This is a genomic window from Streptomyces sp. NPDC043908 (assembly GCF_056435525.1).
The window spans coordinates 310069-367739 of the sequence record NZ_JBWKEI010000009.1 but is presented as its reverse complement, the minus strand read 5'-3'; the positions used below and the strand labels follow the sequence as shown (position 1 = coordinate 367739).

Sequence of the window (57671 nt, the reverse complement as noted above, 5' to 3'; positions counted from 1 at the left end):
GCGGCTCATCGCGGCCGCCGCGCCCGACCTCGTGGACGGGGACGTCCTGCTGGTCACCTCGAAGATCGTCTCCAAGGCGGAGGGCCGGATCGTCGAGGCGGCGGACCGGGAGGCGGCGATCGACGCCGAGACGGTACGGGTGGTGGCCCGGCGCGGCGCCCTGCGCATCGTGGAGAACCGGCAGGGCCTCGTCATGGCCGCGGCCGGGGTCGACGCCTCCAACACCCCCGCCGGGACCGTGCTGCTGCTGCCCGAGGACCCCGACGCCTCGGCCGAGGCGATCCGGTCCGGGATACGGGCGGCGCTCGGGGTCGAGGTGGGCGTCCTGGTGACGGACACCTTCGGACGGCCGTGGCGCGCGGGGCTCACCGATGTGGCGATCGGCGCGGCGGGCGTGCGCGTCCTCGACGACCTGCGCGGGGGCACGGACACGTACGGCAACGAGCTGAGCGCCACCGTGGTGGCCAGCGCCGACGAGCTGGCCGGCGCGGGCGACCTGGTCAAGGGCAAGGCGTCCGGGTTCCCGGTGGCGGTGGTCAGCGGCCTCGCGCACCTGGTCGTACGGGGCGACAACGCGAGCGCTGCGGGCGACGGGGGCGACGCGAACGGGACGGGCGGCCTGGTCGGCGCCCGGGCGCTGGTGCGGGACCCGGCCGACGACATGTTCCGCCTCGGCACCTCGGAGGCGATACGGACGGCGGTGACCCAGCGGCGTACGGTCCGGTCGTTCACCGACGAGCCCGTGGACCCCGGCGCGGTGCGCCGCGCGGTGGCCGCGGCCGTCACGGCGCCCGCGCCGCACCACACCACGCCCTGGCGGTTCGTGCTGCTGGAGTCCGAGCGGTCGCGCACCCGGCTGCTGGACGCGATGCGGGACGCGTGGATCGCGGACCTGCGGGGCGACGGCAAGTCCGAGGAGTTCATCGCCCGGCGGGTGCGCCGCGGGCAGGTGCTGCGGGACGCGCCGTATTTGGTGGTGCCCTGCCTGGTCATGGACGGCTCGCACACCTACGGCGACGGGCGCCGGGACGCGGCCGAGCGCGAGATGTTCGTGGTCGCCATGGGCGCGGGCGTACAGAACTTCCTGGTGGCGCTGGCTGGCGAGCGGCTGGGCTCGGCGTGGGTGTCGTCCACGATGTTCTGCCGCGAGGTCGTACGGGAGGTTCTCGACCTGCCCGCGCACTGGGACCCGATGGGCGCGGTGGCGGTCGGACGGGCGGCGGAGGCGCCGAAGGAGCGGGCGGGGCGGGGGGCAGAGGGGTTCGTTGAGGTGCGCTGAGATGCGCTGAGATGCGCTGAGATGCGTCGAGGTGCTTTGAGGTGCTTTGAGGTGCGTGGAGCACGTCGAGCTGGCGAGCGCTTGGTCCTGACGAGCGCTGGGCTCGACGAGTGCTTTGCCCCGTGGAGTACTCGCCCTGTGGATCGGGGCTTGCGTCGAGCTCTCGCTTACAGCGCGCCGATGTTGCCCGGGGTCATCCGGGGCGCGCGGCGCGGTGGGGTGCGGCCGCTGAGGAGGATCAGGCGGGTGGCGCGGTGGCGCTGGCCGGCGTACGGGGCGAGGAGTTCCAGCATCGCGGCGTCGTCGGCGGTGCGGTCGCCCGCCAGGGCGTAGCCGACGATGCTCGGCAGATGGTAGTCGCCGACGCTGACCAGGTCGGTGGCGCCCATCGCGCGCTGAAGGGTCTCGGCGCTGGTCCAGGGGCCGATGCCCGGGACGAGGTGGAGCCTCGCCGCGGCCGCCTCCTGGTCCAGGGCGAGCGCCTCCTCCAGCCGGCGGGCCACGCGTACGGCCCGCAGGACCGTCGATGAGCGCTTGGCGTCCACGCCCGCGCGGTGCCACTCCCAGGACGGGATGAGGGCCCAGGTCCTGGCGTCGGGCATCACGTACATCCGGCCGGGAGCCGGGCCGGGGGCGGGCTCGCCGAACTTGCACACGAGCAGCCGCCAGGCGCGGTAGGCCTCGTCCGTGGTGACCTTCTGCTCCAGGATCGACGGGATCAGCGACTCCAGGACCAGCCCGGTGCGGGTCAGGCGCAGGCCCGGGCGGCGGCGGGCGGACTCGGCGAGGAGGCGGTGGCGGGGGGCGAAACCGGTGGGGTCGTCCGCGTCGCCGAGGAGCGCGGGGAGGTTGTCGAGCAGCCACTCGGCGCCGGGGCCCCACGCCTCGGCCTCGGCGCGGCCGGCGCGCAGCGCGACGCGGAGGGTGCCGGGGCCTTCCGGGGTACGGGAGGTGCGCCAGACGGAGCCGTCGGGGGTGGTGCGGAAGGTGGGGTCGGCCGGGCCTCTTCGGAGGGGGCCGAGGACGAGGGAGAGGTCCAGGGGGGTTGGGGGGGTGTAGTGGCGGTGGTGGGGGTTGGGGCGGGGGGCTGGGGGGGCTGTGGGGGTGCTGGTGGTGGGTAGGGGGATGTGGCCGCCTCGCACTGTGGTGCGGGTGGGGGTGCGGGGGGTGAAGCGGCCTGCCACGCTTCTGAGACTACTGGGTTCTTTTCCCCACCCCGCCCCTTCCCGTAAGCCCTGGGCGGGCGGCCGGGTGGGGCGCCCATTGGGGTTCGCCGCTGGACCCCGTTCGTCTGCGGATGCTGCACGGCTGCTCGCGCAGTTCCCCGCGCCCCTTCAGGGACCGGACTTCGTCCGCAGGCCGTGGACGGCTGCTCGCGCAGTTCCCCGCGCCCCTCTCAAGCCCGGACTTCGTCTGCGGGTCCGTCGTGGTTGCTCGCGCAGTTCCCCGCGCCCCTTCAGGCAGCTGTGGGTGCTGGGTTTTGTGGCGCTCGGCGGCAGTGGTTCGGTCGGGCTCAGCCCTCTCCCGAGGGGCCGCAGGCCCCGTTAGGGGCGCGGGGAACTGCGCGACCAGCCCCCACCGGACCGCACGGTGACTCGACCGCAAGAACCCGCCCGGGGGCTAGGAGGCCGCAGGCCCCGTTAGGGGCGCGGGGAACTGCGCGGCCAGCCCCCGCCGGGCCGCGCGGCGACTCGACCGCAGGGCCCCGCCCGGGGGCCGGACTGCGGGCCCACCCGGCCGCACGGCAGCCCGGCCGCAGGGCCCACCCGGCCGCACGGCAACCCGGTCGCACAGCAAACCCCGGGCCAGGGCCCCGCCCGCCGCGTCCTACTCGTCCGAGGAGAACCGGAGTGCCGCTCCGGGGATTCTCGCCCCGCACCACACCCGTACTCCGTCCCGGAGTTCGTTGTCGGGGCCCACGTGGGCGCCGTCGCCGATCACCGTGTCCGTCAGTACGCAGCGCTCGCCCACCACCGCCCCCGCTCCCACCAGGGAGTCCTTGAGCACCGCGCCCGGCTCGACCACCGCGTCCGCCAGGATCGTGCTGCCGGTGACGCGGGCGCCCGCGCCGATCACCGCGCGCTCGCCGACCACCGTCCCGCCGGTGAGCTTCGCGTCCGGGGCCACCGAGGCGCCGGGCAGGACGAGGCGGTCGCCGCAGCGGCCCGGCACCGCGGGGGACGGCGCGCGGCCCAGGACCAGGTCGGCGGAGCCGCGGACGAAGGCCTGCGGGGTGCCCAGGTCCAGCCAGTAGGTGGAGTCGACCATGCCCTGGAGGTGCGCTCCCGCCGCCAGCAGGCCGGGGAACGTCTCGCGCTCCACCGAGACCGGCCGGCCCGCAGGGATCGCGTCGATCACCGAGCGGCGGAAGACGTACGCCCCCGCGTTGATCTGGTCGGTGACGATCTCCTCCGCCGTCTGCGGCTTCTCCAGGAACGCCCGGACCCGCCCGTCCGCGTCCGTGGGGACGAGGCCGAACGCCCGGGGGTCGGCCACCCGCGTCAGATGGAGGGAGACGTCCGCCCCGGACGAGGAGTGCGTCTCGACCAGGGCCCCGATGTCCAGACCCGTGAGGATGTCGCCGTTGAAGATCAGCACCGGCTCGTCCGGCCCCGAGCGCAACCGCGACGCCACGTTCCTGATGGCGCCGCCGGTGCCCAGCGGCTCCACCTCCGTCACGTACTCCAGGTGCAGCCCCAGCGCGGAGCCGTCGCCGAAGTACGGCTCGAAGACCTCGGCCAGATAGGACGTCGCCAGCACGATGTGCTCCACGCCCGCCGCCCGCGCCCGGGCGAGCTGGTGGGTGAGGAACGGAACGCCCGCCGCCGGGATCATCGGCTTGGGCGTGTGCACCGTGAGCGGGCGCAGCCTGGTGCCCTTGCCGCCGACCAGGAGGATCGCTTCAGTCACCTGTCGTCTCTGCTTCCTGCTGGGGCCGGGCGGAATCGTTCGTTCGAACTACGGCCGGCCAGTTTATGCAGACGGATCGCGGCCGGGCGGTACGCCCCCGCCCGGCCGCGCCGCGGTCAGCGCCGGCCCTGGAGCCGCGCCGACGACGTCCGGGCCTTGCCGAGCTTCTTGTACAGGCGCGCCCCGGGGCACTCCGTGGCGAAGCCGTCCCGGTGCCCGGAGATGGCGTTGAGCCTGACGCTTCGTCCCTTGCGGTAGAGGTTCCCGCCGCCCGACGTGAGATGCGTGGTGCCGGTGGGATTCACCCCGTACAGACCGAGCTTCCAGGCCGTCAGACGGGCGATCGCGTCGAGGGCGTCGGCGGTCGGGTTGGTGGAGGTGTACGTCCCGATGACCGCGACGCCCATGGAGTTGGTGTTGAAGCCGAGCGTGTGCGCCCCGAGGACGGGCTTGGCCACGCCTCCGGCCCGGCCCTCGTAGATGTTCCCGCACTTGTCGACGGCGAAGTTGTAGCCGATGTCGCGCCAGCCGCTGCTGAGCACGTGGTAGCGGTAGATGCTCCGCAGCACGGACGGCGCCTGCGAGCAGCGGTAGTTGTTCCCGGAGGCCGTGTGGTGCACGAAGGCGGCCTTGACCTTGCCGGTGTAGACGTAGCCGCGTTCGCGCAGGCTCTCGTCGGCGCCCCAGCCCCGGCGCGTGACGATGCGCGGGCGCGGTCCGATGTACGGGCGGGCCGCCGCCTCCGGCGCCCCGGCGGCCGGGGCCAGCGCCCGCTCGCGCCCGGGGCCGCCCTCCTGCCCCGCCTCGTCCGCCGCGCCCACCCCGTCCGGGTCCTCGCCCGGGTCGACCAGGTCGACGTGGAGGCCGCGGGGCAGCCTGCCCGGCGTCGTCCGGCCCGGCCCGGACGCCTCCGGCCGTACGCGCACCTGGACACCGTCCGAATGGCCCACCCACAGCGGGGCCGTGGAGCCGTGGACGCGCGCGGCGTCGTCCTCGGGGCTGCCGGGGTCGGGGGCGTGCTCCTGGTTGTGGGTGTCGAGGTCCTGCCAGCCGGACCAGATACGGGAGCCCGCGGCCCGGGTGCGTACCTGGACGGTGCCGTGGAGTTCGTCCCTGGCGTCGTCCCAGACCACGCCGAGCAGCGAGAAGGGTCCGGTGCCGCGCTCGGGCAGCCCCTGGGCGCGGGCGGCGCCCAGCGTCCGGTCGGTCGTGCCCAGCGGGGCGAGCGGCAGCGACTGGGTGGAGCCGGCCGGTTCCGCGGCGGAGGACGAGGAGGCGGCCGCCGAAGAAGGGGGAGTCGAGGAAGCGGCAGACGTGGAGACGGCAGGCGTGGAAGCGGCAGACGCAGACGCGGAAGCGGAAGCGGAGGCGGCAGACGTGGACACGGCGGGCGAGGACACGGCGGTGGTCGTCGGTCGGGCCGCCGCGTCGGCGGACGCGGCGAGCGGCAGGGCGAGCGCGGTGGCGCACGCGACCGAGATCGAGGATGCAAGGAGTGCACGCATGCTGACGATCGTGGACATAAGCGTACAAGTCTGTCCATCCGGGAAACCGCCTGGAACTGACGGACCGTCGGCCGACCGGTGTACGCGGACGGTCCTCTCCCCGGGCGCGCCCCCTGCCCCCACCCGTACGCTTGCCGCGTGAACGCCAGCGACCGCACCCCCGCCGACCTGCTGCGATCCGCGCTCGCCGCGGACCCGGCCCGCCCCCTGGTCACCTTCTACGACGACGCCACCGGCGAACGCGTGGAACTCTCGGTGGCCACCTTCGCCAATTGGGTGGCCAAGACCGCCAATCTGCTCCAGGGCGACCTCGCCGCCGCGCCCGGCGACCGCCTCGCGCTGCTGCTGCCCGCGCACTGGCAGAGCGCCGTCTGGCTGCTCGCCTGCCACTCGGTCGGCGTGGTCGCCGAGGTCGGCGGCGACCCGGCGGGCGCGGACCTCGTGGTGGCGGGGCCGGACGCGCTGGACGCGGCCCGCGCCTGTTCCGGGGAGCGGGTGGCGCTCGCGCTGCGCCCGCTCGGCGGCCGCTTCCCGCAGGTCCCCGCCGGATTCCAGGACTACGCGGTCGAGGTGCCGAGCCAGGGCGACCGGTTCGCGCCGTACGCGCCGGTCGACCCGGCGGGCCCCGCGCTCGCCGTGGACGGCGTCGAGCTGAGCGCGGCCGAGCTGGTCGAGCGCGCCCGCGCGGAGGCCGGGGCCCTGGGCCTGGAGCCCGGTTCGCGGCTCCTTTCGGCCCTCCCGTACGACAGCTGGGAGGGTCTGGCACGCGGGCTGTACGCGCCGCTGGCCTCCGGCGCGTCGGTGGTGCTCTGCCGCAACCTGGACCAACTGGCCGACGGCGGGCTGGAGAAGCGCGTGGAGAGCGAGCGGGTCACGCACCGGGGGGTGTGACGGGGTCGTGTGACGGGGTCGTGTGACTGGTCGGTACGACCGGGTGGTGTGGTCGATCGGCACGACCCGGCCGTGCGACCGGTCGGTCTGACCGGTCGCGTGGCCGGCCGGTACGACCAGGCGGTGCGACCGCTCGGCCTGACCGGTCGGCGTGACCGAGCGGTGCCCTTCGGCGGCACCATCCTGCGGTGCGCTCGGCCGGGCGACGGGCTCGCGGGCCGGCCGGACGACGGGCGCGCTGGGCGGCCGTACGACCGCCCCCGGCTCGCCCGCGACCGCCAGAACGGCCCTCGGACACCTGTCGCATCTTCGTCGCGCGCACCCGGTACGACCATCGCCCCGGCGCCACCCTTGTGGCCCACAGCGGGCCGAGTCCCCGGGGTCCCGGGCTCAACTCCGGTGGATGATCGGCGGTACGCCACACAACCAAGCGCGCGCGACGACCGTCTACCGGGGTGCACCGGCGGCTTTCCGTACGCCGCCGACCCCGTGAAGGATGGACGCCGACGTGACCGACAGCCCGCCCCGCGAGCCCGACCACCGGGCCGAGGACGAGCCACGACCGGACACGCCGACACCCACGGAGCCGGCCGGACCCCCCGCGTCCCCGCAGGCCCCGGCCGAAGGGCGGAAGCAGGCTGACGCAGAGAGGCCGACCGGCGCGGAGAAGTCCACCGGCGCGGAGAAGCCGACGGACGCGGAACAGCCCACCCGCGCTGAGAAGTCCACCGCCGCCGAACAGCCGACCCGCGCGGAGAAGTCCACCGCCGCGGAGAAGCCCGCCGAGGAAAGGCCCGCCGGGCCCGACGCGGCCGAGCAGGGCGAGCCGACCGAGCAGGCGGGCCCGGCAGAGAGCGCCGAACCGGCCGAACCGGAAGCGTCCCCCGGCACATCCGGAACACCCGACGCACCCCGCACACCCGACGCACCCGGAACACCCGACGCGCCCCACACCCCCGGCACCCCCACCGCCCCCAACCCCCGCCACCACTGGCTGCGTTGGACCGCTCTCGGTGTCTCGTTCATCGTGCTGGCCGCCGCCGGTGCCGGGTGGTGGATCTACAACAAGCTCGACCACAACATCCGCACCGACACCACGGCCGCCGCCGAGCTGGAGCGCTACGAGAAGGAGCGCCCCCCGGCCGGGACCGGCAACGCGCAGAACCTGCTGCTCATCGGGTCGGACTCGCGCGCGGGCAGCAACAGCGCGTACGGCCGTGACGACGGCGGGAGCCAGCGCTCGGACACCACGATCCTGCTGCACCTGGCGGCGGACCGGAAGTCCGCGACCGCCGTCTCGCTGCCGCGCGACCTGATGACGGACGTACCCGACTGCCTCAAGCAGGACGGCACCCGCTCCAGACCCCAACTGGCGCAGTTCAACTGGGCGTTCGAGTTCGGCGGCGCCGCCTGCACCATCCGTACCGTGGAGAAGCTCACGGGCATCCGCGTCGACCACCACATGATCGTCGACTTCAGCGGCTTCAAGGACATGGTGGACGCGGTCGACGGCGTCGAGGTCTGCCTCAAGGAGCCCGTCGACGACCGGCAGGCGCACCTGCGGCTCCCCGCGGGCCGCCAGACGCTCCACGGCGAGCAGGCGCTGGGATTCGTCCGCGCCCGGCACGGCTTCGGTGACGGCAGCGACACCGAGCGCATGGACCGCCAGCAGCAGTTCCTCGGCTCGCTGGTGCGCAAGGCGCAGAGCAACGGCGTCCTGCTCAATCCGACCCGGCTCTACCCGGTCCTGGACGCGATGACGAAGTCGCTGACCACCGACCCGGGGCTGAATTCGCTGCGGGACCTGTACGACCTGGTGCGCGGGATGCGCGGCATCCCGACCGACAAGGTGCAGTTCCTCACCGTGCCGCGCCGGCCGTACGTGAACGACACCAACCGCGACGAGCTGGTCCAGCCGGACGCGCGGCTGCTGTTCCAGCAGCTCAGGGACGACCAGCCGCTCCATGTGGCGCCCGCGGGCTCCGCGGAGAAGGAGAAGGGGGACGGGAATGGGCGGACGGGATCGCCCGAGGGGGCCGACGGCCGGGGCTCGGACGACAAGCCCGACGATCCGGCTTCCCCCACGCCGACCCCGACGTACTCGGGTTCGAATGCCGCGGTGGGCATGTGCGAGTAAAGCGTGTGTCAACGGATAAGAAGCCGCGATGCGGATTGGGTGGATTGCCCGGTTGTAAGGGGCGTGGAATTTGTCACGGCCGTCGCTCTTCGCTCAACTGGGCAGATAGTGTGACGCGACCCGGTGCTTGTGGCCCCCGGGGCCGGACACCGCAGGATCGAATGACTGAGCGCTTTGGGGGAAGTGACTCGAGTGGCACCGACGGAGGACTAAGGCAACCGTGGATGCGCAGAGCCGTGGGCGGGCAGAGGAAGTCGACCCGGCAGACCAGTGGGTGCTCAACCCGGAGACGGGCAATTACGAATTGCGACTGACTCCCTCCGGACCGCAGTCGTCCCCCTCGGCAGACGCTCCCGCGCGCAGGACCACCGCCCCCGGCAGAGGCGGCCCCCGCCGCCGCGAGGTCCCCGGCCAGCGCGACAACCGCCGCGCCCCGGGCGCCCAGGACGGGCCCGCGGCCGCCGCGGGCCGGCGCAAGCGCAAGCCCAAGGCCTCCCGCAAGAAGAAGGTGCTGGTGTGGACGGGCGGCGTGCTGGGGTTCGTCCTCGTCGCGGGCTCGACCGGCGCGTACCTGCTCTACCAGCACTTCAACAACAACCTGAACACCGTGGACGTCGGTGACGCGGGCAGCAAGCACGCCACCTCCGACGGACCGGTGAACATCCTGATCATCGGTACGGACAAGCGCACCGGCAAGGGCAACGAGGGGTACGGCGACAAGGGCAGCGAGGGCCACGCCGACACCAACATCCTCTTCCACGTCTCCAAGGACCGGACGAACGCGACCGCGCTGTCCATCCCGCGCGACCTGGTCACCAACATCCCCGAGTGCCCGACCAAGCAGAAGGACGGCTCCACCAAGACCGTCCGGGCCGAGTCGATGGTGCGCTTCAACACCAGCCTCGGCCAGGAGGGCCGCGACCCGGGCTGCACCATGCGGACGGTCAAGGAGCTCACCGGGCTGAGCGTCGACCACTTCATGATGGCCGACTTCAACGCGGTCAAGCAGCTGTCGACGGCGGTCGGCGGGGTGAAGGTGTGCCTGACCAAGCCGGTGAACGACCCCAAGTCGCATCTGAAGCTGCCCGCCGGTGTCTCCAAGATCCAGGGCGAGCAGGCCCTCGCGTTCGTCCGGACGAGGCACAGCTTCGGCAACGAGAGCGACCTCGACCGGATCAAGCAGCAGCAGCAGTTCCTCAGTTCGATGATGCGGCAGATGAAGTCCGACTCGACGCTGAGCAGCCCGACCAAGATGTACGGGCTGGCGAACGCGGCGACCAAGGCGCTCACGGTCGACTCGGGAATAGGGTCGATCAAGAAGCTGACCAGCCTCGCGCAGGACCTCAGCAAGGTCGATCTCAAGAACGTCACCTTCACGACCGTTCCGGTCGTCGACAATCCGGCTGACGGCAAGGTGCACAAGACGGTGGTCATCGACCCGGTCAAGGCGCCGCAGGTGTTCAGCATGATGCGCGCGGACGTGTCCTTCACCGAGGTGAAGAAGAAGGAGAGCGAGGCCAAGGACGCCCAGGCGGCGCTCCTCAAGGGCGCCCGGGCCCAGGCGTCCGCCGTGCGGGTGCGGGTGCTCAACGGCGGCGCGGTGGCGGGCTCCGCCTCCCAGACGCTGCTGTGGCTCCAGAACAGCAAGGGCGTGCTGAAGTCGGACAACGGCGGCAACGCCCCGGCGAAGCTCGCGACCACCACGCTGGCCTACGCGCCCAACCAGGCCGACCAGGCACGTAAGCTCGCTGATCTGATGGGTCTGCCCGCGACCGCGCTGAAGCCCGGGACCCAGGACGCGGTCGGGAAGACGCCGATGGTGCTCACCCTCGGCGCGGACTTCAAGGGCGCCGGTGTGCCGATCGTCGCTCCGGCCAAGGCGCCCGAAGGCATCCAGAAGGTCGAAGCGGACAAGTCGGTGTGCGCCAAGTGACACACGCGTACGCAACTGATGCGTACGCGACCGGCGTGTGCCAAGTGATGAGAGGTTTTCGGCCCCGATCGGGTGCGGAGACCACCTGAGACAGGGGGTATTGGGGTGGGGCAGAACAGCGTGCGCGGGGAGGGAACACGGCCGCGTCGTGAGCGGAACGCCGATCAGCTCGGCTGGGACGAGTCGCTGTACGGCGAGGAGGGGGGCGGCGACCGGCCGCCGGCTCCGCGCTCGTCCGGCGACGGCGCGGGCGACGGCACGGGCGCACCCGAGAAGGGCGCTGCCGCCGACGGCAGCGGGCACCGGCGCGGCGGTCCGCGCAAGCGGGTGAAGAAGAAGGGCAAGAGACGCGTACTGCGCTGGGTGGCCTCGACGCTCGCCCTGCTCATACTCGGCACGGCCGGCGCCGGTTACCTGTACTACGAGCACCTCAACGGCAACATCCGCAAGGGCGACCGCAGCGCGGGCGGCTCCAACGCCAAGAAGACCGCGGCCAACGCCGACGGCCAGACCCCGCTCAACGTCCTGCTGATCGGCTCCGACGACCGCAACTCCGCCGCCAACCTCAAGCTCGGCGGCCACCGGGCCAGCGTCGGCAGCCCCCCGCTGGCCGACGTACAGATGCTGATGCACGTCTCCGCGGACCGCAAGAGCGCCTCGGTGGTCTCCATCCCGCGTGACACCCGGGTCGACATCCCGGCGTGCGTGGACCCGAAGACCAAGAAGACGGTCCCGGCCACCAACAACCTCATCAACATGGCGCTGGCCCGGGGCGGCGCGGGCTGTGTCCTGGACACCTGGGAGAAGCTGACCGGTGTCTACATCGACCACTGGATGATGGTCGACTTCGCGGGCGTGGTGGCGATGGCCGACGCGGTCGGCGGCGCCGACGTGTGCGTCAAGCAGAACGTGTACGACGGGCCCAAGCCCAAGGTGTCCGGCGGCTCGCACCTGCGGCTCACCGCGGGCACCCACAAGGTCAAGGGCGAGCAGGCCCTCCAGTGGCTGCGCACCCGGCACGCCTTCGAGAGCGACCTGGGCCGCTCCAAGGCCCAGCACATGTACCTGAACTCGGTGATGCGCGAGCTGAAGAAGCAGAATGCTTTCACCGACACCGGGCGGATCATGAACCTGGCGGAGACGGCCACCAAGTCGCTCCAGGTCTCGCGGGAGCTCGGCACGGTCAAGAAGCTCTACGACCTCGGCATGGAGCTCAAGAGCGTGCCGATGGAGCGGATGAACATGCTGACCATGCCCCGCATCCAGGACCCCAAGAACAAGGAGCACGTGCTGCCGGCGCCCGGCGCGGCCGAGACGCTGTGGTCGATGCTCCGCGAGGACAAGCCGCTCGACAAGAAGGACGACGGCCCGGCCAAGCCGGAGAGCAAGGGCCCGGCGGCCACCCCGGCGGGCTCGCTCGCGGTCTCGGTCGTCAACGGCACCGGTGTCAACGGCGCCCCGCCCACCCAGAAGCGGGCGGGCACGGTCACCGACACCCTGAAGAACAAGGGCTTCTTCAAGGCGAAGGCCTCCGACGTCCGCGGCTCGGCCGCGACCACCACGCTGACCTACCCCAAGAGCGCGGGCGCCCAGGGCAAGGCCGACGCGCTGTCGGTGGCGGCCGCGATGGAGCTGCCGTCCAGCGCGGTGAAGGTGGCCGCCGACGTCTCCACGCTGACCCTGACGGTCGGCGCCGACTGGCGCACCGGCGCCACGTACCCGAAGAAGGCCGCCGAGGACAGTGACCCGCTGAAGGGCACGGAGAACGTCAACGGCGCCAACAAGACGGACTGCATGGACATCTACTGGCCCTACCGCTTCTAGCCGCTTCCAGCCGCGCGTACGCGGAAGGGGGCGCCCGGTGCTTCACGGCACCGGGCGCCCCCTTCTGTTGTCGCGTACGGCCGGCGTCAGACCCTGACGGCCGGGCGGCGGCTGGCGATGACCTTCCTCGCCAGCGCCTTGGGGCTGGTCAGGAAGCCGTAGCCCCAGGACATGTGCATGGTGGCGAGTGCGACGGGGATCTGGAGGCGGGCCTTGAGGGACAGCCCCCTGCCCGCCGGGAGGGAGCCCGCCGTGATCGCGGCGAGGTAGCCGGCCGGGATCACGAAGCCCACCGGCGTGAGCACCGCGCCCACCACAAGGCCCGCCGCGATCGCGCAGACGGCGGTCGGCGGGGCGAGGTAGCGCAGGTTGATGGAGCCCTCGTGGTAGCGGGCGACGACATGGCGCCAGCGGCCGTAGTCCTTGTACTGCTTGGCCAGGGCGCGCACGCTCGGGCGCGGGCGGTACTGCACCTTCAGCTCGGGCGAGAACCAGATGAGGCCGCCCGCCTCGCGGATGCGGAAGTTCAGCTCCCAGTCCTGGGCGCGGATGAACTCCTCGTTGTAGCCGCCCTGTTGCTCCAGGGCCTCGCGCCGGAAGACGCCCAGGTAGACCGTCTCGGCCGGGCCCGCCGCGCCACCGGTGTGGAAGGCCGCGTTGCCGACGCCGATCTTCGAGGTCATGGCGGCCGCGACCGCGTCCTCCCAGGCGTTCTCGCCCTCGGCGTGCATGATGCCGCCGACGTTCTGCGCGCCGGTCTCCTCCAGGAGGCGGACGGCGGTGGCGATGTAGTTCGGGGAGAGCATGCCGTGGCCGTCGACGCGCACCACGATCGGGTGGCGGGAGGCCTTGATGGCGGCGTTCAGTGCCGCCGGGGTGCGGCCGGTGGGATTGGGGACGGTGTGGACGCGGGCTCGTCCGTCGGAGGCGGTCTCCCGGACCAGCTCGGCGGCGATCTCGTCCGTACGGTCCGTGGACGGGCCGAGGGCGATCACCACCTCCAGCTCGCCGTCGTACTCCTGTTCCAGGATGTGGCGGACCGAGTTGCGCAGATGCCGCTCCTCATTGAGGACCGGCATGATCACGGAAACAGCGGGGTGCGTGGCGTTCATCGTGGGTCACGTTACCGCGAACGGGGGACACCGTCGCGACCGGCCGGGGCGGCGCCCGATGTCGCAGATCGTATGGGCCTACCGTGCCACCTGTCCCCTTTTCGCCCGCGGAGGTCCCCGTGCCCACGCCGCCCCGCTCCCGCTCCCCCCGTACCGACCCGCCCCGCGCCAGACAGCAGGACGAGCGGCCCCGCTGGGGCATGCGGATGGCGACGACCCTCTCGGTCCTCGTGCTGGGCGCGGGCGGGGTGGGCCATGCCGTGGTGACGGGGCTCGACGGCGGGATCGGGCGGGTCGATCCCTTCAAGGACATGAAGAACCGGCCGCAGGCGGGGCACGGCACCAACATCCTGCTGGTGGGCACGGACGGCCGGGACAAGGTCACGCCGGAGGAGAAGGAGAAGTACCGCCTGGGCGGTGCGCCCTGCCACTGCACCGACACGATGATGATCGTGCACGTCTCGTCGGACCGTAACCGGGCGAGCGTGGTGAGCATCCCGCGCGACAGCTACGCGGAGGTCCCCGAGCACACCGACCAGAACACCGGCCGGCACCACAACCAGCACCCCGTGAAGATCAACGCGGCGTACGCGGAGGGCGGGCCCGCGCTGACGGTGCGCACGGTGGAGCACATGACCGGCCTCAAGATGGACCACTATCTGGAGGTCGACTTCACCAGCTTCATGAAGACGGTGGACGTGCTCGGCGGGGTGCGGATCTGCGCGGCGAGGCCGCTGAAGGACTCCTACTCCGGACTCGACCTGCCCGCGGGCACCCACCGCCTCGACGGCGGCCAGGCGCTCCAGTACGTACGCTCCCGGCACACCGACGGCTCGGCCGACCTGGGCCGGATGCAGCGCCAGCAGAAGTTCATGGCGGCGCTGATCCACGAGGCGACGGGGTCGGGCGTACTGATGAACCCGGTGCGCTTCCGGCAGGTCGCCTCGACTCTGCTGTCCTCGGTCCGGGCCGACCAGGGCTTCGGCGCGGAGGAGATCCTCTCGCTGGGGCGGACGATGCGGGACTTCTCCCCCGCGTCGTCGGAGTTCACGACCGTGCCGATCGGGCAGATGAGCTTCCCCGTGAAGGGGATCGGCTCCACGGTGAAGTGGGACCCGGCGAAGTCCCGCAAACTCTTCGCCGAGCTGCGCGAGGACCGGCCGCTGGCCCGGCCCGTGCCACGCACCCAGGACGCCAAGGGCCGGCCGCCCGGGACGACGGTCGAGGTGGCGCCCGACCGGATCCACGTCCAGGTCTACAACGGCACCCGCACCGACGGCCTCGGCCGCCGCGTCGACGACGCCCTGCGCGCGACGGGCTTCCGCACCACCGGGAAGCCGCTGGCGGCCGGCGCGGGCGAGGTCCACCGCACGATCGTCGAGTACGACCCGCGCTGGGACCGCTCGGCGCGGTCCCTGGCGGCGGCCCTGCCCGGCAGCGAGCTGCGCCCGGTCAAGGGCCTCGGCGCCACCCTTCAGGTGACGGCGGGCACGGACTTCACGGCGGTACGCCCGGTACGGGCGGAGGCGACGGGCGAGGGAGAGTTCGACACGGTGACGGGCGACCAGGCGGTGTGCCCCTGACGGGGCACGGGCCGCGGGGCGGGGCCGGCGATGCGGGGGCGCGGGCGTGCTGGGCGCGTGCGTGCCGGGCGTCGGGGCGCGGGCGTGCCGGGTGCGTGCCTGCCGGGTGCGTGCCTGCCGGGCGTCGGGGCGCGGGCGGGGGCTCGACGACGGGCCCTCAGTCGTCCAGGCCCTCCGCCGCCCGCTTCTCCCGGAGCTCCAGGATCGCGCGGCGCCGCGCCAGCCGGTGGGTGCGGCGGATCTGTGCCTCCTGGTAGCGGCGCTCGTCCCGCTCCGTCTCCGGCAGGACCGGCGGCACCGCCCGCGGCTTCCCGTCCGAGTCGACCGCGGCGAACACCAGGTACGCCGAGCCGACCTGCTGCGCCGGGGTGGACTCGTTCCACCGCTCGGCGAGCACCCGTACCCCGACCTCCATGGAGGACCGGCCGGTCCAGTTGACCTGGGCCTTCACATGCACCAGGTCGCCGACCCGCACCGGCAGCAGGAACGCCATCTCGTCCATCGACGCCGTGACCGCCGGGCCGCCGGAGTGGCGACCGGCCACCGCACCCGCCGCGTCGTCCACCAGTTTCATGATCACACCGCCGTGGACCGTGCCCAGGAGGTTGGTGTCATGGGCGGTCATGATGTGGCTCAGGGTGGTACGGGACGCCGAGGTCGGCTTGCCCGGAAGATCAGTCATACCGCCCAGCTTAGGCGCGCCCGGGTGTGCGCTCATCGCACGGACATTGCATCAGCTGTGCAACAGCCCGGGCCCAGATCCCCACCCACCCTGTCAGACACGCGGGGGACCCGTGCATGCTTGACGGCATGAACGACGGATGGTCCGACGACGACCGCGGCGAGCGCTACGGCCGCGGCAGCTCCGCCGCGCAGCCGGAGGGCCCGCGCGTGATGCGCCACGTGCAGCGCCCCGCGGGCTCCGCGCCCGCGCGCCCGCAGCGCCCGGTCCCGCCGCAGCAGCCCTCGTACGACGACGGCGACGGTTACGGACAGCAGCAGTACGGCAACGGTGTGCCCGCACCCGGCTCGTACGACAGCGGCTACAGCGACGGCCAGGTCTACGGCTCCCCGTCCGGCCGCGGCCCGGGCGGGCCCGGCGGCCGGGGTCCCGGCGGCCCCGGCGGCGGACCGGGCGCGGCGAGCTCGCCCGCGCGCCCGCGGCCGAACTGGCGGCGCCGGATCATGGTCGGCTCGCTGGTCCTGGTGGTGACCGTGGTCGGCGTCGGCGTCGGCACGTACTTCTGGGCCGACGGCAAGGTGCGCCGCGAGGTGGACCTCTCCAAGGTCATCGAGCGCCCCGGCGGCGGCAAGGGCACCAACTACCTCATCGTCGGCTCGGACTCCCGCGACGGACTGTCCAAGGACGAGAAGAAGAAGCTGCACACCGGCTCCGCCGAGGGCAAGCGGACCGACTCGATGATGATCCTGCACACCGGCGACAGCGGGAACACCATGATCTCGCTGCCGCGCGACTCCTGGGTGCGGATCCCCAGCTTCAAGGGCTCCCAGTCCGGCAAGCTGTTCCCGGCCAAGGGCCACAACAAGCTGAACGCGGCGTACGCGATGGACGGCCCCGAGCTGCTGGTGCGCACCATCGAGGCCAACACCGGGCTGCACATCGACCACTACGCCGAGATCGGCTTCGCCGGCTTCGCGGACATCGTGGACGCGGTCGGCGGCGTGGAGATCGACATCCCGCAGGACATCAAGGACCGGGACTCGGGCGCCGACTTCAAGAAGGGCAAGCAGACCCTCGACGGCCAGCAGGCCCTGGCGTTCGTCCGCAACCGCCACGGCTACGCGGCGGGCGACCTGGAGCGCACCAAGAACCAGCAGCGCTTCCTGTCGGCCCTGGCGAGCCAGACGGCGACCCCGTCGACCGTGCTCAACCCGTTCAAGCTGTACCCGGTGATGGGCGCGGGCCTGGACACGCTGATCGTCGACAAGGACATGAGCCTGTTCGACCTGGCGGACATGTTCTGGGCGATGAAGGGCGTCACCGGGGGCGGCGGCACCTCGATGAACATGCCGATCTCCGGCAACGGCCCGCAGTCGTCCCTGCTGTGGGACAGCGGGAAGGTCAAGCAGCTGGTGAACGAGCTGAGCAACGACCAGAAGGTCACGGTGACGGCGTCCCGCTGAGGGTGTCGCGCTGACGCCCCATCAGGCGCAGCGGAGACCGCCGAAGCGACAAGACTCACAGAGAAACCACAGGGCAGTGCACAACTGCCCGCCCTTGCCCCGCTTTGCCCGTCCAACTGGCGGGCCGGGCGGGGCTTTTGGCGTAAAGAAACCTCTACTGCGCCCCTTGTTCCGGTCATACGATCACCGGCGTTCGTGGATTCTCCCGTACTCCGAAGGGCTGTAGTGAACATTCGCCGTGCTCTGTCGACGGCCGTCGCCGCCGCTGTGACCGCGCCCGTGGTGATCCTGTCGGCGGGCCCCGCGCTCGCCGACGCCGAGCCGGCCGCGCAGACCCAGCCGCAGCCGCAGACGCAGAAGAAGCCGACGCTCGCGGAGCTGGAGAAGGCCGTCGCGGCGGCGAAGAAGGTGTACGAGGACGCGGTCGCCGCCGAGAAGGCGGCCCGGGCGGCCCTGGACGCGCTGGGCATGCCCACCGATCCGCTCAACGCGGCGCGCATCGAGACGCAGAAGAAGGCCGGCGACGCGACCGCCCGCAAGCAGATCGCCGACAAGGCGCTCTCCGACGCCGAGTTCGAGCTGCAGACGCTGCCCGCCGGGGCGTCGAAGGACGAGCGGGACGCCGTACAGAAGAAGATCGACGAGGCCAGGAAGGACGTCGAGAAGGCCACCGCCGACAAGGCCGCGGCCGACGCCCTGGCCAAGAAGGCCGCCGACGCCTGGAGCGACGCGCGGGTCCGGGCGGGGCAGCGGCTCTACGCGGCGCAGCAGGAGGTCGCGAAGGCCCTGGCGGCGAAGGAGGCCGCGGAGAAGGCGCTCGCCGACGCCGAGAAGGCGGCCGAGGACCCGGTCTGCGACCCCGGCAACCTGCTCGTCACCGCCGCCCTCACGGGCCTGCCGTCCCGGATCACCGCGGGAACCAGCACCGACTTCTCGCTGCGGATCACCAACGGCACGGACAAGACCCTCGACAGGCTCCGGGCGTTCACCTACGCCTGGGCCGCCGACAAGAGCCACCACAAGGTCTCACGCGACCTGCTGCGCCTCCAGTGGTCCACCGCCACGTCCCGGGGCTGGAAGGACGTCGACAGCCGGAACCGCGCGGGTACGGTCGAGAACCTGGCGGCCGGCGCACACGCCGACATGAAGCTCCGGCTCACCCTCGACGCGAAGACCCCGGCGGGCCAGGGCTTCGCCTTCGTGTCGGCCCTCAAGGGGGAGAAGTCCTGCGACGGCACGGAGCCGCCGATGACCGAGTACCCCTTCGAGATCCTCGCGGCCGGCACCAAGGCCGACACGGAGAAGAAGAAGACCTCGGACACCAAGCCGCTGGGCGGCACCTCGACCACCCCGCTGACCACCGCCACCACCGGCCAGCTCGCCGCCACCGGCTCCTCCTCCGCCACCCCGAAGCTCGCGCTCGCGGGCGGGGCGGCGGTACTGGCCGGCGCGGCCACGGTCCTGACCACGCGCCGCCGCCGCACCGAGGGCTGAACACCCCTCCCGCAGCACGCCTCGGGCCCGTATCCGTGACGCACGGATACGGGCCCGAGGCGCTCGACCGCTACGGCAGGTTGCGCGCCATCACGATGCGCTGGACCTGGTTGGTGCCCTCGTAGATCTGGGTGATCTTGGCGTCGCGCATCATGCGCTCCACCGGGTAGTCGCGGGTGTAGCCGTAGCCGCCGAGGAGCTGGACCGCGTCCGTGGTGGCTTCCATGGCGACGTCGGAGGCGAAGCACTTCGCCGCCGCGCCCAGGTACGTCAGGTCCGCGTCGCCGCGCTCGGACGCCGCGGCGGCCTGGTAGGTCAGGGCGCGGGCGGCCGAGATCTTCATCGCCATGTCGGCGAGCATGAACTGGATGCCCTGGAACTCGGCGATCGGCTTGCCGAACTGCTTGCGCTCCTGGACGTAGCCCTTGGCGTAGTCGAGGGCGCCCTGGGCGATGCCGAGGGCCTGGGCCGCGATGGTGATGCGGGTGTGGTCAAGGGTCTTCATCGCGGTGGCGAAGCCGGTGCCCTCGGCGCCGATCATGCGGTCGGCGGGGATGCGGACGTTGTCGAGGTAGACCTCGCGCGTCGGGGAGCCCTTGATGCCGAGCTTCTTCTCCGGGGCGCCGAAGGAGACGCCCGGGTCGGACTTCTCGACCACGAAGGCGGAGATGCCCTTCGAGCGCTTCTCCGGGTCGGTGACGGCCATCACCGTGTAGTAGTCGGAGACGCCCGCGTTGGTGATCCAGCGCTTCACGCCGTTGAGCACCCAGAAGTCCCCGTCGCGCACCGCGCGGGTCTTCATGCCCGCGGCGTCGGAGCCCGCGTCCGGCTCCGAGAGGCAGTACGAGAACATCGCGTCGCCCTTGGCCAGCGGGCCCAGGTACTTCTTCTTCAGCTCCTCGGAGCCGGAGAGGATCACCGGGAGCGAGCCGAGCTTGTTCACGGCCGGGATGAGGGAGGAGGAGGCGCAGACGCGGGCCACCTCCTCGATCACGATGACGGTGGCGAGCGCGTCGGCGCCGGCGCCGCCGTACTCCTCGGGGACGTGCACGGCGTGCAGGTCGTTGGCGACCAGGGCGTCCAGCGCCTCCTGCGGGAAGCGGGCCTCCTCGTCGACCTCGGCCGCGAACGGCGCGATCTTCGCCTCGGAGAGCGAGCGGATCGCGTCGCGGAGCATGTCGTGTTCTTCGGACGGGCGGTACAGGTCGAAATCAGCCGTTCCGGCCAAGGTGACTCACTCCCCAAGGGCGCTAACTACCGTTAAGTAACCTTAATTTTAGTGGGGTGCACGGCCTGCGGCATACGTGAGTTTGACGACAGGCGGACGGAGGCCGCGATCAAGGCGGATCGCAGGCCGCGCAGGGGCCCGACTATGCTCGGGCAGCGCCCTCAAGCCCGTACCTTCCAGGAGTACCGCATGGCCCTCAAGATCACTGTGATCGGCACCGGATACCTCGGGGCCACCCACGCCGCGGCCATGGCGGAGCTGGGGTTCGAGGTGCTGGGCCTGGACGTGGTCCCGGAGAAGATCGCGCTGCTGGCGCAGGGGCGCGTGCCGATGTACGAGCCGGGCCTGGAGGAGCTGCTCGCCCGGCACGTCGCCGGGATCGAGGGCTCCAGCGGGCGGCTGCGCTTCACCACCTCCTGGGAGGAGGTCGGCGCCTTCGGCGATGTGCACTTCGTCTGCGTGAACACCCCGCAGAAGCACGGCGAGTACGCGTGCGACATGTCCTACGTCGACTCCGCCTTCGCCTCGCTCGCCCCGCACCTGCGCGAGGGCGCGCTGGTGGTGGGCAAGTCGACCGTGCCGGTCGGGTCCGCCGCCCGGCTGGCCGCGACGCTGCCCGAGGGCGTGGAGCTGGCCTGGAACCCGGAGTTCCTGCGCGAGGGCTTCGCCGTGAACGACACCCTGCACCCCGACCGGATCGTGGTCGGCGTGGAGAGCGAGCGCGCCGAGAAGCTGCTGCGCGAGGTGTACGGGACACCGGTCGCCGAGGGCTCCCCCTTCGTGGTGACCGACTTCCCCACCGCCGAACTGGTGAAGACCTCCGCGAACTCCTTCCTCGCCACCAAGATCTCCTTCATCAACGCCATGGCCGAGGTGTGCGAGGCCGCCGACGGCGACGTGGTGAAGCTGGCCGAGGCCATCGGGCACGACGAGCGCATCGGCTCGAAGTTCCTGCGGGCCGGGATCGGCTTCGGCGGCGGCTGCCTGCCCAAGGACATCCGCGCGTTCATGGCCCGGGCCGGCGAGCTCGGCGCCGACCAGGCGCTCACCTTCCTGCGCGAGATCGACTCCATCAACATGCGCCGGCGCGGCCAGATGGTGGAGATGGCGCGCGAGGCGCTGGGCGGCGGGTCCTTCCTGGGCAAGCGGGTCGCCGTGCTGGGCGCGACCTTCAAGCCGGACTCCGACGACGTACGCGACTCGCCCGCCCTGAACGTGGCCGGGCAGATCCACCTCCAGGGCGGCCAGGTCACCGTCTACGACCCCAAGGGCATGGACAACGCCCGCCGCCTCTTCCCCACGCTCGGATACGCGGACACGGCGCTGGACGCGGTGCGCGGCGCGGACGTGGTGCTCCACCTCACCGAGTGGCGCGAGTTCCGCGAGCTGGACCCGGCGGCGCTGGGCGAGGTGGCCGACGCCCGGATCGTGCTGGACGGGCGGAACGCGCTGGACGCGGTGAAGTGGCGCGAGGCGGGCTGGACGTTCCGGGCGATGGGGCGCCCGCGCGCGTAGGGACGAGTCTGCGGTCCTGGTTGCTGGGGTCCTGGCTGCTGCGGTCCTGGTTGCTACGTTCCTCGTTGCTACGGTCCTGCCCGTATCGGTCCTGCCCGTATCGGTCCTAACCGCTTCCGTCCCGCCGTCAGCCCTGGCGCGGTGGGTCGAGTTCCTCGATGGTGGCGGTGGAAGGTCCTCGGCGGGGCTGGGCGGCGCGGGCCGCGAAGTCCACGTCGCGGATGACCCGTGCGAAGTTGCCCCAGGTCAGCGCGGCCAGCTCGGTGTCGTCCCAGCCCCGGTCGATCAGCTCCGCGAGCAGGACCGGATAGCAGGAGGCGTCCTCCAGGCCGACGGTGCGCGGGGCGTCCTCCGGCAGGCCGTACCCGCCCGAGAGGCCGATGTGCTCCGGTCCCGCGGCCTCGCGCAGATGCTCGATGTGGTCGGCGACGTCCTGGACGCAGGCGGGCCGTCCGGCGCGGGCGACCTGCGCCGGGGCGAAGCTCACCAGACACACCCCGCCGTTCTCGGGGAGCTCCGCGACGAGTTCGTCGGTTACGTTGAGCGGGTGGTCGGTGAGGGCGCGGGCGGCCGACCGGGTGAAGATCACCGGGGCCTTGGCCGCGCTGTAGGTGTGGCGGACGGTCTCGGGGGCCGCGCCGGACAGGTCGATGACCATGCCGAGCCGGTTGAGCTCCCGTACGACCTCCTGCCCGAAGCGGGTCAGGCCCGCGCGGGCCCAGGCGGCCGTGGCGGTCAGGGTGACCGCGCGGACGCCGAGCGCGTGGTACGCCCGGACCGTACCCAGCGAGTCGCCCAGCGCGTGGGCGGCGACCGGCCCGAAGAGCGAGGCGATACGGCCGTGGTTGCGGGCGTCGGCCAGGTCCCCCACGGCGTGCGCCGTGCGCAGCCCCTCCGGGCAGGCGTCTACGAGCGTACGGATGCGGTCGACGCGCTCCAGCGTGGCGCTGACCGGGTCCGGGCAGTCCGCCGGGACCATCAGCGACCACAGCTGCGCTCCGACGCCGCCGTGCCGGAGCCGGGGGATGTCGGTGTCGAGCGAACTCTCCCCGAGCTCGACGTCGTGCCACGGGGTGTGCACGAGCACCTGGGCGAGGGTGTTGTACCCGTCGGCGACGGGGTGGGCGCGCAGGAGCGCGTGGATACGGGCGCGCAGCTCGGGGTCGAGGGTGTCGGTGTCGCCGGGGGCCGCCTCGGCGTCCGGGTGCCGTTCGGTGGGGGTGGGGGTGGGAGTGGGGGTGGGGGCTGAGTGGTGCGGGGCGGGTGTTGCGGGTGCGGGGTGGTCGGGCTCGCGGGTCCCGGCCTTGGCGGCGTCGGGCGCGCCTATCCCGGCGGTGGCGGTGTCGGCCTCGTCCTGCAGATCTGCCATGACAGCCTCCCGGTTCGACCTCGACGACGGCAGCGGTACGGTCAGCGTCACATGGGTGGGGCTGGGGGTCGCGACGGTTGTGGCGTTCGGGGGACGCGGGGGGGGTTGGGCGGGGGTTCGTCTGCGGGCGGGTGGTGGCTGGTCGCGCAGTTCCCCGCGCCCCTTATCGGCCCGGAGTTCGTCTGCCGGTGCGTGGACGGCTGCTCGCGCAGTTCCCCGCGCCCCTAAAGACCTCGGTCGTCTGACGGCCGGTGGACGGTTGCTCGCGCAGTTCCCCGCGCCCCTTATCGGCCCGGAGTTCGTCTGCCGGTGGGTGGACGGTTGCTCGCGCAGTTCCCCGCGCCCCTAAAGACCTCGGCCGTCTGACGGCCGGTGGTCCGTTGCTCGCGCAGTTCCCCGCGCCCCTGGGGGCCGGTTCTGGGCAGCAGTGCGTTCAGGCCGGGGGGCTTGATGGGCCGCAGGCCCCCTTAAGGGGCGCGGGGAACTGCGCGACCAGCCCCCACCGGGCCGCAGGTAAAACGGGACGGGGGCGGAGCCCGTAAACCCGGGCGGGGCGCAGCCCGGGGGCCGGGCGCAGCCCAGGGACGGGCTCAGGCCGGGGGCCGGCGCGGGCCGGGAGCCGGGCGCGGGCCGGGGGCTGGACGGCCCGGAAGGAGAGGCTCGGGTGACCCGCCCCGCCCCGGTCCCCGCCCCCGTAGGGGGCCTACCCGTCCAGGGACTCCCGGGTCGCCAGGGACGGGCCCCTGCGGGACCGCTCGTCCCGGGACGCCGCTTCCGCGTCCCGCAGCACCCGCACCGCGTTCCCCCACGTCAGCTTCGCCACGTCCGCCTCGGACCAGCCACGGGCGAGCAGTTCGGCGATGAGGTTGGGGTAGCCGGCGACGTCGTCCAGGCCGGACGGGGTGAAGGCGGTGCCGTCGAAGTCCCCGCCGATCCCGACATGGTCGATCCCCGCCACCGCCCGCATGTGGTCGAGGTGGTCCGCCACCGTCACGACGGTCGCGACCGGGCGCGGGTGCGCCGCCTCGAAGGCGGCGTGCAGCGCCATCGCCTCCGGCGAGGTGTCCAGCGCGTGCAGTCCGTGCGCGCGCAGGTTCTCGTCGGCCGCCGCCGTCCACTCCACCGCCGCCGGCAGGATGAACTTCGGCACGAAGGTCACCATCGCCACCCCGCCGTTGGCGGGGAGCTGCGCGAGCACGTCGTCGGGCACGTTGCGCGGATGGTCGCAGACCGCCCGCGCCGAGGAGTGGGAGAAGATCACCGGCGCCGTCGACGTGGACAGCGCGTCCCGCATCGTCGTCGCCGCCACGTGCGAGAGGTCGACCAGCATGCCGAGCCGGTTCATCTCGCGGACCACCTCGTGGCCGAAGGGGGACAGGCCCCCGACCCCCGGCGCGTCCGTCGCCGAGTCCGCCCACGCGGTGTTGTCGTTGTGGGTGAGCGTCATGTAGCGGACGCCCAGCGCGTACAGCGCGCGCAGCGTGGCGAGGGAGTCGTTGATGGAGTGGCCGCCCTCGGCGCCCTTGAGCGAGGCGATGCGGCCCGAGGCCCGCGCCTTCTCCATGTCGTCCGCCGTCAGCGCCCCGGCCAGCTCCCCGGGGTAGCGCGCGATGAGCTGGTCGACGCAGTCGATCTGCTCCAGGGTCGCGCTGACCGCGTCGTCGCCCGCCATGTCCGTGCGGACGAAGACCGACCAGAACTGCGCGCCGACTCCCCCCGCCCGCAGCCGGGGGATGTCGGTGTGCAGGTGCTCGCTCTGGTCCCGGCCCACGTCACGGCGGTCGAGGTCGTAGCGGACCTGGTTGCGCAGCGCCCAGGGCAGGTCGTTGTGGCCGTCGACGACGGGGTGCTGGGCCAGCAGCGTACGGGCCCGGGCGAGGTGGTCCACCGTGCTCACTTTCCGAAGCCGAAGGACGCCGAGGTCTCCACCTTCGCGCGCAGGCGCCTGCCCTTCTCGGTCGCCTGGTCGTTCAGCTCCTGCTGGAACTCCCGCATGCGGGCGAGGAGTTCGGGGTCGTGGGCGGCCAGCATACGGGCGGCCAGCAGGCCCGCGTTGCGGGCACCGCCCACCGACACCGTCGCCACCGGCACCCCGGCCGGCATCTGCACGATGGACAGCAGCGAGTCCATGCCGTCCAGGTACTTCAGCGGCACCGGGACACCGATCACCGGCAGCGGCGTGACCGAGGCGAGCATGCCGGGCAGATGGGCGGCGCCGCCCGCGCCCGCGATGATCGCCTTCAGACCGCGCTCCGCCGCCTGCTCGCCGTACGCGATCATCTCGTGCGGCATCCGGTGCGCGGAGACCACGTCGACCTCGTACGGGATCTCGAACTCGTGCAGCGCCTGGGCGGCGGCCTCCATGACCGGCCAGTCGGAGTCGGAACCCATGACGATGCCGATGACGGGAGAGGTGGGGCTCATTCGGTGATCGTTCCTCTGAGGTAGTCCGCCGCGTGACGGGCGCGCTCGCGCACGTCCGCGAGGTCGTCGCCGTAGGTGTTGACGTGGCCGACCTTACGGCCGGGCTTCACGTCCTTGCCGTACATATGGATCTTGAGCTGGGGGTCGCGGGCCATGCAGTGCAGATACGCGTGGTACATGTCCGGGTAGTCGCCGCCGAGCACGTTGCACATGACCGTCCACGTCGACCTCGGGCGCGGGTCGCCCAGCGGAAGGTCGAGGACGGCCCGGACGTGGTTGGCGAACTGCGAGGTGATCGCGCCGTCCTGGGTCCAGTGGCCCGAGTTGTGCGGGCGCATGGCCAGCTCGTTGACGAGGATGCGCCCGTCGCGGGTCTCGAAGAGCTCGACCGCGAGGTGGCCGACCACGCCCAGCTCGTCCGCGATGCGCAGGGCCAGCTGCTGGGCCCTGCCCGCCAGCTCCTCGCCGAGGTCCGGCGCGGGCGCGATCACGGTGTCGCAGACGCCGTCGACCTGCACCGACTCCACGACCGGGTAGGCGACGGCCTGGCCGTGCGGGGAGCGCACCACGTTGGCGGCGAGCTCGCGGGTGAAGTCGACCTTCTCCTCGGCGAGCACGTCCACGCCCGCCTTGAAGGCGTCGGCCGCGTCCGCCTCGGAGCGGACGAACCACACGCCCTTGCCGTCGTAGCCGCCGCGCACGGTCTTGAGGATGACGGGATAGCCCTCGCCCTCCGCCGCGAACCGCGACACGTCGGCCGGGTCCGCCACCAGCCGGTGGCGGGGGCAGGGCGCGCCCATCGCGTCGAGCCTGGCGCGCATCACCCCCTTGTCCTGGGCGTGCACCAACGCGTCGGGCCCCGGCCGGACGGGAATGCCGTCCGCCTCCAGGGCCCGCAGGTGCTCGGTGGGTACGTGCTCGTGATCGAAGGTGATCACGTCGCAGCCGCGCGCGAAGGCACGCAGCGTGTCCAGGTCGCGATAGTCGCCGATGACGACCTCGCTCACCACCTGGGCCGCCGAGTCCTGGGGGGTGTCACTGAGCAACTTGAATCTGATGCCGAGGGGGATGCCCGCCTCGTGGGTCATACGGGCGAGCTGACCGCCACCGACCATGCCGACTACCGGGAACGTCACACCCCCAGGGTATCCGCCGTCGCCCGGGGCCCCGGAGGGAGCCGGTCCGGGGGCCGGGGAGCGCCCGCCGGAGGCCGGGTGTGGCCGGGATTCGCGGGCGTCCACGAGCAGGGGGCGGAGCCGCTGGTTAGCATGGCCGGGTCGGCGTACGAAGCGCGACATCGATTTCCGGGCACCACCACTGATCCGAACGGGGCTGAGCGATCACCATGAGTGAACGGGGCGCATTGCGTACGCGGCTACAGCTGCTCGCCCGGGAGATCGCGAAGTTCGGCGCGGTGGGCGCCGTCGGATTCGTCGTCAACGCGATCGTCTTCAACCTGTGCATGCACGTGGCCCACCTCGCGGTGGTGCGCTCCGGTGTGATCGCCACCGCCGTCGCCATCGGCACCAACTACGTGGGCAACCGCTACTGGACCTACCGGCACACCGAGGGCGGCCGGCGCAGCCGGGAGCTGATGCTCTTCCTGCTGTTCAGCGGCATCGGCCTGGTGATCGAGAACGGTGTCCTGGCGCTCTCGCACTACGGCTTCGGCTACACCTCGACGGTCGCCGACAACATCGCCAAGAACGTGGTGGGCCTGGGCCTGGGCACGGTCTTCCGGTTCTGGTCGTACCGCACCTGGGTGTTCCGGGCGCTGCCCGCCCGGGAGGCGGTGGAGACCGCCGAGTCCTTTCTCGGCGACGCCCCCCAGCCGTACGCCCGCCACCACTCGGGGTCGTAGACCGCTCACCTGACCGTCGGCTCCGCCTCCGGCTCGCGCGGGCCGCGCGCCACCCGGCTCAGGAACAGGGCGAAGACCGCGGGCTGCTGCTGGAGCATCTCCAGGCGCCCGCCGTCCGCCTCGGCGAGGTCGCGGGCGACGGCGAGGCCGATGCCGGTGGAGTTGCGGCCGCTGATGGTCCGCTCGAAGATCCGCGCCCCGAGGTCGGGCGGCACCCCGGGACCCTGGTCGGTGACCTCGACCACGGTCTGGTTGCCGGTGACGCGGGTACGGACCGCCACGGTGCCGCCGCCGTGCATCAGCGAGTTCTCGATCAGTGCCGCGAGCACCTGGGCGACCGCCCCCGGGGTGCCCACCGCCCGCAGCCCCTGCTTGCCGGAGCGGACGATGGCGCGGCCCGCGCTGCGGTAGGCCGGGCGCCACTCCTCCAGCTGCTGCTTGACCACCTCGTCGAGGTCGAAGACGACGGCCGAGCCGGTACGGGGGTCGCGGGAGTTGGTGAGCAGCCGCTCCACCACGTCGGTGAGCCGCTCGACCTGGGTGAGCGCGATCGTCGCCTCCTCCTTGACCGTCTCCAGGTCGTCGGTGAGCGCGATCTCCTCCAGCCGCATCGAGAGCGCGGTGAGCGGGGTGCGCAACTGGTGGGAGGCGTCGGCGGCGAGCCGGCGCTCGGCGGTGAGCATGCGCCCGATCCGCTCGGCGGAGGAGTCCAGGACGTCGGCGACCCGGTCCAGCTCGTGCACCCCGTACCGCTTGTGGCGCGGGCGCGGGTCGCCCGAGCCGAGCCGCTCCGCGGTCTCGGCGAGATCGGTGAGCGGGGAGGCGAGCTTGTTGGCCTGGCGTACGGCCAGGAGCACCGCGGAGACGATGGCGAGCAGCGCCACCGCGCCGATGATCAGCAGGGTGCGCCCGACCTCGCGGGTGACGGTGGAGCGGGACTCCTCGACCAGGACGCTCTCGCCGCGCGCGCCGGTGGCGAAGCCGCGGATGAGCGAGCCGCCGGGCCGGGTGCCGAGTTCGATGGGGGCGCGGCCGGGGATCTCGATCCGGGCGTAGCGGTCGGGGCCGACGCCCGGCAGCGACTGCGGGCTGACCGCCTCGTTGGCGAGCATCCGGCTGTCGATGACGCTGACCAGCCGCAGCGCCTCGGAGTTGACGCTCTCCTGGGCGCTGCTGCTGATCGTCCTGGTCTCGACGATGACGAGGGAGACGCCGAAGACGGCGATCACGACGAGCACCACGGCGAGCGTGGAGTTGATCAGTCGGCGGCGCATGCCTCAGTGTCCCAGGACGTGGCGGAGGGGACGGGCGTACCCGGCCGTCAGCTCTTCTCGAAGCGGAAGCCGACGCCTCGGACGGTGGCGATGTAGCGCGGGTTGGCGGCGTCGTCGCCGAGCTTCTTGCGCAGCCAGGAGATGTGCATGTCGAGCGTCTTGGTCGAGGACCACCAGGTGGTGTCCCAGACCTCGCGCATCAGCTGGTCGCGGGTGACGACCCGGCCCGCGTCGCGCACCAGGACCCGCAGCAGGTCGAACTCCTTGGCGGTGAGCTGGAGCTCCTCGTCGCCCATCCAGGCGCGGTGCGACTCGACGTCGATCCGCACGCCGTGGGTGGCGGGCTGGGGGGCGGGCTCGGTGGCGCCGCGCCGCAGCAGGGCCCGGACCCGGGCCAGCAGCTCGGCCAGCCGGAACGGCTTGGTGACGTAGTCGTCGGCGCCGGCGTCGAGGCCGACCACGGTGTCCACCTCGTCGGCGCGGGCGGTCAGCACCAGGATCGGGACGGTGTGGCCCTCGGAGCGGAGCCTGCGGGCCACCTCCAGGCCGTCCATCCCGGGCAGGCCCAGGTCGAGCACGACCAGGTCGGCGCCTCCCTGGAGTCCGGCGTCGAGGGCGCTCGGGCCGTCCTCGCGGACCTCGACCTCGTAACCCTCCCGACGCAGTGCGCGGGCCAGCGGCTCCGAGATGGACGCGTCGTCCTCGGCGAGCAGTACACGGGTCATGGGGGTGATGGTAGTCCGCGACCGGGAGGGGCTGTCCGTGGAACCGGTGAGGGGGAGCGGGGGGTTCGGGGGCGCGCCCGTTCCTGATCGCCGTCCGATCGCTCCTTGATCGTCGAATCGCCGTTCCTTGATCGTCTCCAGGGCGTCCGTCCCTGCGGCTCTGGGATGCGATCCTGGTATGCACCTTCGAATGTGGGCCGATGGTTCCAGCGAAGCCTGTGATCCATGTCTCAAGTCCTTCCATATGCGGCTGTGTGGTGTCGTATGGTGTCTCAACGCCTTTAGCACTAACTCGGGGACCTTTGGCCTGCTTGGCGCGCCAAAGGTCTCTTTTCTGCGAAGGAACCGGAATTACTGGTTCCGAATACAGTGAATGACCTATGGGCCGGGCCCCGGGCGCGATGGTGCGCCCCGGGCGTGGATCCCGGTGGGTCCGTCCTCTCGACTCCGTCACCACGGATGCGAACCCCTCGGGCGTAGGGGCGGGCGGTCTCCTGCCGGTGCCGGCCACCCCCCACCGGGCGCGATCACCGCTCACGAAGCGCGCGTCCCGAGCAAGCAAGGATCGACCATGGCGTCCAGCCTGACGAAGGACTCGGCCAGCACCACCGGTACCGAGAAGACCTTCTTCGGCCACCCCCGCGGCCTGGCCACTCTCTTCATGACCGAGATGTGGGAGCGCTTCTCCTACTACGGCATGAAGGCACTGCTCACCGTCTACCTGCTCTCCGGCGGCCCCGGTGCCGGCGAGGGGAGCAGGGGCGGCGGTCTGGCCATGGACGTGGCCACCACCACGGTCATCGTCTCCGTCTACTCGGCGATGGTGTACCTGCTCGCCATGCCCGGCGGCTGGCTCGGCGACCGCGTCTGGGGTCCCCGCAAGACGGTGGCCATCGCGGCCGTCACGATCATGGCGGGCCACGTCACCCTGGCGCTGCCCGGCGGTCAGGCCCCGTTCTTCGCGGGCCTCGCGCTGGTCGCGGCCGGTTCCGGTCTGCTCAAGGCCAACATCTCCACGATGGTGGGCCACCTCTACGACGGCCCGGACGACCCGCGCCGCGACGGCGGCTTCACGATCTTCTACATGGGCATCAACGCGGGCGCCTTCTTCGCGCCGCTGGCCATCGGCACCGTCGGCCAGAAGGTCAGCTGGCACCTCGGCTTCGGCATGGCCGCGGTCGGCATGGCTCTCGGTCTCGCCGCCTTCCTCCTGGGCACCCGCAACCTGAGCCCGGAGAGCGACGTCGTCCCCAAGCCGCTGGCGGCCGAGGAGCGCACGGCCTTCCTGCGCAAGGGCATGATCTGGGTCGCCATCGCCGCCGTCTTCTACGGTGTCGTCGGCTTCACCGGCCACTTCACGCTGAACTGGGCGATGATCCCGCTCACGATCATCGGCCTGGTCGTCCCGACCGGCGTGCTGCTGCGGATCAAGCGCGACAAGGAGCTCTCGACCACCGAGCAGTCGAAGATGACCGGCTACATCTGGTTCTTCGCCGCGGCCGCCGTGTTCTGGATGATCTACGACCAGGGCGCGTCCACCGTCCAGGCGTTCGGCGAGGGCAAGGCCGCGCACACGATGCTCGGCTTCGACTTCCCGACCTCCTGGTACCAGTCGCTGAACCCGCTGTTCATCATGGCGCTGGCCCCGGTCTTCGCCTGGATCTGGGTGTGGCTGAACCGCAAGGGCAACGAGCCGAGCAGCATCGTGAAGTTCACGATGGGCCTGGTGCTCATCGGCGTCTCGTTCTTCTTCTTCCTGATCCCGCTCGCCATGGCGGCGAACGGCACCGCGGTCAGCCCGATGTGGCTGGTGGGCATCTACTTCATCCAGACCGTGGGTGAGCTGTGCCTGTCCCCGGTCGGCCTGTCGGTCACGACGAAGATGGCCCCGGCCAAGTACGCCAGCCAGATGATGGGCGTGTGGTTCCTCGCGGTCACCGCCGGTGACTCCGTCGCCAGCCTGCTCTCGAACCCCGCCGTATTCGGTGTCAACCTCAACGGCACCAGCGCCGTGGCGGTGGAGGCCACCCTCGCCGTCCTCGCGGGTGTGGCGGTCTTCATGTACCGCAAGAAGGTCAAGGAGCACATGGGCACCGTCCGCTGACGCGCCCTCACAGCAAGGGAACGGCCCGGTACGCACGATGCGTACCGGGCCGTTCCCGTGTTCCGGACCGTTACTTGGTCTGGACGCTGAAGCCGCGCAGGAAGTTCTTGAACCCGCACTGCACCGTGGACTTCTGGCCGGGGCCGACCCACGGACCGTGCATCGTGTACGTCACGACGTGCTCCCGGGCCCCCTGGACCTGGTCGCACTTGATCTCGACGCGGTGCTGCGACACGGTCTTGCCGCCGCCGCCGCGGCACACGGAGTAGGCGTTCGGACGGCCCGCCTTGTCCATGTCGGCATAGGCCTTGCAGGTGTACTTTCCGGCCGCCTGGGCCGGAGCAGCGGCGATCAGACCTGTGCCGCCCGCGCCCAGCACGACGGCGAGCGCCCCCGCGGCGGCCTTGTTCCCCCAACGCATCATGTGCGTTCCTTTCTGTGCAATGAATCCCCAGATGGGGCAGTGGTCACCTGCCTCATCTGCGGATTCAGAAACTCCGTGACGTCGCCATTTACTTGAGCGAACATCCTCAACCTTTCATGTCAGTCCCTCTCGTCACAAGGTTCCGGCGCGGGATCACACAAGGTTTGATGAAGATCTGAGCGTCACGGGATCGGCATCACGAATGCCTTTGGGGCGATCACCCCCGCCCGCGCAGCCGCCGCCACGGGGTGAAGGTGAAGACCGCGCCGCCGAGCAGGACGGCGGTTCCGGCCACGAGGCCCAGGGCGCGCAGGGCGCCGTGGTCGCCTCCGCCGGTATCCGCGAGGCCGCCGGACGCGGCCGTGCCGCCGCCGGTGGCGCCCGTGGAGCCGGACGTGCCGGTGCCGCCCGGCGTACCGGTGCCGCCCGACGCGCCGCCCTGTTGGGCCGTGGTGTCGAGCTCCAGGGAGACGGGCGCCGTGCCCTTGACCGCGCACGGGATGGTGATCTTCGAGCCGCCCAGGGTGACGTCGATCGTCAGCGCGCCGGGGCTGAGCGTCGACTTCCCGCTCGCCCCCGGTTTGTAGCTGCCGGTCATGTCGGAGAGGCTGACCGGGTCACCGGCGTTCAGGGGGCCGGAGTTGGGCGCGCCCGTCACCGTCACCGCGCCCTTGTCGGCGCCGCCGACGGTGATCTGCATGGACGGTTTCAGCGCGCCCGCGGGGAGCGGGGCCGGGCTGTTCATGACGCCCTTGGCGGTCTTGACCGTGAGGTCGTAACTCCCGCCGTTCTTCTTGGCGCTGACCGTCACCTTGGAGTTGATGCTCGCCGGGCCGGGGGACTTGCAGGCGAAGGTGACCGCGACTTCCTTGCCGGGGAAGTCGCTCTGGCCGCCGGTCCCACCGGTCCCGCCGGTGGTGCTGCCGCCCGTGCTGCCTCCGGTACTGCCGCCGGTGCTGCCTCCCGTGGTCGTGGTCCCGCCGGACGTGGTCGTCCCGCCGGAGCCCGTGGTCCCGCCGCTCCCGGTGGTCCCGCCGGAGCCCGTCGTGCCGCCGGACGTCGTGGTGCCGCCGCTCCCAGTCGTGCCGCCGGACGTCGTCGTACCGCCCGACGTCGTCCCCCCGCCGTCCGTCACCTTGATCGTCGCGCCGGCGGCCACCGCCGCCTTCGGGGAGCACTTGGTGTCCGTCGGGATCGGCTTGCTGACGTTGATCGTGTACTTGTCCGGGGCGAGCGTGACCTCGCCCGCCTTGGTCAGCTTCAGCTTCACCTTCATGTCCGGCAGGACCATCGGGCTGTTCTTGGGTATCGGCGGGTTCTGCCGCGGCCCCTCCACCGCCAGGTCGGCGCTCTGCGCCCCGGCCACCTTGAGGGTGCCGGACGGCTTCACGGTGTCCTTCTCCAGGTCGAGCACATCGGGGTTCTTCGACGCGGCCTGGACGGTCTTCCAGACCACCTCGACCTCGTCGCCCACCTTCGCCTCGGCGGGCGCGGTGATCTGCACCTTGGTGGTGCCCTCCACGGGCGGCAGGCCGGAGATGGGGGGCGGGATGCACTCGGTGGCGTAGGAGACCTCCGCCGCCCGGGCGGGCCCGGCGGCCAGGACGATCCCCGCGCCGCCGAGCATCAGCGCGATGCCGGCCGCGCTCATCCTCCGTTGCGTGGTCACGTATGTCCCTTCGTCGTGGGGGTGTTCGGACGGTTCTCGGTCGGTGCGGAGTCCGGGGTGAACCACGGCAGGGGCGTCGTCGCCGTACGCGTGGCGGGGTCGCCGTCGCCGGAGGGCGGCGGGGGCGGGGGCGGTCCGGGGGCGGCGGTCCGTGACGGGCGGCCGGGGCGGATCCGGCGCGGACCGGCCGCCCGGCCCCGTCGCGCGGGCCCGGTCCCGCTCGGGCGGACCCTGTCCACCACGGCCATGCCGATACGGAACACCGCCGCCGGGACGACCAGGCACAGCAGGATCCAGAAGAGCGTCACGCCCCAGGGGCGGCCCACGCCCCACGGCTGGGTGGCGAGCACCTTCGGCCCGTACTTCACCAGGACCTGGTAGTCGCCGTGCGCGCCCGCGGGCAGTTCGAAGCCGAGACGGACCTCGGCCTTGCCGCCGGGCGCGACGGTGCCCTTCCACTGCCGGTCCTCCCACCGCGGCGCGAACACGCCGTGGGAGGTGCCCACCTGGAAGACCGGGTCCTTCACCGGCGCCGGGCCGAGGTTGCCGACGGTGACGACCAGCGTGCGCGAGGGCGGCGCCCCGAACCAGGTGAGGAGCCCGCTGCTGCCCTTGAGCTCGGGCGCGGTCAGGACGCTCAGGCGTCCGGTGCCGGACTGCTCGGGCAGCGGCGCCACCGGATGGCCCGCGATCCGCACCTCGGCGTCCACCGCGGCCTGCTCCCCCGTCACGGTGGCCACGTGCACCACACAGGGGCAGGGTTTGGGCGGCGCGGCCACCGGCAGCGGCTTGCTGAAGGCCCCCTTGGCGTCGGTGGTCACCGCGCGCCCGTCGGCGTTGGCGCAGGAGTTGGTGCCGCCGATCACGCCCTGCCCGGGCGTGGACTGGCCGCAGACCAGCAGCATCAGGAGCGCGCCGGGCCGCCAGCCGGTGCCGCTCGCGGTGACCTCCCCGCCCTTGGCCGCCTCCGGCGCGGAAAGCGTCACGACGGGTTTCCCCTCCCGCGCGGAGAGGGCCACGCCGGGTTTCCCTTCCCGGGCGCCCGCGGCCGTCGGTGGCGGTGCCGCGGTGAGCGTCAGCAGTACGGCCGTGACCAGCGCCGCCCCTCCCGTACGTCCCCTCACGACGCCACCCCCGTCGTCACCGACTCGTCCGCGGGCCGGGCCGCTTCGAGGCGGTGAGGTATACGCCCCCGCCCCCGCCCCCGGCGCAGCCACAGCGCCACTCCCCCGCCCGCCACCGCGCATCCCGCGCCCGCCACCGGCCCCCACGGCACGAACGCCGTCGAGGCCGTCGCCTCGGCGCGGGCGGCGCCGGGTGCCGTCACCGTCAGGCGCACCTCGACGCGGCCGAGGGCGGGCGGGTGCCACGGCTCGGTCAGCTCGACGCGCCCGCCGGGCGGCAGCTCCACCGGCAGCGGTCGGGCCGGGCGCCGCAGCCGCTGTCCGAACAGCCCGTCGACGCGTACGGCCAGGCTCGGGGCGAGCACCGTGTTGCCCCGGTTGACCAGGGCGTAGCGGATCAGGTGGCTGCCCCGGTCGAGCCGTACGTCCTCGACGGTGAGCGCGGCCAGGGCCGGTCCGGCGACCCGGACCCGGACGGGCACCCGCTCCTGGCGGCCGCCGCCGGAGGCGACCAGCGCCGCCGTGCGGCCGCCGGGCGGCGCGCCGACCGGGACGGTGACCGCGAACGGCACCTCGGCCCGGGTGCGCGGCGGGATCCTCACCTCGGCGGCGGCCGGCGTGATCCAGGCGCCGGTGGAGGTGGCCGTGGCGGTGCCGGCGGCGGTCCCGCGCAGCCGCAGGGTCAGCGGCCGTCCGGTGGGGTTGGTGAGCGCGAGCCGGTCCTCCAGGACGGAGCCGGGCGCGCCCTCCAGGTAGAAGTACGCCCTGCCGCCTCCTCCCGGGGCGGGCGCGGCGCTCCACGCCGCCTCGGCGGCGTGCGCCGCGGGGACGGTCGGGGCGGACAGGGCCAGGGCCGCGGCGAACACGGCCCGGCGGAACGGTCGCGGCGGCATCGGCGGCTCCCCGTCGGGCGTCGGTAGGGACGGTCAGCCGTGCGCGCGGGCCCCGCGCCGGGTCAGCCACAGCACCCCGGCCGCGCCGGTGAGCAGGACGGTGCCGCCGAGCGTGCCGAGGGCGAGGGCCGAGTCGAGCGGGCCGGTCCTGGGCAGCGACGCGGCGGCCCCGGGGGCGCCGGTGACGTCGAGGGAGAGGGAGGGGCCGGGGCTGTTGCCCGGGGTGCAGGTCGTGGTGGTGCCCAGCGCCTTGATGGTGAGGACCGAGGCGGTGAAGGTGACCTTGCCCGACGCCTTCGGCGTGTACGTACCGCTCAGATCGCTGATCTTGATGGGGCTGTTGGCGGGTATCTCGGCGGTGTTGGCGGGTCCGGAGACCGCCACCGTTCCCTTGTCGGCGCCGCCGAGCGCGACGACCGCGCTCGGTTTCATCGCGCCGGGCCCCAGCGCCACGGGGCTGGAGGAGACGCCCTTCTGGAACGACATGGTCAGTCGGTAGGCGCTGCCGCTCCTGACGGCCTTGATGTCGATGGGCGACACCGCGCTCTTGGGCCCGATCGGTGTCTCGCACTTGTAGTTGACGTCCACGACGTCGGCGTGGGCGGCCGGGGCGGCCATCAGCACCACCGGGCCCGCCACCGCGGCCGCGAGGGCGAGTGCTGTCCGCTTCTGGTACGACACGTACGACACGTACGACACCTCGAATTTCCCTCGGTCCCGAGGCCGTTCACGTTCTGACGGCACATCAGATTGGGCGTCAAGGTACGCCGGGGACCTTGTCGAGGGAAGACACACAACACAGCGGATGACGGACGCGAGTGACGCGAGTGCCCTGGGCGGGCACCGCGTGAGGGCGTGCGCGGGCGGGGAGGGCGCCCTACGCGGGCGCGGCGAGCTCCGCCCAGACCATCTTGCCGGGCACTCCGGGCGTCCTGAGGACACCCCAGTCCAGACAGAGCCGCTGGACGATGAACATGCCGTGGCCACCGGGCCGTCCCGCGCGGTGCGGGGTGCGGGGCGCGGGCTGGCCGGAGCCGAGGTCGGTGACCTCCAGGCGCAGCACCTTGGAGGTGAGGGCGACGCGCAGCTGCTCGGGGCCCTCGGCGTGCAGACAGGCGTTGGTGACCAGCTCGGAGACCACGAGCAGGACGTCCTCCGCGGCGGCGCGGCGGTCGGCGGTGGCGGCCGGCAGCCAGCCCCACTCGTACAGCGCCTGGCGGGTGAAGTCGCGGGCCAGGGGCACGACGCCACTGGCTCCGTCCAGGGCGAGGACGCGTGAGGCCGTCACCGGAGCTCCGTCCGGCTCGGAGCCGCGGTCGCCCGGCTGGTGCTGCCGGGTGGTGCTCATCAGCGCTTCACCTCACCGATTCACCGAACGCCTGGTTCGCCAACGTCTTGGGTCTGGTCTCCTGCCCCGCAAGCGCGGGGTCAGTCGTCCAGTGCGGCTTCGAGCGAATCATGCATGGTGAAGACCGCTTCCGCTCCGGTGATCTCGAAGACGCGGGCCACCACAGGAAGCATCCCCGCCAGGTGGACCGCGCCGCCGGCCGCCTCGGCCTTGAGCCGGGCCCCGAGCAGCACGTTCAGTCCGGTCGAGTCGCAGAACTCGAGCTGCGCGCAGTCGACGACCAGCCGGCTGCGGCCCGCCGCGACCGCGCTCTCCAGCGGTTCGCTGAGCAGCTCCGCCGTGTGGTGGTCCAGCTCGCCCACGGGCGTGAAGATCTCACTGCGGCCGTGCGAGCGGACGCCGACCTTGAGACGGCCCCCGTTTGCGCTTCCGACCGTGCCGCGGTCCATGCCCGTCCCTCTTCGCCTTGATCGCCGTGATTCGCCGTGCCACACCGTAAACGGTGCGGCGGTGGTTCGTGTCGTCCTTCACGGTGCTTTCGCTGTGCTCCCCGTCACAAGTGACGCACCTCTCCGCATACGGCACCGAACACGGCTCCGTAAACGCGGACTCCCCGAGAACACTACGCCTTCCCTACGCCCGTCGGAAGCCGAACACCACCCCGAACCGGACATATAGTAACAACTCATCCTTGCGGCGGTAGGACCAAAGCGGGTAGGGGTAGGAGAGACAGTTTTTCACCGCGACCGGCCATGGAGGCGCCGCACACCGATCCGCCACGTATGGGCATCGGCAGCCATATGCCGAGAACGATGGAGGAGACCCCATGTCACCCCGGCTCGACGCATCCCTGGATACGTCGGCAACGCACGTACCGCACACCGTCCTCGAGGGACTCGACGATCTCCCGGAGATCCCTCCCTACGAACACATCGCGCCGCTGGACGCACGGGCCCTGTCGAAGACGCTCTTCGCCCGGCTCGACTCCCTCGAAGAGGGCACCCCCGCGTACGCCTACGTACGCAACACGCTCGTCGAACTCAACCTCGCACTGGTGAAGTTCGCCGCCTCCCGCTTCCGCTCGCGCAGCGAGCCGATGGAGGACATCATCCAGGTCGGCACCATCGGCCTGATCAAGGCGATCGACCGCTTCGAGTACGACAGAGGCGTGGAGTTCCCCACCTTCGCCATGCCGACCATCGTCGGCGAGATCAAGCGCTTCTTCCGCGACACCTCCTGGTCCGTCCGGGTCCCCCGGCGCTTGCAGGAGCTCCGTCTCGACCTGGCCAAGGCGGGCGACGAACTCGCCCAGCAGCTGGACCGCGCACCCACGGTGGGCGAGCTCGCCGAGCGCCTGGGCATCAGCAAGGACGAGGTCGTCGAGGGGATGGCGGCGAGCAACGCGTACACCGCCAGCTCGCTGGACGCCCAGCCCGAGGAGGACGACACCGAGGGCGCGCTCGCGGACCGGATCGGCTACGAGGACCACGACCTCGAAGGCGTCGAGTACATCGAGTCCCTCAAGCCGCTGATCGCCGGACTGCCCGCCCGGGACCGCAAGATCCTGTCGCTGCGGTTCGTCGCCAACATGACCCAGTCCGAGATCGGCGAGGAGCTCGGCATCTCCCAGATGCACGTCTCCCGGCTGCTCTCGCGCACCCTCACCCGGCTGCGCAAGGGGCTGACGGTGGAGGAGTGAGCTCCGCCGCGTGCCACGAGGGCCCGTCCCCCCGGGGGGACGGGCCCTCGGCTATGGCGCCAGCGCGGCGGTGACCGCCGCCTCGGCGTGCAGCCGCGTGGTGGGGAACACCGGTACGGGGCTGTGCTCCTGACGGATCAGCAGCTCGATCTCGGTACAGCCCAGAACGACGCCCTCGGCGCCCCGGGCGACCAGCCGCGCGATCACGTCCCGGTAGGCGTCGCGGGACTCCTCCCGCACCACCCCCAGGCACAGCTCCTCGTAGATGACCCGGTGGACCAGGGCGCGGTCCTCGGCGCCCGGGGTGAGGACGTCCAGCCCGTGCGCGCGCAGCCGGTCGCGGTAGAAGTCCTGCTCCATGGTGAAGGCGGTGCCGAGCAGGCCGACCCGCCGCACGCCCCGGGCCCGTACCGCCCGCGCGGTCGCGTCGCCCAGGTGCAGCAGCGGTACGGAGACGGCCGCGGCGACCTGGTCCGCCACCTTGTGCATGGTGTTGGTGCAGATCAGCACGAGGTCGGCGCCGGCCGCCTCCAGACCCTTCGCGGCCGCCGCCAGCACCTCGCCCGCCCGCTCCCACTCCCCGGCGCGCTGGAGCTCCTCGATCCCGGCGAAGTCGACGGAGTGCAGGACGCAGCGGGCCGAGTGCAGTCCGCCGAGCCGCTCGCGTACGAGCTCGTTGAGGAGCCGGTAGTACTCCGCGCTGGACTCCCAGCTCATGCCGCCGATCAGGCCGATGGTCCTCATCGCGCCACTCTAGGCTGTGGGGGCAACTGACCGCTGTGGACGAGGGGTGGGGCCGTGGGAGAGCACGAGACGACCGAGGTCGCGGGGATCGCGATGCCCGAGGGGCAGGCCGCGCGGGCGGCGCGGCTGGTCTGCGCGGAGTACGCCGACGCGGCGCTGTACCACCACTCGCTGCGGTCGTACTTCTTCGGCGCGGCCTGGGCCCGCGAGCAGGGCCTGGAGTACGACCGCGAGCTGTTCTTCGTCTCCGCGCTCCTGCACGACCTGGCGCTCACCCCGCCCTTCGACAGCCACCGCCTGCCCTTCGAGGAGGCGGGCGGCCATCTGGCGCGGGTCTTCACCGCGGGTCTGGGCTGGCCGGACGCGCGCCGCGACCGGGCGGCCGAGCTGATCGTGCTGCACATGCGCGACGACGTGTCGCCGGAGGTGGACGTGGAGAGCCGGCTGCTCCAGGTGGGCACGAGCGCCGACGTGTCCGGCACCGGCCTCGATGCCTTCGACACCGCGTTCCGGGCGGAGTTGGTGGAGGCGTTTCCCCGGCTGGGCTTCGCCCGGGCGTTCGTGGACCTCTTCCACGACCAGGCCCGGCGCAAGCCCGGGTGCGCGGCGGCCGAGCTGGTGGCGGGCGGCTGGGAGAAGCGGGCGCTGGGGAACGGGCTGGATCGCGCGTAGCGGGCGCTGGGGGAACGGCCCGGGATCGCGCGTAGCGGCCCCCTGTGGGCATGCTGGCCGCCGAGGGATCGCCCACCGCAGCTCCAAGACCGCCAGGAGGCCTGTATGACCCCGGTGAACCCGGTCGTCGCCGTGACGGGAGCCAGTGGAGCCATCGGCGGGCGGGTGGCCCGCCGGCTCGCCGAGCGGGGGGTGGCGACCCGGCTGGTCGGCCGCAGCCCCGGGCGGCTGCCGGAGCTGCCCGGCGCGGTCAGGGCGGCGCCCGCCGCGTTCGGGGACGCGACCGCGATGCGGGACGCGCTGGCGGGGGCCGGGACGATGCTGATGGTGTCGGCGCACGAGTCCCCGGACCGGGTCCGCGAGCACACCACGGCCGTGGACGCGGCCGTCGCGGCGGGCGTGCGCCGCATCGTGTACGTGTCGTTCCTCGGCGCCGCCCCGGACGCCGCGTTCACCTTCGCGCGCGACCACTGGCACACCGAGCAGTACATCCGGGGCACGGGCCTCGCGTACACGTTCCTGCGCGACAGCCTCTATCTGTCCGGGCTGGCCGCGATGGCCGGGCCGGACGGGGTGATCCGGGGCCCCGCCGGGGACGGCCGGGTCTCCGGCGTCGCGCACGACGACATCGCGGACGTGGCGACGGCCGTCCTCCTCGGCGAGGGCGGCGACAGGCCCGGGGGCGGCGAGCACGACGGCGCCACCTACGACGTCACCGGCCCCGAGGCCCTGACCCTCACCGAGGTGGCGGCCGAGCTGAGCCGGGTGACGGGCCGCGCCGTCACCTATGTGGAGGAGACCCGCGAGGAGGCCTTCGCCTCACGGGCCGGGTACGGCGCCGAGGAGTGGGAGGTCACCGGCTGGGTGAGTTCGTACGAGGCGATCGCCGCCGGGGAGATGGCGGCGGTCGCCGACACCGTGCCCCGGCTGACCGGCCACCGCGCCCAGTCCCTCGCCGAGTACCTGGAGGCACATCCGCGCGGTTACCGGCACCTGACGCCCTGACGCCAGACGTCGGTGACCAGCGGCACGCCGGGCCGGTAGGCGAGGTGGACGTGGCTGGGGGCGTCGAGCAGCGCGAGGTCGGCGCGGGCGCCCGGCGCGATCCGCCCGACGTCGGTGCGCCGCAGCGCGGCGGCGCCGCCGGCCGTGGCGGCCCAGACGGCCTCGTCCGGGGTCATTCCCATGTCCCGTACGGCGAGGGCGACGCAGAACGGCATCGAGGACGTGAACGAGGACCCCGGGTTGCAGTCCGTGGACAGGGCGACGGTCACGCCCGCGTCGAGCAGCCGCCGGGCGTCGGGCCACTGGGCGCGGGTGGAGAACTCGGCGCCGGGCAGCAGCGTCGCGACCGTGGTGCCGTTCGCCAGCGCGTCGACGTCGGCGTCGGTGAGGTGGGTGCAGTGGTCGGCGCTGGCCGCGTCGAGCTCGACGGCGAGCTGGACGCCGGGCCCGTAGGAGAGCTGGTTGGCGTGCACCCGGGGGGTCAGCCCCTTGGCCTTGCCCGCGAGGAGGATCGCCCGCGCCTGGTCGCCGTCGAACGCGCCCTTCTCGCAGAAGACGTCGACCCAGCGGGCGTACGGGGCGCAGGCGTCCAGCATCTCGCCGGTGACGAGGTCGACGTAGGCGGCGGGGTCGTCGGCGTACTCCGGAGCGACGATGTGCGCCCCGAGGTACGTCACCTCGTCGGTGTGCTCGGCGGCGATGCGCAGGGCGCGGGCCTCGTCCTCGACGGTGAGGCCGTAGCCGGACTTGGTCTCGAAGGTCGTCGTCCCCTGCCGCAGGGCCTCACCGAGGTAGCGGGCGACGTTCGCGCCCAGCTCGGCGTCGGTGGCGGCGCGGGTGGCGGCGACGGTGGTACGGATGCCGCCCGCCTTGTACGCCTGGCCCGACATCCGGGCGTTGAACTCCCGGGTGCGGTCACCGGCGAAGACGAGGTGGGAGTGGGAGTCGACGAAGCCCGGGATGACGGCGTGGCCGGTGGCGTCGTGGACCTCGTCGGCGGCGGGGGCGTCCTCGGCGCGGCCGACCCAGGCGATGGTGGGGCCGTCGATGACGACGGCGGCGTTCTCGACGAGGCCGAGGGGGGTGGGGCCGAGGGTGGGGTCGTTGGTGACGAGGGTGGGGATGTTGGTGATGAGGGTGGTGAGGGGGGTGGTCATGGGTCCTCTCCGGGGGGTGGTTGTTCGTCTGCGGGGCGGTGGGGCTGGGGCGCTTGTTGCGCAGTTCCCCGCGCCCCTGAAGGGGCGGTTGCCTGACTGCGGGCCGGCGGGGGGTCGCTCGCGCAGTTCCCCGCGCCCCTAAGAGCCTGTGGCTGAGCCAACTGTTCCGGCTGCGGGCAACCCCCCAGGGGCGCGGGGAACTGCGCGAGCAACCCACCACGACCCGCGGACGAACGACGCTTTTCAGGGGCGCGGGGAACTGCGCGAGCAACGCACCACCCACCCGCAGACGAACGCCCCGCCAAGAAGGGGCGCGGGCAGCCCGGCGCCTGGCCGTGGGCGGGGCTCACTCCCGTAGGGACGCGATCGCCTTCGCGAGGGCGGAACCCGCGTCCGGCACCGTCACGTGCACCCCGTCCCGCACCACCCGCCGGCCCCCCACCACCACCTCCCGCACATCCGCCGCCGACGCCGCGAACACCGCCGTCTCCGCGCCGAGCCGCGCCACCGGGCCCGCCGTGCGGACCGTGTCCAGGGCGATCGTGGTGAAGTCCGCGAGGGCGCCCGGGGCGAGGCGGCCCGCGTCGGGCCAGCCCAGGGCCGCGTGGCCGTCCGGGGACGCCGCGCGCAGCAGCGCCGCCGCCGTCCAGTGCCCCCGCGTCCGCGTACGCAGCCGCTCGTCCAGCTCCATCGCCCGCGCCTCCTCCAGCAGGTCGACCACCGCGTGGCTGTCGCTGCCGAGCGAGAGCGGGGACCCGGCGCGCTGGAGGGCGACCGCGGGGCCGATGCCGTCGGCGAGGTCGCGCTCGGTCGTCGGGCACATGCACGTCCCCGTCCCCGACCCGCCCAGCAGCGCGATGTCCTCGTCGGTGAGGTGGGTGTTGTGGACGCCGGTCGTCCGCGGCCCGAGCACCCCGTGGTCCGCGAGCAGCCGCGTCGGGGTGCACCCGTGCGCGGCCAGACACGCCTCGTTCTCCGCGACCTGCTCGGAGAGGTGGACGTGCAGGGGCGCCTCCCGCTCCTCGGCCCACGCCGCGACCTCGCGCAACTGGTCGGCGGGCACGGCCCGTACGGAGTGGATCGCCGCTCCGATCCGTACGCCGTCGCGCGGCTTGAGCAGCGCCGCCCGCTCGGCCCACGCCCGCGCGGTGCCGTCGGAGAACCGCTGCTGGTGGGTGTTGGGCGGCTCACCGAAGCCGGACGACAGATACGCCGTGTCGAGCAGCGTGATGCGGATCCCGGCGTCGGCGGCGGCCTCGATCAGCGCCTCGCCCATCGCGTTCGGGTCGGCGTACGGCGTGCCGCCCGGGGCGTGGTGGAGGTAGTGGAACTCGCCCACCGCGGTGATCCCGGCGAGCGCCATCTCCGCGTACACCGCCCGCGCCAGCGCGTGGTACGACTCGGGCGTGAGCCGCGCCGCGACCGCGTACATCGTCTCGCGCCAGGTCCAGAACGTGCCCGAGCCGACCTGGACCGTGCCGCGCAGGGCCCGGTGGAAGGCGTGGCTGTGGGCGTTGGCCAGGCCGGGCAGGGTGAGCCCGCGCAGGACGGCGGCGCCGGGGGGCGGCGCCTCGACTCCCTCGCGTACGGCGGTGATCCGGCCGTCCGCCACCTCCACCAGCACGCCCGGTTCGACCTCGGGGTCGAGCCAGGCGTGCTCCAGCCAGTACGACGTCACCTGCACGCCAGCCCCTCCAGAACGTCGGCGAGTGCGAGCACCCCGGCCACGCAGTCGTCCTCGCCGGCGAACTCGGCCGGGGAGTGCGAGACGCCCGTGGGGTTGCGTACGAACAGCATGGCGGTCGGGACCGTCCCGGAGAGGATTCCGGCGTCGTGTCCTGCGCCGGTACCGAGGACGGGGGTCCGCCCGCCCAGGATCTTCGCCAGTTCGTCGCGCAGGGCGTGCTCGAACTCGACGACGGGCGTGAACGACTCCCGTACGACGGTCAGGTCCACGCCGTCCCGCTCGGCCCGCTCCTCGGCGGCCCGCCGGACCGCCGCGACGACGGTGTCGAGGGTCTCCTGGTCGGCGGCGCGCGAGTCCAGCCAGCCGCGCACCAGCGAGGGGATGGCGTTGACGCCGTTGGGCTCGCAGGAGATCTTGCCGAAGGTGGCGACCGCGCCCGCGAGTTCGGCCTCGCGGCGGGCGGCGAGGACGGTCTCGGCGTACGTGAGCATCGGGTCGCGCCGGTCCACCAGGCGGGTGGTGCCCGCGTGGTTGGCCTCGCCCGCGAAGTCGAACCGCCAGCGGCCGTGCGGCCAGATGGCGGAGGCGATGCCGATCGCGTCGCCGCTCAGGTCCAGGGCGCGGCCCTGCTCCACGTGCAGCTCGACGAACGCGCCGATACGGGCGAGGCGTTCGGGGTCGGGGCCGATGGCGTCCGGGTCGTATCCGGCGCGCTCCATCGCCTGCGGCAGGGTGATCCCGTCGCCGTCGCGCAGCCGGTGCGCGGCCTCGACGGTCAGCTGCCCGGCGGCGAGCCGGGAGCCGACGCAGGCGAGGCCGAAGCGGGCGCCCTCCTCGTCGCCGAAGTTGACGAGGGCGAGGGGGCGGGTGGGTACGGCTCCGCGCCTGCGCAGCTCGTCGAGGGCGGCGAAGGACGACACGACGCCGAGGGGGCCGTCGAAGGCGCCGCCGTCGGGGACGGAGTCCAGGTGCGACCCCGTGACGACGGCGTCCCCGGCGGTGGGGTCGCCGGCCCAGGCCCACTGGTTGCCGTTGCGGTCGAGCTCGTAGGTGAGCCCGCGGGACTCGGCCTGCGCCCGGAACCAGGCGCGGCAGTCGGCGTCGGCCCCGGTCCAGGCGAAGCGGCGGTAGCCGCGGGTGCCGGCGTCCCGACCGATGGGGGCGAGATCGCGCCACATCTCGTGGAACGAGGGGGTCTCCCCCACCCCGCCCCTTCCCGAAACGCTCCGCGGGTGCGGGTGGGTGGGGGAGGAGTTCCCCGGGGGCTCCGCCCCCGGCCCCCCGAGCGGGGCCTGCGCCGCCCGCACCCCGCCAGGGGCTCCCGCCCCCCGCGGTGCCTGCGGCCCCTGCACCCCGCCGAGGGCCGGCGCCCCGGCCCTCCGCGCGTCGCCGGCGGTCTGCGCCCCCTCAGGGACGCGGCCGCTGTCCGGGGCACCCGCACCCCCTTCAGGGGCGCGGGGAACTGCGCGCTCAACCCCCACCGGCGCGGACCCGGCCGACGAACCGGCACCACCCTCAGGAACCCGGGGAACGGCCCGACCAGCCCCCGCCGGCGCGGACCCGGCCGTGGGCCCCGGGGCCGCCCCGGGAACAGGGGCCGACGGGGTGCCCCCCGTCACGCTTCACCCTCGCGCATCGGCACCCGCACACCCCGCTCGTCCGCGACCGACTCCGCGATGTCGTACCCGGCGTCGACATGCCGGATGACGCCCATCCCGGGGTCGTTCGTCAGGACGCGGCGGATCTTCTCGCCCGCCAGCGCCGTGCCGTCCGCCACCGTCACCTGGCCCGCGTGGATGGAGCGGCCCATGCCGACGCCGCCGCCGTGGTGCAGGGAGACCCAGGACGCGCCGGAGGCGACGTTGACCATGGCGTTCAGCAGCGGCCAGTCCGCGATCGCGTCCGAGCCGTCGAGCATCGCCTCGGTCTCGCGGTACGGGGAGGCCACCGAGCCGCAGTCCAGGTGGTCGCGGCCGATCGCCAGCGGGGCCGCCAGCTCGCCCGAGGCGACCATGTCGTTGAAGCGCTCGCCCGCCTTGTCGCGCTCGCCGTAACCGAGCCAGCAGATCCGCGCGGGCAGGCCCTGGAAGTGGACGCGTTCGCCCGCCATCTTGATCCAGCGGTGCAGCGACTCGTTCTCCGGGAACAGGTCCAGGATCGCCTTGTCCGTCTTGTGGATGTCGGACGCCTCGCCCGACAGCGCCGCCCAGCGGAAGGGGCCCTTGCCCTCGCAGAAGAGCGGGCGGATGTACGCGGGGACGAAGCCGGGGAAGGCGAACGCCCGGTCGTACCCGGCCAGCTGCGCCTCGCCGCGGATGGAGTTGCCGTAGTCGAAGACCTCGGCGCCCGCGTCCATGAAGCCGACCATCGCCTCGACGTGGCGGGCCATGGACTCCCGGGCGCGGGTGGTGAAGCCCGCCGGGTCCTTCGCCGCGTACGAGGCCATGTCGTCGAAGTCGACGCCGACCGGCAGGTACGCCAGCGGGTCGTGCGCGGACGTCTGGTCGGTCACGATGTCGATCGGCGCGCCCTCGGCCAGCATCTGCGGCAGCAGCTCCGCCGCGTTGCCGAGCAGCCCGATGGAGAGCGGCCGGCGGGCGTCGCGCGCCTCGACGGCCAGCTCCAGCGCGTGCCGCGGGCTGTCGGCCTTCACGTCGAGGTAGCGGTGCTCGATGCGGCGCTCGATGGCGCGCGGGTCGACGTCGATACAGATCGCGACGCCGTCGTTCATCGTCACGGCGAGCGGCTGGGCGCCGCCCATGCCGCCGAGGCCGGCGGTGAGGGTGATGGTCCCGGCGAGCGTGCCGTTGAACTTCTTCGCCGCGACGGCGGAGAACGTCTCGTACGTGCCCTGGAGGATGCCCTGGGTGCCGATGTAGATCCAGGAGCCCGCGGTCATCTGCCCGTACATGGTCAGGCCGAGCTGCTCCAGGCGGCGGAACTCCTCCCAGTTCGCCCAGTCGCCCACCAGGTTGGAGTTGGCGATCAGGACGCGCGGGGCCCACTCGTGGGTCTGCATCACGCCGACCGGGCGGCCGGACTGGACGAGCATCGTCTCGTCCTGCTTGAGCGTGCGCAGGGTGCGGACCATCGCGTCGAAGGAGCGCCAGTCGCGCGCGGCCTTGCCGGTGCCGCCGTAGACGACGAGCTTGTCGGGGTGCTCGGCGACCTCGGGGTCGAGGTTGTTCTGGAGCATCCTCAGGGCGGCTTCCTGCTGCCATCCCAGGGCGCTCAGTTCCGTACCGCGCGGTGCCCGTACGGGGCGGGGTCCTGACATGGCGAGGCCTCCTCACGACGTGACTCAAGTATTCACATCCTGACCGGCTGAATAGAACTAGTCAATACATCGGTACGTCTGCGCGTCGGCGGACCCGGTGATTGGCTGGAAGCCATGACCAACACCGAGGCGGCGGCGCGGCGCGACCAGGCGGTGCGGGCGGCCGTGGAGCAGGGCCTCGTCGGCCCCGAGGTCCCGCTGGCCGCGCTGCTGGACGTCACCGGCATCCGGGCCAGCGCGAGGGCGCTGACCAGCGCCTTCGCGGCTGTCACCGACGCGCCCGTGCTGCACGCCTTCGCCGTGAAGGCGGGCCCGCTGGTGCCGGTCCTGCGGCTGCTCGCCTCCGAGGGGCTCGGCGCGGAGGTCGCCGGCCCCGGCGAACTGGCCCTGGCCCGCGCCGCCGGGGTCCCGCCCGGCCGCACGGTCCTCGACTCCCCCGCCAAGACCCCCGCCGAGCTGCGCGAGGCCCTCGCCCTGGGCGTCGCCGTCAACGCCGACAACCCGCAGGAGCTGGCCCGCCTCGACGCGCTGCTCGCCTCCACCGCGACCGCCTCACCGCTCGGCCTGCGGGTCAACCCGCAGGTGGGCGGGGGGTCCATCGCCGCGCTCTCCACCGCGACGCGGACCTCGAAGTTCGGGGTGGGGCTGCGGGACGAGGGGGCGCGGGAATGGGTCGTCGCGGCGTACGCGGCCCGCCCCTGGCTCACCCGCCTGCACACGCACACCGGCTCCCAGGGGGTGCCCCTGGCGCTGATGGCCGAGGGGGTGCGGGCGGCGTACGAGCTGGCGGAGGAGATCAACGCGCGCGTGGGCCGCCGCCAGGTCGACACGGTCGACCTCGGCGGCGGGCTCCCGGTGAACTTCGCCTCGGACGAGGTGAGCCCGACGTACGGGGAGTACGCGCGGCTGCTGCGCGCGGAGGTGCCCGGGCTCTTCGAAGGGTCGTACGCGCTGGTGACGGAGTTCGGGCGGTCGCTGCTGGCCAAGCACGGGACGGTGCTGGCGCGGGTGGAGTACGCGAAGACGGCCGGGGGGCGGGCCATCGCGGTCACCCACGCGGGCGTGCAGATCGCGGCCCGTACGGTGTTCGCGCCGGAGTCCTGGCCGCTGCGGATCGCCGCGTACGGCCCTTCGGGCCGCCCCAAGCCCGGACCGCCCGTCCTCCAGGACGTGGCGGGGCCCGCCTGCTTCGCGGGGGACCTGCTGGCGCGGGCGCGGGCGCTGCCGCGGCTGGAGCAGGGGGACTATGCGGCGGTGCTGGACACCGGGGCGTACTGCTTCGGGCACCACTACGCGTACAACAGCCTCGCCAGGCCGGGCGTCCACGGCTACACGACGACCCCGTCGGGCGTCCGCTTCGCGCTGGTCCGCGAGCCGCAGACGCTGGCGTCGATCGTGCGGGAAGCGGGCGGCACAACCCCGGACGCCCTGCTGTAACCCGCTCCCCCGGGGCGGCCCGCTCACGCAACGCCCGTACCTCGGAGCTCGTCGCCCACCTGCGGCCCCGCGATGGAGCCCGCGCAGTTCCCCGCGCCCCTGAAAGGACGTCATTCACCTGCGGGCCGGTGGTGGGCTGATCGCGCAGTTCCCCGCGCCCCTATTCAGCCGGGATCCACCTGCGGGGCGGTGTGATCGCTCCCACAGTTCCCCGGCCCCCCGAGAGGTTCCTCGTTCACCTGCGGCCCGGTGGGGCCTGATCGCGCAGTTCCCCGCGCCCCTGTTCAGCCGGGATCCACCTGCGGGGCGGTGTGATTGCTCCCACAGTTCCCCGAACCCCGAGAGGTTCTTCGTTCACCTGCGGCCCGGTGGGGCCTGATCGCGCAGTTCCCCGCGCCCCTGAGGCATCCCGCCGCAGCCAGAAACACCAGCTCGGCCACGGGCCTTCAGGGGCGCGGGGAACTGCGCGAGCAACCCACCACGACCCACAGACGAAAACCGACCCCAAGGGCGCCCACCCGACCCCGAGCCCCACACCCCCCAGGGGCGCGGGGAACTGCGCGACCAGCCCACCACCGCCCCGCAGACGAACCCCCGGCCGAGAAGGGGCGCGGGGAACTGCGCGAGCAAGCCACCACCCACCCGCAGACGAACCCCGGGCGAAATCGCCCCCCGCGGGCGGAAGCGCGGCCCGGGGGCGAAATCGTCCCCCGGGGGCGGAAGCGCGGCCCGGGGGCGGTTACTCCACGAACAAGCCGCGCCCCGCGGCCCCCGCATCGAACTCCTCCAACCGCGCCTGCGCATCCGGCAACCCGTCACACATCGCCTCCAGCAGCACCCGCCCCAGCAGCATCGGCGCGCACGCCGTGTCGAAGGCGAGGCCCGTGCCGACCGCGGCCGGGATCAGCAGGTCGCTGTGGCGCGCCACCGGCGCGAACGCGGAGTCGGCGACCGTGACCACCACCAGGCCCCGCGTACGCGCGTACGCCAGCGCGTCCACCACCTCCCGGGGATGCCGCGGCAGCGCGAAGCACAGCAGCGCCGACGCCCCGGCCCGCGACGCCGCGTCGATGCGGTCGACCAGCATCGACCCGCCCTCGTCGAGCAGCCGCACATCCGGGTGCACCTTCGCCGCGAAGTACGCGAACCCCCGCGCCTGCGAGGAGGCCGCGCGCAGCCCGAGCACGGGCAGCGGCCGCGACGCCGCCAGCAACCGCCCCGCCTCCTCCACCGGCGCCGGATCCGCCAGCAGCCCGGCCAGATGGCGCAGGTTCTCGATCTCGGCCTGGACCGCCTGCTGGTACTCGTTGTACGCGTCCTCGCCCGCCGCGGGCGCGTCCGCGGGCACCACCTCGCGCAGATGGCGCCGGAGCGCCGGGTACCCGTCGAAGCCCAGCGCGACCGCGAAGCGCGTCACCGAGGGCTGGCTCACCCCGGCCAGCTCCGCCAGCTCCACGCTGGACAGGAACGGCACATCCGCGGCCCTGCGCACCATGGAGTGCGCGATCCGCCGCTGGGTCGGCGTCAGCCGCCGCCCCTCGAAGAGCTGTTGCAGCCGCGCGGCAGGGCCGTCGCTCATGCCGTCCCCCTTCCTCACGCCCGTCACTCCACGATATTCAGTCGCCCAGCACTCTGCATGACCATATGCAGGGGGGCAAGTACGGGGGCTATCCCCACTGTGCCGGCGCCCCCCGCTCCGTACCGTGGGGACCATGGAAGCCCGCGACGCCGAACTGCGCAAAGAACTCGACGCCACCCTGCAGGCCCGCAGGGAGCTCGGCGAGGAGTACGAGCCCGCGCTCGTCGACTCGTTCCTGGAGAAGGTGGAGCAGCGCCTCGATCCGGCGATCGACCGCCGGGTGCGCCGCCAGCTCGCCGAACAGCAGATGGTGGTGGCCCGCGGCGGCCGTCCGCCCGGCCCGAACCCCGACCTCGGCTTCGCGGAGCGCTTCGGGTTCGGCATGATCTCGCTGGTCCTCGCCATCCCGCTGTCCGCGATCGGCGCCGTCAACGCGGGCCTGAGCGGTCTCTTCGTCACCTGGGCGGGCATCTTCGGCGTCAACGCCGTGCACGCCGCCCGCCCGTGGCCGTGGCCGCGCCGCCGGGGCGACGGCGACACCGACTGAGGGCGGGAAGCCCGGAGCCCCGGCACCCCGGAAACCAGAAGAACCGGGCATCCGGGCATCCGGGAACCCCGGGACCCCGGAAAAAGCTGAGCGCGGGGACCGCCGCACCCCCGGTCTCCCGGGGGGCGGGACGACGGCGGTCCCCGCGCGGGACACGGTCCCGGGTCAAGGGCCGGTCGCCGCGTCCTGGCGTCCGGGAGTCCGGGAGCCGCTCCGGAGGTCCTCGACGCCGCTGGTGGTGCCGGCCGGGTCTCCCCGTCCGACACCCCTCACTGTGCCGTACGTGTGTTAAGCGCGTGCTGCGCGGACATGTCGTGCCCGTACCGGTTCCGCGACGGATGTGACGGCCCGCCACATCCCCCGAGCCGTACGGGACTCGGGGGACGGCGCTCACGGGTGGGCCGGGTGCGCCGGGTGCGCGGTGGACGGTTCGGTCGCGGTCAGCCGCCGCCGGCGCCGGTGCTTGAGCAGGGCCCAGGGCGCGCGGGCCGCGCTGACCTCGGTGCCGGGCTCCGCCGCCGCCTCCGCCGCCGCCTTGGCGACCGGCAGGATGTCCTCGTCGCGGTCCGCGTCCAGCCGGTCGGCGTCCGGCCACAGCCCGAGCGAGGCGCAGAGGGTGGGCAGGACGGCCATCGCCGCCGTCGCGTACCCCTCGGCCGAGGGGTGGTAGTTGTCCGGGCCGAACAGCTCGCGCGGGTTCGCCTCGAACTCGGGGCCGAGCAGATGGCCCAGCGAGACCGTCCGCCCGCCCTGCTCGACCACCACGATCGTCTGCGCCGCCGCCAGCTGCCGCGAGACGCGCCGGGCCAGGAAGCGCAGCGGCTGGTAGACCGGCTCGACCGAGCCGAGGTCGGGGCAGGTGCCCACGACCACCTCGGCGCCCGCCGTACGCAGCCGCCGCACCGCGCCCGCGAGATGCCGCACCGACGTGGTGGGCGGCATCCGATGGGTGACGTCGTTGGCCCCGATCATGATCACGCAGACGTCCGGGATACGGGCCTGGTCCGCCAGCATCAGCGAGACCTGGCGGTCCAGGTCGTCCGACTGGGCGCCCGGCTGCGCCACGTTGCGGAGCGTGACCATCCGCTCCGCCACCGCCGCGAGCCCCGAGGCGAGCAGCGCCCCCGGGGTCTGCCCGGCCCGCCGCACGCCCTGCCCGGCGGCCGTGGAGTCGCCCAGTATGCCGAGCCGCAGCGGGGCCGTGCCGTTGGCGAACGCCACCCCGTACAGCCCGTCGGCGCTCGGCGGATGCGGGGCGGTGGCGCCGCCCACCGAGCGCCTGGCCAGCGCCGCCTCCGCGAGCAGCACCCCGACGGCGGCCGTGGCGAGCAGCCCGATCCCGCCCCCGCCGAACGCCGCGCCCGCCGCGATGCGGCGCGCCACCCTCGCCCGTGACCCCGCCGACACCCCGGCCGACACGGTCGACACACTCCCAGCCACCGCCACCTCCTTGGAGCCGTACATCAGCTACCTGCCCGGTGACGGGTGTCGCTCAATCCCGCCGTGAGGTGAACGGGCGCTCGCTGTGCGCATACGCTGGCGGGACCATCACGGAGACCCCGGAGACAACGGTGCAATTCCACGACTCGATGATCAGCCTCGTCGGCAATACCCCGCTGGTGAAGCTCAACAGTGTGACCGCGGGCATCCAGGCGACCGTCCTGGCCAAGGTCGAGTACTTCAACCCGGGCGGCTCGGTCAAGGACCGGATCGCCGTGCGCATGATCGAAGCGGCGGAGCAGAGCGGCGCGCTCAAGCCGGGCGGCACGATCGTGGAGCCCACCTCGGGCAACACGGGTGTCGGTCTCGCGATCGTGGCCCAGCAGAAGGGCTACAAGTGCATCTTCGTCTGCCCGGACAAGGTGTCGCTCGACAAGATCAACGTCCTGCGGGCGTACGGGGCCGAGGTCGTCGTCTGCCCGACGGCGGTCGACCCGGAGCACCCGGACTCGTACTACAACGTCTCGGACCGCCTGGTGCGCGAGACGCCCGGCGCCTGGAAGCCGGACCAGTACAGCAACCCGAACAACCCGCGCTCGCACTACGAGACCACCGGTCCCGAGCTGTGGGAGCAGACCGACGGGAAGATCACGCACTTCGTGGCGGGCGTCGGCACCGGCGGCACGATCACCGGCACCGGCAGGTACCTGAAGGAGGTCTCCGGCGGGGCCGTACGGGTGGTCGGCGCGGACCCCGAGGGCTCGGTCTACAGCGGCGGCTCCGGCCGTCCGTACCTGGTCGAGGGCGTGGGCGAGGACTTCTGGCCGACCGCCTACGACCGTGAGGTCACGGACGAGATCGTCGCGGTCTCCGACAAGGACTCCTTCCAGATGACCCGCCGCCTCGCCAAGGAGGAGGGCCTGCTGGTGGGCGGCTCCTGCGGCATGGCGGTCGTGGCGGCGCTGCGGGTGGCGGAGGACCTGGGCCCGGACGACGTCGTCGTCGTCCTGCTCCCCGACTCCGGCCGCGGCTACCTCTCCAAGATCTTCTCCGACGAGTGGATGGCCGGACACGGCTTCCTGGAGGAGGCGGGCCCGTCCGCCCGCATCGGCGACGTCCTCGCCGACAAGGAGGGCGCGATGCCCTCCCTCGTCCACATGCACCCCGAGGAGACGGTCGGGGAGGCGATCGAGGTGCTGCGCGAGTACGGCGTGTCGCAGATGCCGATCGTCAAGCCGGGCGCGGGCCACCCGGACGTGATGGCGGCCGAGGTCATCGGCTCGGTGGTGGAGAAGGAGCTGCTCGCGGCCCTGTTCGCGCAGCGCGCCTCGCTCTCGGACCCGCTGGAGAAGCACATGAGCCCGCCGCTGCCGCAGGTCGGCTCGGGCGAGCCGGTGGCCGAGCTGATGTCGGTCCTCGGTGAGGCCGACGCGGCGATCGTCCTGGTCGAGGGCAAGCCGACGGGCGTGGTGAGCCGCCAGGACCTCCTGGCCTTCCTGGCGAAGTAGCCGCACCCCTTTTGCCTGGGCGGCCCCCCGGCTCCCTCCTCCGCTTGTCCACCGGACGGGCGGGGGCGGGGGGACGGGGGGCCGTTTTTCACCTGCGGGCTGGTTGTGGCCGGTCGCGCAGTTCCCCGCGCCCCTAAAGGCCCGTCGGCCGCCTGCGGACCGGCGGGTGGTTGCCCGCGCAGCTCCCCGCGCCCCTTAGGCAGTCGGCCGCCTGCGGACCGGCGGGCGGTTGCTCGCGCAGTCCCCCGCGCCCCTTGGGCAGTCAGCCGCAGCCGGAGACCACAGCTCAGCCACAGCCCACCCAGGGGCGCGGGGAACTGCGCGAGCAACCCACCACGGTCCGCAGCCGAGAGAAGGCCCCGGGGCGCAGCCCCAAGCGCGGCCGGGGCGCAGCCCCAAGCGGGGCCAGGGCGCAGCCCGAGGAGGGGACCGGGCGCAGCCCGAGGAGGGGACCGGGGCGCAGCCCGAGCAGGGGGACGGGGCGCAGCCCGAGCAGGGGACTGGGGCGCAGCCCGAGCAGGGGACTGGGGCGCAGCCCGAGCAGGGGACTGGGGCGCAGCCCGAGCAGGGGACCGGGCGCAGCCCGAGCAGGGGACCGGGCGCAGCCCGAGCAGGGGGACGGGCGCAGCCCGGGAAGGGCCTGCATCCCTGCCCGCCGCCCGCCCGCGCTGAGCGCCCGCTTAGAAAAGAGGTCCGTGTCACACGCGCCGACCGATGACCAACTCCGTACGTACGGGTAACTTCCCAGAGAGCCCGCCCGCTTAGCCTCTGGAGCCGTGATGCCCGAAGCCGTGATCGTCTCGACCGCTCGTTCCCCCATCGGCCGCGCCTTCAAGGGCTCGCTCAAGGATCTGCGGCCGGACGACCTCACCGCCACCATCATCCAGGCCGCGCTCGCCAAGATCCCCGAGCTCGACCCGCGCGACATCGACGACCTGATGCTCGGCTGCGGCCTGCCCGGCGGCGAGCAGGGCCACAACCTGGGCCGGATCGTGGCCGTGCAGATGGGCATGGACCACCTGCCGGGCTGCACCATCACCCGCTACTGCTCCTCCTCGCTCCAGACCTCCCGGATGGCGCTGCACGCCATCAAGGCGGGCGAGGGCGACGTCTTCATCTCGGCCGGCGTCGAAATGGTGTCGCGGTCGGTGAAGGGCTCCTCCGACGGGATGCCCGACACGCACAACCCGTTCTTCGCCGAGGCCGAGGCCCGTACCGCCGCCGTCGCCGAGTCGGCCGGCGCCTCCTGGCACGACCCGCGCGAGGACGGCCTGGTCCCGGACGCGTACATCGCGATGGGCCAGACCGCCGAGAACCTGGCGCGCGCCAAGGGCGTCACCCGCGCGGACATGGACGAGTTCGGCGTCCGGTCGCAGAACCTCGCCGAGGAAGCCATCAAGAACGGCTTCTGGGAGCGGGAGATCACCCCGGTCACCACCCCGGACGGCACGGTCGTCAGCAAGGACGACGGCCCGCGCGCCGGCGTCACCGTGGAGGGCGTCCAGGGCCTCAAGCCCGTCTTCCGCCCCGACGGCATGGTCACCGCGGGCAACTGCTGCCCGCTCAACGACGGCGCCGCGGCCCTCGTCATCATGAGCGACACCAAGGCCCGCGAGCTCGGCCTGACCCCGCTGGCGCGGATCGTCTCCACCGGCGTGACGGGCCTCTCGCCCGAGATCATGGGCCTCGGCCCGGTCGAGGCCTCGAAGCAGGCCCTCAAGCGCGCCGGCCTCACCGTCGGCGACATCGACCTCTTCGAGATCAACGAGGCGTTCGCCGCCCAGGTCATCCCGTCCTACCGCGACCTGGAGATCCCGCTGGAGAAGCTGAACGTCAACGGCGGCGCCATCGCCGTCGGCCACCCCTTCGGCATGACCGGCGCCCGCATCACCGGCACGCTCATCAACTCCCTCCAGTTCCACGACAAGCAGTTCGGCCTGGAGACGATGTGCGTGGGCGGCGGCCAGGGCATGGCCATGGTCATCGAGCGGCTGAGCTGAGCTGAAGCGGAGGGTAGGGGTCGCCCGAGGAACGAGGGCGGCACCTGCCCGCAGCGGAGGCGGAGCGGAGCGCGGCCAGGTGAACGCGCGGCTGAGCTGAGCTGAAGCGGAGGGTAGGGGTCGCCCGAGGAACGAGGGCGGCACCTGCCCGCAGCGGAGGCGAAGCGGAGCGCGACCAGGTGAACGCGCGGCTGAGCCGACTAAGCCCTACGCTGCGGCGGGGGGCGCGTGCGGAGCCGGGTGGGGGAAAGCCCTCCGGCACCGCTCCGACCCCCGCCGCTTCCGGTTCGTGACCGAATCTCCCCCAGGATGTGACGTATCTCCCGAGGGAGAAGGATCCGCCCAGGTCACAGCGTTTTCAGGGGTGGCGTGGATAAACCTCAGGCACAAAGACCTGTCCGTTTCGTGACGTAATGCACTGACAAGGGGAGCGGACGCCCGACAAGCTGATGTAGGAAGTCGGGGAATCGTTTGAATCCGGGAGTAAGTCAGTGAGCGCCATGTCTTTTGCCCTGCTGCTGACCACGGCCGCCTCCACGGCCGTGGGCGCCGCTGCCCTGCACGCCGCCCACGGGCTGCGCAGGCAGGTCGTGGCGCTGCGCGCCGACCTCGCGGCGACGAACGCCGGTCCGGCCGCCACCGTGCCCCACCAGGCGCGCGGCGGCGAGACCCCCGTCGCCGAGATACGCGCCGCCGTCGCCGAGGCGCTCGCCGAGGAACGTGAGCGCGAGCTCGCCGAGGCGCGGGCGTTCTGGGCCGCGCAGGAGGCGCGCGACGCGGCGGACGCCCCGTCGCTCCTGGGCGGCCTCACGGGCCTCGGGGAGGATGCCTCCCTGTTCCTCCCCCGGCAGTCCGACTTCGTCGGCCTGGAGGGCGTGGAGCTGTCCCCCGAGCCGTACGAGGAGTTCCCCGAGGACTCCCCGGAGCTGGCCGCGGCCCGCCGCCGCCACCCCTCGCACCCCGACTTCGTCCCGGCCCAGACGTCGGTCGTGGCCGACCACGAGTCCACGGTCGCGCGCCTGGAGCAGCTGGCCGAGGCCCGCACGGCGCTCGCGGACGTCCGCCCCGGCCCGCTGGGCACCCTCGACGTCTACGTCTTCGCCGACGGCACCACGCTGTGCATGACCCCCGGCCACCGCGAGACCTCCGAGCGCCTGGCCGAGGCCCTGAGCGAGGGCGAGGCCCCGGTGCTGCTGGGCGGCTCGGGCATCTCGGGGGCGTACGCGCTGACGTTCTCGTGCGGCGAGGAGAGCGTGTACATCCTGGCGGACCGGGTCATCGCGTCGCTGTAGGCCCGGCCCGGCCGGTTCCTACCCCTTGAGCGCGGCGACCTCGGCGACGCGCGGCGCGAGCTGCCGCACCGCCCGGGCGTCGCGGTACGGCCTCAGCCGGCGCCGCATCGTGGCGAAGTGCTCGTCGCCCCGGGCGGACGAGACGTGTTCGTAGTCCTCCAGGAAGCGCCCCCACGCGTCGCACGCCGCGTCGAGGTGCCCGTACTCCAACTGGCGTTGCGCGAGCACGGCGTGGAAGTGGACCCTGCCCTGCCGCTCGTTGGCGGGCTGCGCCCTGAGCGCCTGCTCCAGGGCGCTGATGGAGCCGGGGAGGTCCTTTCCCTCGTACAGCACGTGGGAGACGTGGAAGGCGTACGCGGACCGGTCGTACCCGCCGATCGCCTCCCGTCGGTCGTCCGCCCTCAGCAGCGCGGACTCCGTCGCCGCCAGCAGGCTCCGCGCCCGCCGGTGGTCGCCCACCATGGCCGTCGCGTGCGCCTGCTGCCCGGTGAGGAACGCCCGGAGCCGGGGGCCCGCCAACGGCGCGGCCTCGGCGGCGGAGTCGGCCAGCTTCAGCGCCAGGGCGCCGTGACCGAGGTTCGACGCCTGGAGGCTCATCCCGCGCAGCGTGCGGCAGTACGTCACGTGGTCCTCGGCCCGTCCCGCCAGCTTCAGCGCCTTGAGGTAGTACGTCTGCGCCGTGCCGTGCGCCCGCTCGTACATGGCCATCCAGCCGGTGAGGTACACCAGGTCCGCGGCCGCCGCCAGCATGTCCTTCCTGACCGGTCCGGCGGCCTCGGCGCGCAGCCACGGGACCACGGTGTTGACGAGGAAGGCGGCGGCCATGGGCCGCGCGTGTCCGCCGCCCAGCTCGTCG

The 57671-nt window shown here is 72.9% G+C and carries 46 protein-coding genes (2 of these 46 only partly in view); 19 read left to right on the top strand and 27 right to left on the bottom strand.

The features are described 5' to 3' along the window. A protein-coding gene (locus AC069K_RS21790; protein ID WP_478618694.1) for a coenzyme F420-0:L-glutamate ligase crosses the window boundary here: on the top strand, nucleotides 1-1279 show its 3' portion. Its footprint begins 113 nt before the window's first position; only the last 1279 of its 1392 coding nucleotides appear in the window; its start codon lies off the left edge, out of view; the stop codon is at nucleotides 1277-1279. 167 nt (nucleotides 1280-1446) lie between these two features. Here the strand turns inward: AC069K_RS21790 and AC069K_RS21785 are convergent, their stop codons facing one another. From AC069K_RS21785 to AC069K_RS21775, 3 genes are all read right to left on the bottom strand, one after another. Further along, nucleotides 1447-2463, bottom strand: a complete 1017-nt coding sequence (locus AC069K_RS21785; protein WP_478618691.1) for a DNA-3-methyladenine glycosylase family protein — start codon at nucleotides 2461-2463, stop codon at nucleotides 1447-1449. A gap of 643 nt (nucleotides 2464-3106) precedes the next feature. Continuing rightward, the gene (gene manB, locus AC069K_RS21780) at nucleotides 3107-4189 is read right to left on the bottom strand and encodes a mannose-1-phosphate guanylyltransferase (RefSeq protein ID WP_478618688.1); all 1083 of its coding nucleotides are present in this window, start codon (nucleotides 4187-4189) and stop codon (nucleotides 3107-3109) included. Nucleotides 4190-4305: 116 nt separating this feature from the next. Then, entirely contained in the window at nucleotides 4306-5694 is a 1389-nt protein-coding gene (locus tag AC069K_RS21775; RefSeq protein ID WP_478618685.1) for a peptidoglycan recognition protein family protein, read from the bottom strand. Nucleotides 5695-5832: 138 nt separating this feature from the next. Between AC069K_RS21775 and AC069K_RS21770 the strand changes: the two genes are divergently transcribed. From AC069K_RS21770 to AC069K_RS21755, 4 genes are all read left to right on the top strand, one after another. Continuing rightward, the gene (locus AC069K_RS21770; protein WP_478618683.1) at nucleotides 5833-6585 is read left to right on the top strand and encodes a TIGR03089 family protein; all 753 of its coding nucleotides are present in this window, start codon (nucleotides 5833-5835) and stop codon (nucleotides 6583-6585) included. Nucleotides 6586-7081: 496 nt separating this feature from the next. Continuing rightward, complete coding sequence (locus tag AC069K_RS21765) at nucleotides 7082-8722, top strand: LCP family protein (protein WP_478618680.1); 1641 nt, start codon at nucleotides 7082-7084, stop codon at nucleotides 8720-8722. 220 nt (nucleotides 8723-8942) lie between these two features. Beyond that, nucleotides 8943-10655 carry an LCP family protein gene (locus AC069K_RS21760; protein ID WP_365112561.1) on the top strand — a complete coding sequence of 571 codons (1713 nt, stop codon included), beginning with the start codon at nucleotides 8943-8945 and terminating at the stop codon, nucleotides 10653-10655. Nucleotides 10656-10760: 105 nt separating this feature from the next. Further along, nucleotides 10761-12479 carry an LCP family protein gene (locus tag AC069K_RS21755; protein ID WP_478618676.1) on the top strand — a complete coding sequence of 573 codons (1719 nt, stop codon included), beginning with the start codon at nucleotides 10761-10763 and terminating at the stop codon, nucleotides 12477-12479. A gap of 86 nt (nucleotides 12480-12565) precedes the next feature. On the opposite strand, the gene AC069K_RS21750 is transcribed toward AC069K_RS21755, so the two are convergent. Next, nucleotides 12566-13591, bottom strand: a complete 1026-nt coding sequence (locus tag AC069K_RS21750) for a glycosyltransferase family 2 protein (protein ID WP_358832932.1) — start codon at nucleotides 13589-13591, stop codon at nucleotides 12566-12568. Nucleotides 13592-13710: 119 nt separating this feature from the next. On the opposite strand from AC069K_RS21750, the gene AC069K_RS21745 reads away from it, so the two are divergent. Further along, nucleotides 13711-15174, top strand: coding sequence for an LCP family protein (locus AC069K_RS21745; protein WP_478618671.1), 1464 nt, complete (start codon nucleotides 13711-13713; stop codon nucleotides 15172-15174). A 157-nt stretch (nucleotides 15175-15331) separates the two neighbouring features. Here AC069K_RS21745 and AC069K_RS21740 read toward each other — a convergent pair whose 3' ends face one another. Then, a complete protein-coding gene (locus AC069K_RS21740) occupies nucleotides 15332-15856 on the bottom strand; it encodes an acyl-CoA thioesterase (protein WP_358832933.1) in 525 nt (174 codons plus the stop codon). Nucleotides 15857-15984: 128 nt separating this feature from the next. Between AC069K_RS21740 and AC069K_RS21735 the strand changes: the two genes are divergently transcribed. Beyond that, nucleotides 15985-17319, top strand: a complete 1335-nt coding sequence (locus AC069K_RS21735; RefSeq protein ID WP_478618668.1) for an LCP family protein — start codon at nucleotides 15985-15987, stop codon at nucleotides 17317-17319. Between the two features lie 225 nt (nucleotides 17320-17544). Next, on the top strand, nucleotides 17545-18813 hold the full coding sequence (locus tag AC069K_RS21730; RefSeq protein ID WP_478618665.1) for an LAETG motif-containing sortase-dependent surface protein: 1269 nt from the start codon (nucleotides 17545-17547) through the stop codon (nucleotides 18811-18813). Nucleotides 18814-18883: 70 nt separating this feature from the next. Here the strand turns inward: AC069K_RS21730 and AC069K_RS21725 are convergent, their stop codons facing one another. Beyond that, entirely contained in the window at nucleotides 18884-20041 is a 1158-nt protein-coding gene (locus AC069K_RS21725; protein WP_358837492.1) for an acyl-CoA dehydrogenase, read from the bottom strand. A gap of 189 nt (nucleotides 20042-20230) precedes the next feature. On the opposite strand from AC069K_RS21725, the gene AC069K_RS21720 reads away from it, so the two are divergent. Further along, a complete protein-coding gene (locus tag AC069K_RS21720) occupies nucleotides 20231-21556 on the top strand; it encodes a UDP-glucose dehydrogenase family protein (RefSeq protein WP_478618661.1) in 1326 nt (441 codons plus the stop codon). A 127-nt stretch (nucleotides 21557-21683) separates the two neighbouring features. Here AC069K_RS21720 and AC069K_RS21715 read toward each other — a convergent pair whose 3' ends face one another. From AC069K_RS21715 to AC069K_RS21700, 4 genes are all read right to left on the bottom strand, one after another. Beyond that, nucleotides 21684-22925: a dipeptidase gene (locus AC069K_RS21715; protein ID WP_478618658.1), complete on the bottom strand. Its 1242-nt coding sequence runs from the start codon at nucleotides 22923-22925 to the stop codon at nucleotides 21684-21686. Nucleotides 22926-23628: 703 nt separating this feature from the next. After that, entirely contained in the window at nucleotides 23629-24813 is a 1185-nt protein-coding gene (locus AC069K_RS21710; protein WP_365112938.1) for a dipeptidase, read from the bottom strand. A gap of 5 nt (nucleotides 24814-24818) precedes the next feature. Then, nucleotides 24819-25349 carry a 5-(carboxyamino)imidazole ribonucleotide mutase gene (gene purE, locus AC069K_RS21705; protein WP_365112913.1) on the bottom strand — a complete coding sequence of 177 codons (531 nt, stop codon included), beginning with the start codon at nucleotides 25347-25349 and terminating at the stop codon, nucleotides 24819-24821. After that, nucleotides 25346-26485 (bottom strand): 5-(carboxyamino)imidazole ribonucleotide synthase, encoded by a 1140-nt coding sequence (locus tag AC069K_RS21700; RefSeq protein ID WP_358834345.1) that lies wholly within the window; start codon nucleotides 26483-26485, stop codon nucleotides 25346-25348. The genes purE and AC069K_RS21700 overlap by 4 nt, the downstream gene beginning before the upstream one ends. Before the next feature lie 209 nt (nucleotides 26486-26694). Between AC069K_RS21700 and AC069K_RS21695 the strand changes: the two genes are divergently transcribed. Continuing rightward, nucleotides 26695-27210, top strand: a complete 516-nt coding sequence (locus AC069K_RS21695) for a GtrA family protein (RefSeq protein ID WP_358834344.1) — start codon at nucleotides 26695-26697, stop codon at nucleotides 27208-27210. 5 nt (nucleotides 27211-27215) lie between these two features. On the opposite strand, the gene AC069K_RS21690 is transcribed toward AC069K_RS21695, so the two are convergent. Together AC069K_RS21690 and AC069K_RS21685 are read right to left on the bottom strand one after the other, a co-directional pair. Beyond that, the gene (locus AC069K_RS21690; protein ID WP_358834343.1) at nucleotides 27216-28484 is read right to left on the bottom strand and encodes an ATP-binding protein; all 1269 of its coding nucleotides are present in this window, start codon (nucleotides 28482-28484) and stop codon (nucleotides 27216-27218) included. Between the two features lie 47 nt (nucleotides 28485-28531). Continuing rightward, entirely contained in the window at nucleotides 28532-29209 is a 678-nt protein-coding gene (locus AC069K_RS21685; protein ID WP_358834342.1) for a response regulator transcription factor, read from the bottom strand. A gap of 571 nt (nucleotides 29210-29780) precedes the next feature. Between AC069K_RS21685 and AC069K_RS21680 the strand changes: the two genes are divergently transcribed. Then, nucleotides 29781-31313, top strand: a complete 1533-nt coding sequence (locus AC069K_RS21680; protein ID WP_365112908.1) for a peptide MFS transporter — start codon at nucleotides 29781-29783, stop codon at nucleotides 31311-31313. Between the two features lie 70 nt (nucleotides 31314-31383). On the opposite strand, the gene AC069K_RS21675 is transcribed toward AC069K_RS21680, so the two are convergent. The 7 genes from AC069K_RS21675 to AC069K_RS21645 form a co-directional block, all read right to left on the bottom strand. Further along, the gene (locus AC069K_RS21675) at nucleotides 31384-31737 is read right to left on the bottom strand and encodes a hypothetical protein (RefSeq protein WP_365112905.1); all 354 of its coding nucleotides are present in this window, start codon (nucleotides 31735-31737) and stop codon (nucleotides 31384-31386) included. A 217-nt stretch (nucleotides 31738-31954) separates the two neighbouring features. Continuing rightward, nucleotides 31955-33388 carry a hypothetical protein gene (locus tag AC069K_RS21670; protein WP_478618773.1) on the bottom strand — a complete coding sequence of 478 codons (1434 nt, stop codon included), beginning with the start codon at nucleotides 33386-33388 and terminating at the stop codon, nucleotides 31955-31957. A gap of 14 nt (nucleotides 33389-33402) precedes the next feature. Then, nucleotides 33403-34530 (bottom strand): hypothetical protein, encoded by a 1128-nt coding sequence (locus AC069K_RS21665; protein WP_478618648.1) that lies wholly within the window; start codon nucleotides 34528-34530, stop codon nucleotides 33403-33405. Continuing rightward, nucleotides 34527-35423, bottom strand: coding sequence for a COG1470 family protein (locus AC069K_RS21660; RefSeq protein ID WP_478618645.1), 897 nt, complete (start codon nucleotides 35421-35423; stop codon nucleotides 34527-34529). The genes AC069K_RS21665 and AC069K_RS21660 overlap by 4 nt, the downstream gene beginning before the upstream one ends. A 33-nt stretch (nucleotides 35424-35456) precedes the next feature. Then, complete coding sequence (locus tag AC069K_RS21655; protein WP_365112929.1) at nucleotides 35457-36104, bottom strand: peptidase; 648 nt, start codon at nucleotides 36102-36104, stop codon at nucleotides 35457-35459. 196 nt (nucleotides 36105-36300) lie between these two features. Next, the gene (locus AC069K_RS21650) at nucleotides 36301-36771 is read right to left on the bottom strand and encodes an ATP-binding protein (protein WP_358834338.1); all 471 of its coding nucleotides are present in this window, start codon (nucleotides 36769-36771) and stop codon (nucleotides 36301-36303) included. A gap of 80 nt (nucleotides 36772-36851) precedes the next feature. Continuing rightward, the gene (locus AC069K_RS21645) at nucleotides 36852-37220 is read right to left on the bottom strand and encodes an STAS domain-containing protein (RefSeq protein ID WP_478618640.1); all 369 of its coding nucleotides are present in this window, start codon (nucleotides 37218-37220) and stop codon (nucleotides 36852-36854) included. Nucleotides 37221-37597: 377 nt separating this feature from the next. On the opposite strand from AC069K_RS21645, the gene AC069K_RS21640 reads away from it, so the two are divergent. After that, complete coding sequence (locus AC069K_RS21640; RefSeq protein WP_358834336.1) at nucleotides 37598-38470, top strand: RNA polymerase sigma factor SigF; 873 nt, start codon at nucleotides 37598-37600, stop codon at nucleotides 38468-38470. A gap of 51 nt (nucleotides 38471-38521) precedes the next feature. On the opposite strand, the gene AC069K_RS21635 is transcribed toward AC069K_RS21640, so the two are convergent. Then, complete coding sequence (locus AC069K_RS21635; protein WP_478618637.1) at nucleotides 38522-39214, bottom strand: aspartate/glutamate racemase family protein; 693 nt, start codon at nucleotides 39212-39214, stop codon at nucleotides 38522-38524. Nucleotides 39215-39268: 54 nt separating this feature from the next. On the opposite strand from AC069K_RS21635, the gene AC069K_RS21630 reads away from it, so the two are divergent. Continuing rightward, nucleotides 39269-39886, top strand: coding sequence for an HD domain-containing protein (locus tag AC069K_RS21630; protein WP_478618634.1), 618 nt, complete (start codon nucleotides 39269-39271; stop codon nucleotides 39884-39886). A gap of 105 nt (nucleotides 39887-39991) precedes the next feature. Then, nucleotides 39992-40891 (top strand): NAD(P)H-binding protein, encoded by a 900-nt coding sequence (locus tag AC069K_RS21625; RefSeq protein WP_478618631.1) that lies wholly within the window; start codon nucleotides 39992-39994, stop codon nucleotides 40889-40891. Here AC069K_RS21625 and hutI read toward each other — a convergent pair. The 4 genes from hutI to hutU all read right to left on the bottom strand — a co-directional run bounded on the left by hutI (nucleotide 40870) and on the right by hutU (nucleotide 47012). Further along, nucleotides 40870-42048 (bottom strand): imidazolonepropionase, encoded by a 1179-nt coding sequence (hutI, locus tag AC069K_RS21620; RefSeq protein ID WP_478618628.1) that lies wholly within the window; start codon nucleotides 42046-42048, stop codon nucleotides 40870-40872. The genes AC069K_RS21625 and hutI overlap by 22 nt on opposite strands. Before the next feature lie 346 nt (nucleotides 42049-42394). Beyond that, complete coding sequence (locus tag AC069K_RS21615) at nucleotides 42395-43732, bottom strand: formimidoylglutamate deiminase (RefSeq protein ID WP_478618625.1); 1338 nt, start codon at nucleotides 43730-43732, stop codon at nucleotides 42395-42397. Further along, nucleotides 43723-44913: an allantoate amidohydrolase gene (locus tag AC069K_RS21610; RefSeq protein ID WP_358834348.1), complete on the bottom strand. Its 1191-nt coding sequence runs from the start codon at nucleotides 44911-44913 to the stop codon at nucleotides 43723-43725. Before AC069K_RS21610 ends, AC069K_RS21615 begins: the two co-directional genes overlap by 10 nt. A 437-nt stretch (nucleotides 44914-45350) precedes the next feature. Continuing rightward, nucleotides 45351-47012, bottom strand: coding sequence for a urocanate hydratase (gene hutU / locus AC069K_RS21605; protein WP_365105755.1), 1662 nt, complete (start codon nucleotides 47010-47012; stop codon nucleotides 45351-45353). A 114-nt stretch (nucleotides 47013-47126) separates the two neighbouring features. Between hutU and AC069K_RS21600 the strand changes: the two genes are divergently transcribed. Beyond that, nucleotides 47127-48449, top strand: coding sequence for a type III PLP-dependent enzyme domain-containing protein (locus tag AC069K_RS21600; RefSeq protein ID WP_478618622.1), 1323 nt, complete (start codon nucleotides 47127-47129; stop codon nucleotides 48447-48449). Between the two features lie 739 nt (nucleotides 48450-49188). Here AC069K_RS21600 and AC069K_RS21595 read toward each other — a convergent pair. Beyond that, a complete protein-coding gene (locus tag AC069K_RS21595) occupies nucleotides 49189-50028 on the bottom strand; it encodes a MurR/RpiR family transcriptional regulator (RefSeq protein ID WP_358833745.1) in 840 nt (279 codons plus the stop codon). 133 nt (nucleotides 50029-50161) lie between these two features. On the opposite strand from AC069K_RS21595, the gene AC069K_RS21590 reads away from it, so the two are divergent. After that, nucleotides 50162-50575 (top strand): hypothetical protein, encoded by a 414-nt coding sequence (locus AC069K_RS21590; protein WP_365105761.1) that lies wholly within the window; start codon nucleotides 50162-50164, stop codon nucleotides 50573-50575. A gap of 390 nt (nucleotides 50576-50965) precedes the next feature. Here the strand turns inward: AC069K_RS21590 and AC069K_RS21585 are convergent, their stop codons facing one another. Further along, nucleotides 50966-51958: an SGNH/GDSL hydrolase family protein gene (locus AC069K_RS21585; RefSeq protein ID WP_365105899.1), complete on the bottom strand. Its 993-nt coding sequence runs from the start codon at nucleotides 51956-51958 to the stop codon at nucleotides 50966-50968. 188 nt (nucleotides 51959-52146) lie between these two features. Here AC069K_RS21585 and AC069K_RS21580 point away from each other — a divergent pair, with 188 nt between their 5' ends. From AC069K_RS21580 to AC069K_RS21570, 3 genes are all read left to right on the top strand, one after another. Continuing rightward, complete coding sequence (locus tag AC069K_RS21580; protein ID WP_478618617.1) at nucleotides 52147-53523, top strand: cystathionine beta-synthase; 1377 nt, start codon at nucleotides 52147-52149, stop codon at nucleotides 53521-53523. A gap of 779 nt (nucleotides 53524-54302) precedes the next feature. Then, entirely contained in the window at nucleotides 54303-55523 is a 1221-nt protein-coding gene (locus AC069K_RS21575; RefSeq protein WP_358833748.1) for an acetyl-CoA C-acetyltransferase, read from the top strand. Between the two features lie 500 nt (nucleotides 55524-56023). Next, nucleotides 56024-56815 carry a hypothetical protein gene (locus tag AC069K_RS21570; protein ID WP_358833749.1) on the top strand — a complete coding sequence of 264 codons (792 nt, stop codon included), beginning with the start codon at nucleotides 56024-56026 and terminating at the stop codon, nucleotides 56813-56815. 18 nt (nucleotides 56816-56833) lie between these two features. On the opposite strand, the gene AC069K_RS21565 is transcribed toward AC069K_RS21570, so the two are convergent. Then, nucleotides 56834-57671, bottom strand: the 3' portion of a protein-coding gene (locus AC069K_RS21565) for a hypothetical protein (protein ID WP_478618612.1). Its footprint extends 518 nt past the window's final position; only the last 838 of its 1356 coding nucleotides appear in the window; the start codon falls outside the window, past its right edge; its stop codon occupies nucleotides 56834-56836.

Coding starts and splice junctions, on each gene's coding strand:
- AC069K_RS21680 (WP_365112908.1), top strand. CDS start 29,781: ATGGCGTCCAGCCTGACGAAGGACTCGGCCAGCACCACCGGTACCGAG.
- AC069K_RS21610 (WP_358834348.1), bottom strand. CDS start 44,913: ATGTGGCGCGATCTCGCCCCCATCGGTCGGGACGCCGGCACCCGCGGC.
- AC069K_RS21765 (WP_478618680.1), top strand. CDS start 7,082: ATGGACGCCGACGTGACCGACAGCCCGCCCCGCGAGCCCGACCACCGG.
- hutI (WP_478618628.1), bottom strand. CDS start 42,048: ATGACCACCCCCCTCACCACCCTCATCACCAACATCCCCACCCTCGTC.
- AC069K_RS21675 (WP_365112905.1), bottom strand. CDS start 31,737: ATGATGCGTTGGGGGAACAAGGCCGCCGCGGGGGCGCTCGCCGTCGTG.
- AC069K_RS21685 (WP_358834342.1), bottom strand. CDS start 29,209: ATGACCCGTGTACTGCTCGCCGAGGACGACGCGTCCATCTCGGAGCCG.
- AC069K_RS21645 (WP_478618640.1), bottom strand. CDS start 37,220: ATGGACCGCGGCACGGTCGGAAGCGCAAACGGGGGCCGTCTCAAGGTC.
- AC069K_RS21695 (WP_358834344.1), top strand. CDS start 26,695: ATGAGTGAACGGGGCGCATTGCGTACGCGGCTACAGCTGCTCGCCCGG.
- AC069K_RS21640 (WP_358834336.1), top strand. CDS start 37,598: ATGTCACCCCGGCTCGACGCATCCCTGGATACGTCGGCAACGCACGTA.
- AC069K_RS21635 (WP_478618637.1), bottom strand. CDS start 39,214: ATGAGGACCATCGGCCTGATCGGCGGCATGAGCTGGGAGTCCAGCGCG.
- hutU (WP_365105755.1), bottom strand. CDS start 47,012: ATGTCAGGACCCCGCCCCGTACGGGCACCGCGCGGTACGGAACTGAGC.
- AC069K_RS21740 (WP_358832933.1), bottom strand. CDS start 15,856: ATGACTGATCTTCCGGGCAAGCCGACCTCGGCGTCCCGTACCACCCTG.
- AC069K_RS21690 (WP_358834343.1), bottom strand. CDS start 28,484: ATGCGCCGCCGACTGATCAACTCCACGCTCGCCGTGGTGCTCGTCGTG.
- AC069K_RS21775 (WP_478618685.1), bottom strand. CDS start 5,694: ATGCGTGCACTCCTTGCATCCTCGATCTCGGTCGCGTGCGCCACCGCG.
- AC069K_RS21600 (WP_478618622.1), top strand. CDS start 47,127: ATGACCAACACCGAGGCGGCGGCGCGGCGCGACCAGGCGGTGCGGGCG.
- purE (WP_365112913.1), bottom strand. CDS start 25,349: ATGAGCCCCACCTCTCCCGTCATCGGCATCGTCATGGGTTCCGACTCC.
- AC069K_RS21590 (WP_365105761.1), top strand. CDS start 50,162: ATGGAAGCCCGCGACGCCGAACTGCGCAAAGAACTCGACGCCACCCTG.
- AC069K_RS21660 (WP_478618645.1), bottom strand. CDS start 35,423: ATGCCGCCGCGACCGTTCCGCCGGGCCGTGTTCGCCGCGGCCCTGGCC.
- AC069K_RS21750 (WP_358832932.1), bottom strand. CDS start 13,591: ATGAACGCCACGCACCCCGCTGTTTCCGTGATCATGCCGGTCCTCAAT.
- AC069K_RS21735 (WP_478618668.1), top strand. CDS start 15,985: ATGAACGACGGATGGTCCGACGACGACCGCGGCGAGCGCTACGGCCGC.
- AC069K_RS21570 (WP_358833749.1), top strand. CDS start 56,024: ATGTCTTTTGCCCTGCTGCTGACCACGGCCGCCTCCACGGCCGTGGGC.
- AC069K_RS21625 (WP_478618631.1), top strand. CDS start 39,992: ATGACCCCGGTGAACCCGGTCGTCGCCGTGACGGGAGCCAGTGGAGCC.
- AC069K_RS21575 (WP_358833748.1), top strand. CDS start 54,303: ATGCCCGAAGCCGTGATCGTCTCGACCGCTCGTTCCCCCATCGGCCGC.
- AC069K_RS21715 (WP_478618658.1), bottom strand. CDS start 22,925: ATGGCAGATCTGCAGGACGAGGCCGACACCGCCACCGCCGGGATAGGC.
- AC069K_RS21650 (WP_358834338.1), bottom strand. CDS start 36,771: ATGAGCACCACCCGGCAGCACCAGCCGGGCGACCGCGGCTCCGAGCCG.
- AC069K_RS21595 (WP_358833745.1), bottom strand. CDS start 50,028: ATGAGCGACGGCCCTGCCGCGCGGCTGCAACAGCTCTTCGAGGGGCGG.
- AC069K_RS21720 (WP_478618661.1), top strand. CDS start 20,231: ATGGCCCTCAAGATCACTGTGATCGGCACCGGATACCTCGGGGCCACC.
- AC069K_RS21670 (WP_478618773.1), bottom strand. CDS start 33,388: ATGAGCGCGGCCGGCATCGCGCTGATGCTCGGCGGCGCGGGGATCGTC.